A 57,671-nucleotide genomic window follows, 5' to 3' on the forward strand; every position below is an offset into this window, starting at 1 on the left:
GGCCCCCGCGCCAACCCGCCGGCCCGGGGCCCGACCGCGCTCCCGGGAGGCGGCTGTCACACTTCCGGCCGCTGTCTCGTCCTCCTTCTCAGGCCGAGGAGAGGATCGGGACATGGCAGAGCTGACCGCCTTCGAAGAACAGCGCGACCGGCTGTGGGCCGTCGCGTATCGCATCACCGGCTCGGTCGCCGACGCCGATGACGCGGTGCAGGAGACCTGGCTGCGCTGGCAGGGACTGCCCGCGAACGAGGTGGCCGACCCCCGCGCGTATCTGACCACCGTCATCAGCCGCATCTGCTACGACCTGCTGGGTTCGGCGCGGGTGCGGCGCGAGGCGTACGTCGGCCCCTGGCTGCCCGAGCCGGTGGTGGCGGCGGGCGGTCCGGAGGACCGGGTGACGCTGGACGAGTCGGTGGGTCTGGCGCTGCTCACCGTGCTGGAGCGGCTGACTCCGGCGGAGCGGACCGCCTTCATCCTGCACGATGTCTTCTCGGTGCCGTTCCCCGAGATCGCCGAGGTGGTGGGCCGGAGCCCGGAGTCCGTACGGCAGCTGGCCTCCCGCGCCCGCAAGCGGGTCCGGGCGGAGGCGCCGCGGCGCTCGGTGGACCGCGAGGAGCACCGGCGGGCCGTGGACGCGTTCCTCCGGGCGGTCATGGGCGGCGACCTGGACGGGCTGCTGGAGATCCTGGACCCGGAGGTCGTCTGGCGTTCGGATGGTGGCGGCAAGGTGGCGGCGGCCCGGCTCCCGGTGCTGGGGAACGAGAAGGTGGCCCGCTTCGCCCAGCGGCTGACCCGGGGCTTCGACCCGGCCACGATGCTGGTGCACCACCGCGACGTCAACGGCGCCCCGGGCCTGGTCATCGTCGACACCGCGAGCCGGCAGGCCGTGGTCTTCGCGTTCTCCGTACACCAGGGTGTGATCACCGAGATCGACGCGGTCGCCAACCCCGACAAGCTCCGCCACCTCGACCTGCCGAACCTGTGACCGGCATCACCGTCACATCTCGGGACGCCGTGTCGTCCTCCTCGTGAACACCGACCGGCAAGGAGGCCGCCCACATGGAGAAGCAGCAGGTCCTGGTACTCGGCGCGGGCTATGCGGGGCTGATCGCCGCCCTGCGGCTGGCCCCGCACACCCGCGTCACCCTGGTCGATCCGAGCCCCGCCTTCACCGAGCGCGTGCGGCTGCACGAGCGGGCCGTCGGACGGCCCGACATCACACATCCACTCGACGCGCTGACCCGGCGGGCCGGGATCGTCCACGTGGCCGCCCGCGCCACCGGGATCGATCCGGCCGCCCGGCGGATCACCACCGACGACGGCCGCCTGCTCCCGTACGACCGGCTGGTGTACGCGCTCGGCAGCCGCACCGCCGATCCCGGTGAGCGCGCCTACACCCCGGAGACGGCGGACGAACTGCACAAGCGGCTGCTGGACGGCCCCGGTGAGCTGACGGTGGTCGGCGGGGGACTCACCGGCATCGAGCTCGCGGCCGAGATCGCCGAGTCCCACGACGCCTGGAGGGTCCGGCTGGTCACGGGCGAGGATGTCGGCACGGGGCTTTCGGCGAAGGGCCGGGCCCATGTCCGTACGACGCTCACCGGGCTCGGTGTCCGGATCGAGGAGGGCCGCCGGGTGGCGCGCCCGGAGGACCTCGACACCGACGCGGTGGTCTGGGCCACCGCGATGACCGCGAACACCGCCCTGGCCGAGGCCGCCGGGATCGCCCTCGACCCGGGCGGCCGCGTCCGCGTCGACGCCACCCTGCGCTCGGTGTCCCATCCGGAGATCTACGCGGTGGGCGACGCGGCGGCCATGGCCACCCCGGCCGCCGGTGCCCTGCGCATGGCCTGTGCCACCGCGCTCCCGTCCGGTTCGCACGCCGCCTCCTCGATCATCGCCGAGACGCGGGGCCGGGAGCCGAAGCCGCTGCGCTTCCGGTTCGTGGCGCAGTGCGTGAGCCTGGGCCGCCGGGACGGGCTGATCCAGCTGGTGCGGGCGGACGACTCCCCGCGCGAGACGGTGCTGCGCGGTGGCGCGGCCGCGCGCACCAAGGAGCAGGTGGTGCGCGCCACGGTCAGGGTGCTGCGGCTGGCGGCGCGCCGACCGGGGGCCGTGCCCCTCATTCCCGGGATCGACTGACGGGTTCCCGGGATCGACTGACGGGCGCGGGGAGAGGCTGAGGTGTCCCCGAGGAGCGGCCCGAGCCATGCGCCCGCGCTACGGGGTGTCCGGCGGGCCACGCGGCGGAGCCGCATATCGACGCTTTCCCCTCCCCGCCCCTTCCCGTTACCGGGGGCTTCGCCACCGGACCCCGGGTGGTCCGGGGGCGAAGCCCCGCCACGCGGCGGAGCCGCACCCCCTCAGAACGGGTAGTGGGCGTGCTGGGTGGCGAGGGTGATCCACCGGGTGTCGCTGAACGCCTCGATGCCCCAGCGGCCGCCGAACCGCCCGTACCCCGAGTGCTTGACGCCACCGAACGGGGCCTGGGGCTCGTCCGCCACCGACTGGTCGTTGATGTGCACGATGCCGGTCCGGACACGGCGGGCGACCTTGAGCCCATGGGTCCCGTTCTCGGTGATGATGCCGCAGGTCAGGCCGTGGTCGGTGGCGTTGGCCAGGGCCACGGCCCGATCGTCGTCGGCGAAGGTGTCCACCACGCAGACCGGGCCGAACGCCTCGGCGTGGTGGATGTCCATGTCCGGGGTGACATCGCTCAGCACCGTCGCCGGGTGGACCGCGCCGTCGGGTTCGCCACCGCCGGTCAGCACCGTGGCGCCCTTGTCCACCGCGTCCTTCACCAGGGCCGCCACCCGGCGCGCCGAGTCGGCTGTGATCAGCGGGCCGACCACGGTGGCCGGTACGGCGGGGTCGCCGCACGGCAGGGCGGCCACCTTGGCGGAGAACTTCGCGGTGAACTCCTCGGCGAGGCTTTCATGGACGAGTATCCGGTCGCCCGACATGCAGATCTGACCTGAGTTCATGAACACGCCGAAGGTGGCGGCGTTCACCGCGTGGTCCACATCGGCGTCGTCCAGGACGATGATGGCGTTCTTGCCACCCAGCTCCAGCACGGCCGGCTTGAGGTGCCGCGCGGCGAGTGAGCCGATGGTCCTGCCGACGCCGGTGGACCCGGTGAAGTTGACGATCCGTACGCGGGGGTCGGCGATGAGCGCCTCGGCCACCTCGGCCGCGTCCTCACGGGCGTTGGTGACCACGTTGAGCACCCCGTCGGGCAGCCCGGCGTCACGCAGCACATCCGCGACGAAGAGCCCGCAGGCGAGCGGCGCGTCCTCGCTGGGCTTCAGCACCACCGTATTGCCCGCCGCCAGGGGCGCCGCGACGGAACGGACACCGAGGATGACCGGCGCGTTCCAGGGGGCGAAGGCCGCGACGACACCGGCCGGTTCGCGGACGGCGAGACCGAGCGCGCCCGCCTCCTGGGCGCTGAGCACCTCACCACGCGGGGCGGTGATCGCGGCGGCGGCCTCACGGAGGATGTTCGCGGCCAGGCCCACGTTGAAATGCGCCCAGGGCGCGGTGCCCCCGGTCTCCTGGGCCATGATCTCGGCGGCCCGGGCGGCGCGCGACTCCAGCAGGTCCGCCGCGGTCAGGAAGATCGTACGGCGCTCGAACGGAGCCAGCTCCGCCCAGGCCGGGAAGGCGGCGTCGGCGGCGGCCACCGCACGCGCCACGTCCTCGGCCCCGGCGGCCGCGACGGTGGCGAACACCTCCCCGGTGTAGGGGTTGAGGTCCTCGGCGGTGCGCCCCGAGACGGCCGGGGTGTCCTTGCCATCGATCAACAGATCGCGGTGGAGGGTCATATCGGATGTCCTTTGCGGTCCCTCGCCCCAAGGGCGTGTTCGCTGAGTGAACTTCGGTTCACTTCGCGCGGACCGTCAGTCTCCGACGCGCCCCGGGCGGTCGTCAATGCGCGGGCGTCGGCGGGGCCACCGCACCCCGCCGGACGCCGTCACCGCCAGGAGCCCCAGGAGGGCCAGCGCGGCAGCCGGGGCGAGAACGGCCCACGGGGCGCGCTCGGCGTAGGGGTGGTTCTCGGCCAGCAGCCGGCCCCACTCCGGGGACGGCGGCTGGGCGCCCAGGCCGAGGAAGCCCAGCGCGGCCAGGGCGAGCGCCACGGACGGCAGACGCAGCGACGCGTGGCGGACGACCGGGGGCAGGACCGCGGGCAGGAGGTGGCGGCGCAGCAGATGGCGGCGGGAGGCGCCCAGCGCGCGGGTGGCGGCGAGATGGGTGGCGGCGCGCTGCTGCCGCAGCAGGGCGGAGGTGTGCGTGGCCAGCGGGGCCCAGGCGACGGCGGCCACGGCGAGCGCGGGGGTGTACGGGCCGCGGCCCGCCGCCCCGGTGACCAGCAGCCCGGCGAGCACGGGCGGCACCGCGTTCACCGTCTCGGCGAGTCCGCCGGACAGCCGGGGCACCAGCCCGAGCAGCACACCCGCCACCAGCGCGGCGCCGCTCACCGCCACCGCGAGCGCGAGCGTGGACAGCGCGCCGTGTCCCACCCGGGCCAGCAGATCGCGGCCCAGCGCGTCGGTGCCGAACGGATGCGCCCAGGACGGGGCGGTGAGCCGGGCGGCGGTGTCCACCGCCAGCGGGTCCCGGAGGGCGCCGAGCACCACGACGGCGAGCAGAAGCGCGCCGTAGAACAGTGGAATCGCGCGGGCGGACGGGGCGGTCGGCCGGTCGAGCGAGGGCAGCGCCCCGTCGCGCAGCGCGGGTCCGAGCGACAGCCGGGCCGCGAGGTGGGCGAGACCTCCGGCGGCGGCCGCGAGCAGGATCAGGACGAGGGCGCACGCCTGGAGCATCGGCAGGTCCTGGGCGATGGCCGCCTGGAGGGAGAGCCGGCCGAGCCCGGGAATGTCGAAGGCCTGCTCGACGGCGACCGCGCCCCCGGTGAGCCCGACCACGAACAGCCCGATGTTCGGCAGCACTCCGGGCACGGCACGCCGCAGCGCCTGGCGGGCGATCCGCCGGGCGGGCAGCCCGCGCGCGGCGGCGGCCCGCGCCCAGGGTTCGGCGAACGCGCTGGGCAGGGCGTCGGCCAGGACCCGGCCCAGCAGGGCGCCCGCGGGCAGGCCGAGGGCGAGCGAGGGCAGCACCATCCACCGCGGCCCGTACCAGCCGACCGCGGGCAGCCAGCCGAGCCGCACCCCGACCACGGCGGCCAGCACGGACCCCAGCAGGAACTCCGGCAGCGCGGCGAGCAGCGCGCCACCGCTCCCCGCACCGGCCCCGCGCCGGGCGGCCCGCCGCCGCGGCCCGAGCCACAGGGTGCGCCCGCACACCGCGCCCGCGGTGGCCGCCGCGACCACCAGCGCCCCGCCCATGAGCAGCAGCGAGACGCCGAGTGCCACCGCCACCGAGGGGGCCACGGCCGTCCCCGAGATCCAGGACGTGCCCGCGTCGCCATGGGGCAGCCCGGCGAGCCACCGGCCGAGCAGCCGCAACGGCCCGGCGTCGAGGCCGAGTTGGGAACGCAGGGACTCCAGGAGCTCGGGGCTGGGGTCGCGGTCGGCCGCGCGCGCCTTGAGGACGGTGCGGGCGGGGTCGGTACGGGACAGCCAGGGCAGCAGACCGATGCCGCACAGCAACGCCCCCGCGAGCGCGACGCGCCACAGCGCGACCAGCCCGGTGGACCGTCCGGTGCTCAGCGGTACCGCGTTCCGCCCGCCGGACCGCGTCCGTGCGCCGCTCACCGCCGCGTACCGGTGCCGACGAGCGTGCGCTCGTACGGATCGAGGATCACACCGCGCACCGAGGCGCCGACGCCGTGGAGGATCCGCTGGTGGACCAGCGGGACGACCCCGTCCGTGCGCAGAACGGCCGTCTGCGCGGCCAGGGCGGCGCGGTGGCGCGCCGCGCCGTCGGCGCGGGACCCGGCCTCGGCGACCGCGCGGTCCACGGCCTTGTCGCACACCCGCGCCAGGTTGTAGCCGCCGTCACAGGTGAAGTCGTCGGCGAGATAGGACACCGGGTCGCCGGTGTCGAGCATCGTGTTGCGGGCGGCCACCACGGCGTCGAACTTCCCGGCCAGGGCGTCGGTTTCGAGCCGGGAGTACTCCCGCACCTCGAGCTTCACACCGAACCCGGCCTTGCGCAGCCGTTGTTGCAGCACCTGCGCGACCTCGGGCAGCTCGGGCCGGTTGTCGTAGGTGGCGAGGGTGATCGAGGTGTTACGGACCCGCGCGGCGGCGGGGCGGCCGGACGGCCGGGGCCGCTCGCCCGCGGCCCAGGTGAGGGCCGGGCCGAACAGCCCGCGGCCGGTGTCGGCATGGCCCTCGTACACGTCCTCGGCGAGGGCGGAGGCGTCGACGGCCTCGCGGGCGGCGGCACGGACGGCGGGGTCGGCGAAGGGCCCGGAGCGGGTGTTGAGGAAGAGGGCGGTGGTGCGGGCGGTGGGCACCTCGCGCAGCGTGGCCTTGTCGAGGGTGGCCGCCTGGGAGACCGGGACCGCCTCGGCCATGTCCACCTCGCCGCCGCGCAGCGCGTTGGTGCGCGCCGTGCCGTCGGCGATGAAGCGGACGTCGAGGCCGGAGGCGTGGGCGAGGCCGCCCCAGTAGTCGTCGAAGCGGTGGAGGGTGGCACGGGTGGCGCCGGTGGTCCCGGTCAGGGTGAACGGACCGGTGGCGGTGCCGGCCGGATCGACCGCCGCCGTCCCGTCCGCCGCCGTCCCGTCCGCCGTCTCCCCTCGCCTGGTAGCGGTCTTCGTCCGGTACGCCTTGGCCGAGAGGATGGCCAGGCTCGGGCTGGACAGCCGCAGTGGCAGGGCGGGGTCCGCGGTCGCGGTGGTGACCCGGACCCGCCGCTCCCCCACCGCCTGCGCGGTGAGCGTGACCCCGGTGAGCGCGGCGGGCGGCGGATCGGCGCGGGTGGCATGGGTGAGGGCGCCCGCCACCGCCGCCGGGGTGACCTCGGTGCCGTCCTGGAACCGCGCCTCGCGCAGGGTGAACACCCAACCCCCGCCGCTCTCCCGGGTCCAGGACTCGGCGAGGGCGGGCACCGCGCCGCCGTTGCCGTCCAGCCGGGTCAGCCCCTCGGTGACGCCGAGCCTGCTGAGCAGGGTGGCGTCGGCGCCGTACGGGGAGAAGCGTTCGGCGGGCGGGAAGGCCATCGCGACCCGGAGGCGCCCGCCGCCCGCCTCGGCCCCGGTGTCGTACGGCGAACCGTCGCGGGCCGCGAAGCACCCGGCGAGCAGCGGGAGCAGCGACAGCGCGGCGGCCCACCGGCGGCGGACAGAGTGCATGGGCGTGGTTCTCCAGGGGCTGCGCGGGTGCGGCGGAACACGGAAGCTACATGATAATCATTTCCATGAACTCGGGGTGCCCCGGGGTCATGGGCACCTCGAAGTGGACGATGCCCTGACCGCCCCCGGGCGCCTCCCGCTCATCGCAGACGACCTTCGCCAGGGACCGCCAGAACGGCTCGGCACCCGGCACCGCCGGATCGGTGTGCAGATAGACCGCGCGATAGCCGCCGTCCGCCGCGGCGAAGTCCAGCAGCGCACGCACCAGCCGCCGGGCCAGCCCGTGGCGCCGGTGCTCGGGGCGCACATAGACCCGGCGCAGCTGGGCGGTCTCGCCCGACGGATAACGCGCGGCCAGCCACCGGGGGTTGGGCGGATGGGCCGGGCCCCGGGAGTCGAGCGCGGCGGTCGCCACGACCGCCCCGTCGGCGTCGTCCACCGCGACCAGCAGGGTGTGGCGCGCACCGTCCAGATACGCGGCGCCGGGATCGATGATGTCGGCGTGCCAGCGCGGCACATAGCCGGTTCCGAAGTCGCGGTAGACGGTGTCGAGCATCACGCCGCGGGCGGCGTCGAGGTCGTCGGGGGTCGCGGTCCTGATGCGGTAGCTGGGCACCTGCGCATCGTACGCAATAAGCCCGTCCACCGATCGTACTGGCAGACTGGATCCCGAGGGGAGGAGGGGCCGATGGGGAGGGCACGGCTGTCGATGCAGGAGCTCATCCAGCGGCGCAGGAACGCCGGATTCGTGGGCCGGCGCCGGGAACTGGACGCGTTCCGGGACAATTTCGGGCTGCCGCCGGAGGACGCGCGGCATCGCTTCGTCTTCCATGTGCACGGCCACGCGGGCGTGGGCAAGACCTGGCTGACGCGCCGGCTGGAGCAGACCGCCCGCCAGGAGTACGGCGCGCTCACCGCCCGCGTCGACGAGACGGCGAGCTCCGCACCCGAGGCGATGGCCGCGATCAGCGAGCAATTCGCCCGCCAGGGACGGGAGTTGGCGGCCTTCGACCGGCGGCTCGCCACCTATCGGCAGCGCCGCCACGAGGCGGAGTCGGTACCGGCGGAGGGCGAGCGGCAGGGGCCCAGCAGCGGCAGTATGGCCGCCGCGCGGGCGGGTCTCGCGGGGCTCGGCCTGGTGCCGGGTGTCGGGGCGCTGGCGGGCGCCGTCGATCCGGTGCCGCTGGCCGAGGGCACCGACCGGCTGCGGGCGGCGCTCAGCTCGCGGTTCCGCGACCACAAGGACGTCCAGCTGGTGCTGGATCCGGTGGAGACGCTGTCCCCGCTGCTGGTCAGGGAGTTGTCGGAGGCGGCCGCGGCGGTGCCGTGGCTGGTGCTGCTCTTCGACACCTACGAGCGCCTCGGCCCACTGCTCGACCCCTGGCTGCGCACCCTGCTGACCAGCGAACGCCTGGGCACCCTCCCCGCCAACACCGTGCTGGTGCTGGCCGGGCAGACCCGGCTGGACCCCGGCTGCTGGGGCGATCTGGCCGATGTGGTGGCGGAGCTGCCGCTGGAGCCGTTCACCGATGCGGAGGCCCGGCAGCTGCTGACCGCCAAGGGGATCACCGAGGAGCCGGTGGTACGGGAGGTGCTGCGGCTGTCCGGCCGGCTGCCGGTCCTGGTGTCCACCCTCGCCGAGAACCCCGGGACCGGCGGGGACCTGGACGACCCCAGCGCCACCGCCGTCGACCGGTTCCTGAAGTGGGAGCGCGATCCGGTGCGCCGCTCCGCCGCCCTGGCGGGCGCGCTGCCCCGGCGGCTCAACGAGGACATCTTCAGGGCGGCGGTGGACGACGACGGGGCCGGGCTGTTCGGCTGGCTGCGGTCACTGCCGTTCGTCGGCGACCGCGAGGGCGCGGCCCGCTACCACGATGTGGTGCGCGCCCCCATGCTGCGGCTGCAGCGGACCGCCTCACCGCGGCGGTGGGGCGCGGCGCACACCCGGCTGGCGGAGACCTTCGCCGGATGGCGGGAGGCGGCGGCCGGAGGGCTCGACCCGTACGACGGATGGCGGCTGGACACCTGGAGCGGACCGCGGCTGGAGGAGTGGTACCACCTGCTGTGCGCACGGCCGTCGGCGGCGCTGCCCGGGGCGCTGCGGGAGGGGATCGGCGCCTGCGACGCGGGCCCCGCGGTGGCCCGGCGCTGGGCGACCACTCTGGTCGAGGCGGGCGAGGACGCCGACTCGGACGCGGTGCGCACCTGGGGGCGGCACCTGGTGGAGGCGCTGGCGGACGAACGGCGGCGCGGTATCGAGGCGATGGGGCTGCTGCTGGCGCGGGCCGGGCTCGACACCGCCGCCCGGGTCGCGGCCCTCGTCGTACGGGGCTGGCACCGCCGTTCGGTCGACGAGTTCGACGGGGCGCTGGGGGACTTCCACCGGGCGACCGAGCTGGACCCCGGGAATGTGCGCGCGCACTTCGGGCGTGCCGTGGTCCACCGGGCGACCGGGGAGTTCACCGCGGCGATGGACGCGCTGGACCGCCTGGACGCGCTGGAGCCGGGCTCGACCTGGGTCCAGCGGGAGCGTGGGGAGACCTGTCGCCGGGCGGGCCGGTACGAGGAGGCGCTGGCCCGGCTCGACCCGGTGATCGAGGCCGATCCGGCGGACCATGTGGCCCTGGGCAGCCGAGGCCAGACCAAGATGGCGCTCGGCCGGATCCAGGAGGCGCTGGCGGACCTGGACCGGGCCATCGAGCAGCACGGCGACTACACCTGGGCACTGCTCCGGCGGGCCCGCGTCCGCAGCACCCTGGGGGACACGGCGGGCGCGCTGGAGGACCTGGACCGGGCGGAGGCGCTGGAGCCGGGCATCCCGGGAACGCTCGGCGAACGCGGCGATGTCCACCGCTTCGCGGGCCGCTACGAGGAGGCCATCGCGGAGTACGACCGGGCGCTGGCCCTCGACCCCGGCTACGCCTGGGCCCTGGGGAGCCGCGCGATGGCCAACGAGGCCCTGGGCAGACGCGCGGCGGCGCTGGCGGATCTGGGGCGTGCGGTGGCGCTGAATCCCGGCTACGCCTGGGCCGTGGCGCAGCGCGAGCGGTTGCTCTCGAGCGGGGATTCACCGGAGGGTGGACGGAACGACGGGCCGGTGTGACCTCCCGGCACCCGTGCTTCCGACTCCCCTCCCTCGGTGGCAGTCAACGGCCGTGTGTCAGCGGCCCTGTGCCACCGGCCCTGTGCCACCGGCCCTGTGTCACCGGCCTTGTGTCACCGGCCCTGCGTGTCAGCGACCCTGCGTGTCAGCGACCCTGTGTGTCACCGGCCCTGTCGTGACGCGCGCCCGGCGAAGCAGGACGACACGGCGTGGCGTACGGCGCGCAGCACGGCACGGCAGCGCGACAGGCAACGGTACGCGCGGGCCCGGCGGACGGGGCGCGGTGCGGCGGAGGGAGCCGGCACGGTCGGCGGAGCCGGTACGGCCTCCTCGGGGGACGTGTCCCGAACGGTGGCGTCCACCGGGACGGGAGCGGCCGGATCCACCGCGGGCGGGGACGGATCGGCGGTGCCGGTCCGCGGTGCGACGGGGTGCCGGGTGGCTTCCGCGCGCAGCATCGCGCGCATGGCGGCATAGACATCGATGGGCATGCGGATACTCCTGCGGTCTCGGACGTCCTACGGCTGGGCGGGCAGGCCGGACCGCATCCGGGATCCGCGACGGACGCGGAAACGGGATGACGGACGGCCGGGCCCGGTCAGCAGCGCAGAACGACGGACCGCGAGGAGAGCCGGCCGGCCGGGACGTCGCCCCCGGCGCCGAACGCGCCGATGCCCGGCGCCGGATCGCCGGGGCGGCCGCGGACCGCGCCGAGCACGAGCGGGCCGAGCGACGTCGAGAGGGACCGATGGGCGCCGAACGAGGCGCCGTGAGCCACCCGCCCGGCGTGCCGGGCCGGATGCCCGGCACCGTCCCGGACGGAGAACGCCGCCGACGCCGAGGAGGTGAGGCGCTCGTCCTCGGTCTCCGGCGCCACCGGAACAGGGATGACGGGAGCGGGAGCACCCGCGGGGGCGGACGCGGCGAGGGCCCGGGCCGAGGCGGGAGCACCGGCGCCACCGGGCACGGGCGTGGCCGGGGCCCGGTTCGGCACTCCGGCCGTCCCGGCCGCCCCAGCCGCCCCGGCCTTACCGGTCGCGCACCGCTCCGGCCCGGTGGACGGCGAGGCGCGGACGACCCCCAGGGCCAGCACGGCGTGCAGCAGCGTGGCCGCCAGCAGCAGAAGGACGGCGGCCGCGCACGGGCCGCCGCACACCGCGGGGCGGTTCGTCCTGCCGCCGTGCACCATGCGGCCTCCCTCGCTGATCCCCCTCCAGGGAACCCCGCACAGCGGAAGAGAGCGCTCCGATTGCCGGGAAAAGTCCAGACTTTCACCCGTGTCGGTTATCTACTCGAACGCCCATAACGCCATATTTCGAGGAGCGACCGGCCGCGTGGTGTGATCATTCGAGCAATGCGGCCGGTGCGGCCTGCCGCCAGGAGTCGAGCAGGATGTCCCGCAGCTCATCGAGGTCGTCCAGCGCGGCGAGCCGCACCCGCACCCAGGCCGAACTCGCCTCATGGGCGGCGACCCAGAACTTCTCCGGCTCCGCCAGCACCAGCTCCTCCCGCTCCACCTTGGGACATCTGACGGCCATCGAGGTCTCGTCCTCGGGCAAGGTGGCGAACATCTTCCCGGCGACCCTGAAGGTGGGCATCGACCAGGCGATCTTCTCTGTGGTCTCCGGCAGCGACAGGGCGATGGCACGGACATCATCGGAGGTGGTCATGGCCAGACCGTAGAACACCCCACCGACAAGGTTCCCGGCCACGTCCGCCCCCGGCCCCGGCTGTCATCAGCCCGGGTACACGTACGGCGTGGTGGTGGTCAGGGGCACGAAGCCGAGCCGGCGCAGGATCGGGCGGCTCAGGCTGGACGCGTCCACCTGGAGATAGCGATAGCCGCGGTCGGCGGCGATACGGGCCCGGAACGCGACGAGGGCGCGGTAGACGCCCCGGCCACGCCACTCCGGCACGGTGCCGCCACCCCAGAGCCCGGCGAACGGCACCCCCGGCGGCAGCTCCATCCGCGCCGCGCTGACCGGCCGGTCACCGTCCATGGCCACCACCGCGACGACCGTGTCCGGCTCCTCGGCGAGCTGGGCGAGGAGCCGGTGCCGGAGATGGGCGCCGTCGTCGCCGAACGCCCGCTCATGGACGCGCACCACCCGTTCCACACCGGCCGCGTCGGCCACCGGGAGCAGCCGGACGCCCTGGGGCGGTTCGACGGCGGTGTCCAGCTCCGCCACCTGGGCGACCATCAGCGTCTCCTCGGGCTCGGGGGCGAACCCGGCGGCCCGGAGCCGTTCGGCGAGGTCGCCGGGGCGGTCATGCGCGTACAGCTTCCACTCGAACGCGCGGTCCGCGCCCCCGAAGTGCCGTATCTGCGCGGCGATCTCCGCATCGGCGGTGGCGGCGTCCAGATCCGACCACAGGACGCCGTTCCAGTCGTCGCGGCCGCCGGTCTGCCGCACCACCGCGCCCACACGCTCCACCCGGACACCGGGGCCGTCGGCCCGCGCGCCCTGTCTCATCTCCCGGTCGTACAGCTCACGCACCACATCACGATCCATCCGCCCACCCCAGCACCGGGCCCTGCCAACGGCAATCGATTATCGGGCCCTCGGGGCCGGCGCGTTACGACGCGCCCTCCGCCCCGGCGGCGTAGTGGACGGCGATCCGGGCCCCGAGGCGCGCGTTGTTCCTGACCAGGGCGATATTGGTCCGCAGGCTCTCCCCCTCCGTCAACTCCACGATCCGGCCCAGCAGATACGGGGTCGCGTCCTTGCCGCCGATCCCCGCCTCCGCCATCTCGGCGAGGGCCCGCTCGATGACGCCGTCCATCCGCTCGGCGGGGATCTCCTCGGCCTCGGGAACCGGGTTGGCGATGCTCAGCCCCGCCGTCATGCCCAGCTCCCACTGGGCGCGCATGGTGGCGGCGATCTCCTCGGGCGAGTCGACGCGCAGCGGGGAGCGGAAGCCGCTCGCCCGGGAGTAGAAGGCGGGGAAGTCGTCGGTGCCGTAGGTGAGCACCGGAACACCCAGGGTCTCCAGCTTCTCCAGGGTCAGCCCGATGTCGAGGATGCTCTTGACCCCGGCGCTGATGACGGCCACCGGGGTGGTGGCGAGCTCGGTGAGATCGGCGCTGATGTCGAAGGACCGCTCCGCTCCCCGGTGCACTCCGCCGATGCCACCGGTGACGAAGACCCGGATCCCGGCGAGTGCGGCGAGCCTCATGGTGGACGCCACGGTGGTGGCGCCATGGCCGCCGCGCGCGATGACATGGGCGAGGTCGCGCACGCTGACCTTGCCCACCTCGGGGCTGGTGGCGAGCAGCTCCAGATCGGCCCGCTCCAGACCGGCGCGCGGCCTGCCGTGGAGGACGGCGATGGTGGCGGGGACCGCGCCCCCGGCGCGGATGATCGCCTCGACCTCGGTGGCCATCTCGACGTTCTGCGGATACGGCATGCCGTGGCTGATGATGGTGGACTCCAGCGCGACCACGGGACGGCCGTCGTGCAGGGCCTCCGCGACCTCCTCGGTGAGGGTCAGCCGGGGGTGGGGCGTGGTCATGTGGTCCTCCGCAGCGGGGCGTCGAGCGCGTCCTCGATCAGACGCGGGGTCAGGTCGGGTCGTACGGTGGCGGGGGTGGCCACCGTCAGCGCGGCGGCGGCGTGGCCGTAGCGGGCGGCGTCCACCGGGTCGGCGCCACCGAGCAGGGCGTGGGCGAACGCGCCGAGCATCGCGTCACCGGCCCCGGTGACGTCCCGCACCTCGGCCGGTGGCGCCTCCAGCCCCACCCGGCCCTCGTCGAGGGTGCTCAGCAGGGAGCCGCGCGCACCGAGCCGCACCCACACATGCCGCACCCCGCGCTCGTGGAGGGCGGCCACCGCCCCGAGCAGCTCCGGGTCGTCCGCGTCCGTGGCCCCGTCGAGATCCCGCCCGGCCAGCGCGCCCAGCTCCGCCACATTGGGCGTGACGGCGAAGACCGGCCGCCCGGCGGCGAACAGCGGGGCCAGCAGCGCCGCCTTGGGGACGCTCACCGGGTCGATCAGCGTCTGGACACCGGTGGCGGAGGCGAGGTCCAGGACGTAGGAGAGCACCCGCGCGGAGAGGTTCCCGTCCAGCACCAGCAGACCGGCGTTGCCGATGAGCTCCCGCGCGGTGTGGAGGTGCTCGGGGGCCAGCGCGTCGGTGGCGGCCATGTCGGCGATGGCCACCACCAGATCGCCGTCGGCGTCCAGCACCGCCGTATAGGTGCCGGTGGGGTGCGGGCCGCGGTGCACCTGCTCGACGCGCACCCCGGCGGCCTGGGTCTCGCTCAGCAGCCGCTCCCCCGCCGCGTCCTGCCCCACCGCGGCGATGAGATGGGTGGGGGTGCCCAGCCGGGCGAGGTTCTCGGCGATGTTGCGGGCCACCCCGCCGGGGCTGGTGTGGGACCGCCCGGGATTGCTGGTGCGGTACGCCACGGGGGCGAGGCTGCGCACCTTGATGTCCACATTGGCCCCGCCGATGACCACCACCGCGTGCTCCTGGCGCAGGATGTAGCCACGCCCCAGGATGGCGCCCTTCTTGCCCAGGTTGGACAGATGCACATTGACCGCGGCCCGCGTGGTCCCGAGGGCGTCGGCGATGGACTGGGCCCCGGCCAGCGGGTCCCGCCGCAGCAGCGCGAGTATCTCCCGCTCCCTGCGCGTCAGCGTCATATTCAGCAGACTAAAGCAAACTTAGCTCGGTAAACAGGCCCCGTCAGGGGCCGATGAACAGGCCACTGACGGCCATGGGTTGGCCCAGGAGATCGTAAAAGAACGGCGGATGACATCCTGAGGAGCCATGGCTCGCCGGACACTCTCGGCAGCAGCCCGGGAACCTGTCCGGTGACGAGGAAGAAGACCCATGAGACTCTGCTTTCTGGTGGAGGAGCGCTATCGCCATGACGGCATGCCGCGTGAGGTGATCCGTCAGCTCTCCGCCTGGGGCCACCAGGTGGACGTGGTCCGGCCGGGTCGTTCCCTGATGCGGATGTCCGACGCGGTGCGGGCGGGCAGCCATGACGCCTGGGTGCTCAAGACGGTGTCCGGAGGCCCCGGGCTGATGCTGCTGGAGGCCGCGGCGGCGGTCGGGCTGACCACCGTCAACGACGCCCGCGCCATCCGGGGCGTACGGGACAAGGCCCTGGCGGCCGCCATCGGGCGCAGCCGTGGCCTGCCGATGCCGCCCACCTACGCGGCGGCCCGGCCCGAGGCGCTGGAGGAGATACCGGAGGCCGAGTTCCCGCTGGTGGTCAAGCCCGCGGACGGCAGCTCGGGGCGGGCCGTGCGGCTGGTGCCGACCCCGGACCGGCTCAGGGCGCTGCGCGCCGAGCTGGCGGCGGAGGACATGCTCATCGCCCAGCCGTATGTGCCGAATTCGGGCATCGACCTCAAGGTGTACTGCGTGGGCGGGGAGTTGTACGCCACCGAGCGGGGGTCGCCGCTCGGCCCCGACGGGGGCGCACGCGGCCGTCGGGTACCGCTGTCCGCCGAAGTGGCGGCCATCGCCGCCGAGGTCGGTGTGGTCTACGGCCTCGATCTGTACGGGGTGGATGTGCTGCTGGGCCCGGACGGGCCGGTGGTCGTCGATGTGAACGACTTCCCCAGCTTCAAGGAGGTGCCGGACGCGGCTGCCCGGGTGGGGCGCGTGGTACTGGAGTTGGCGCGCGGCGGCGGTGGCCGGTCCGGGCCCGAGCTCGTCGGCGCCCTCACCGGAGCCGAGTCGGCGGTGCACACTCCGGAGCCGCCCACGGCCACGAGCCGGATGACCGCCACGGTGAGCGGCGGCCGATGAGGATCGGCCTGATCACCGCCGACCCCGGCCATCAACTCCTCGCCGACGCCACGGCTCTGCTGACCCCTCGCCATGAGGTGGTGGCGCTCGACCCGCGTGACCACCGCGGAACGGAGACGCGGGACCCGGCCTCCGGAGAACTCGCCGATGTGTATCTGCTGAAGGCCCGGACACCACCCGCGCTGGCGCTCGCGATGTCCCTGGAGCGGCGTGGCGCCCCGGTGGTGAACTCCGCCGCGGCCACCGCGTGGTGCCAGGACCGGACGGCGATGGCCGAACGGGCGCTCCGCGCCGGTCTGCCGTTCGCCCCCACCCGTACCGCGGCCTCCCTCGCCGGACTGGCGGCGGAGCCGCTCCGGCGTCCCGTCGTCGTCAAGAGCCGTCACAGCCGCCGCCATGATCTGGTGGCCCGGGTGGACGACGCCGCACATCTGCGTGCCCTGACCGTGGACTGGGCGGATGAGCCCGTGGTGGTGCAGGACTTCGTTCCGAACGACGGCTGGGACCACAAGCTGTGGGTGGTCGCGGGCCGGGTGTTCGCCGCGCTGCGCCGGTCGGAGCTGGCGGCCGGTGGCCGCGGTCCGAACCTGCCGCTGGCCCTGGACGCGCTGCCACCGGGCTGGCTGGATCCGGTGCTCCGGGTCGGTCCGGTGTTCTCGCTGGACGTCTACGGCGTGGATCTGATCGACTCGGGTGGCGGCGCCCCGCTGATCGTGGACATCAACGCCTTCCCGGGAATCCGAGGTCAGGCCGGGGCTCCCGAGGCGCTGGCGGCGCTGGCGCTGCGGACTGCCGAACGGGGCGGACTCACCGTCTCCCACACATGACCGACACGAGGGAAATACTAGGGGACTCCCGGCCGAAATAGGGGTGGCCGCAGGTCGGATGGGACGGGCAGGGTGGTCTACTGGTCTGCGCGCGATCCGAGGCACGCGCGCGACAGCCACCCGACAGCCGCCGCGGAGCGAGCGGCGCGAAAGGACATCACGTGACCGCAAACCCCACCGGCACAAGCCTGTGGATCAGGCAGTTCCACCCCGCGCCGGCAGCGGCGACGCGACTCGTCTGCCTGCCCCACGCCGGCGGGTCCGCCTCCTACTACTTCCCCGTCTCCAAGGCCCTCTCGCCCACGATAGACGTGCTCGCCGTGCAGTACCCGGGGCGCCAGGACCGGCGCAACGAGAAGTGCGTGGACAGCATCGCCGAACTGGCCGACGCGCTGGTGCCCGAATTGCTGCCGTATACGGACAAGCCGGTGGCGCTTTTCGGCCACAGCATGGGCGCCACGCTGAGCTTCGAGATCGCCCTGCGCCTGGAGCAGAAGGGCGTGCAGCCGGTGGCGCTGTTCGCCTCGGGGCGGCGCGCCCCGTCCTGCCACCGTGACGAGTCCGTCCACCTCCGCGACGACGACGGGCTGATCGCCGAGATGAAGGCCCTGAGCGGCACCGACACCTCGCTCCTCGGCGACGACGAGATCCTCCGGATGGTGCTGCCCTCGATCCGCAGCGACTACAAGGCGGCCGAGACCTATCGCTACACCCCCGGCCCGCAACTGGCGACGCCCATCCACGCGCATGTGGGGGACGACGACCCCAAGGCGACCGTCGAGGAGGCCCGCGCCTGGGGCGAGCACACCACCGGTGGCTTCGACCTCCAGGTCTACCCCGGCGGCCACTTCTACCTCAACGACCAGGCGCCGCGGGTGATCGCGTCGATCCGGGACGTACTGACCGCGAAGTCCTGAACACCCGCCCGGCCGCGGGGCGTTCAGCCGTTGGGTCGGTGGGTCAGGACGGTCCGGATGTAGTCCTCCACGGTGGCGTCCAGGCCCACGTCCCGGCCGGTCCGCTCGGACAACAGCCAGCGGTGTTCGAGCAGTTCGTAGTAGATCTGCGCGGTGTCGGTGGCACCGCGCAGTTCCTTGGGCACGGCCCGCACGGTGGGCCGGAAGACATCGCGGACCCACCGGTGGGCGAGCACCTCAGGGCGGGCGCCGAGCGGATCGCCGGGCGCGTAGTCGTCCTGGGTGGCCATCCAGGTCTCCAGGTCGTTCAGGAGGCTGCGGGCCTGGTTCTCCTCCGCGTCGAGCCCGGTCAGCCGCAGCAACTGCCGCTGGTGGTGGCCCGCGTCCACGACCTTGGGCAGGAAGGTGACGTTGTCGCCGTCGGGCGAGCGCTCGATCTGCATCTCCGCCACGTCGAACCCGAGGTCGTTCAGGCGGCGGACGCGCTGGTCGATGGCGTGGCGTTGGGCGAGCGGATAGACCGACTGACGGGTCAGCTCATGCCACAGGTCGCAGTAGCGCTCGACGATGGCCTGGCCGAAGAGCACCGGGTCGACCGAGGGGTGCAGGGAGCCACTGGCCTCCAGGTCCATCAGCTCGCCCGCGATGTTCACCCGCGCCACCTCGACGTCGTACTCCCGCTGTCCGCTGGTGAGCCTCGGCTGGATCTGCCCGGTCTCGGCGTCCACCAGATAGGCGGCGTACGCGCCCGCGTCGCGCCGGAAGAGGGTGTTGGACAGCGAGCAGTCGCCCCAGGCGAACCCGGCCAGATGCAACCGCACCAGCAGCACGGCGAGCGCGTCGAGCAGCCGTCTGATGGTGCTGGGCCGCATGGTGGTCTGGAACATCGACCGGTACGGCTGCGACCCCGCCAGATGGCGGGTGATCAGCGCCGGTTCCAGTGGTTCGCCGTGCTCGTCGGTGCGCCCGGTCACCACCGCGAGCGCGTCCACCGCGGGGACGGCGAGCCGGTCCAGGTCGCGCAGCAGCCCGTACTCCCGCACCGCCGCCCACTCGCCGACCTCCTTGACCGCCACGATCTCGCCGCCCGCCCGCGCGAAGCGCACGACATGGCGGGAGATGCCCCGGTCCAGCGCGACCAGATGCTCCTCCGGCCACTCCTCCAGCGGGACGTTCCACGGCAGATCGAGCAGGGACGCCGGATGCTCGGGCGACGTGGCGGTGATCTGCAGCTCCATGGCACCCCAGTGTGCGGTACGGAAGTGTCATCGGAGCCGATCGTGCGGCGACCCGACGCACGATCAAATGGACAGAATCTGTCCGGATACATACGCTGAAGATCCAATCGGACAAGATCCGTCCGCTCAGGGAGGCCGCCGCTACCGGACCGACACCTCGAAGGGAGCCCGTGCATGAGCCACCTCGCCGGCACCACCGCGGTGATCACGGGAGCCGACGAGGGCCTCGGCTACGCCATCGCGGACGCCTTCGCGGTGGAGGGCGCCGACTTGGTGCTGCTCGCCCATGACCGGGACAAGCTGGAGCGGGCCCGCCACACCCTGGCCGGACACGGCACCACCGTACGCGGACTCCGCGTCGACCTGGCCGACCCCGGCGCCGCCACCGCCGCCGCGCGTCAGGTGCTCGCGCTCACCGAGCGGGTGGACACCCTGGTCAACAACGCGGGCACGGCACATTTCAGCCCGCTCGCCCAGACCTCGGCCGACTCCTTCGACGCCATGCTGCACCTCAATGTCCGGGTGCCCTTCCTGCTCGCCCAGGCGCTGCTGCCCGCGCTCATCGAGGGGCGCGGCAGCATCATCAACATCAGCAGCTACTGGGCCCATACGGCGTCCGCCGACCGCCCGTCCGCGGCCTACTCCGCCACCCGCGGCGCCATCAACGCGATGACCCGGGCGCTCGCCAGTGAACTGGGCCCCTCCGGGGTCCGGGTGGGCGGCATCGCCCCCGGCGCCGTACCCGCCCCGGCCTGTGAACGGGACCGCCTCGTCGCGATGAGCACGGTGAGTGCCGGGGAGCGGTACGGAGCCGGTCACCCCCCGGACGGCCATTCGCCGGGCCGGGCCGGCGAACCCCATGAGGTGGCCGCCGCCGCGGCCTTCCTCGCCTCCCCCCGGGCCGGGTGGACCACCGGCACCATCATGAACGTGGACGGCGCCCTGGCCGTCCACTGACGGCCGTGGCGGAAGCCACGCCCCGGCCACCGGCTCCGGTGGCCGATACCATGAGGTCGCGATGGAGAGAATCCGCCACGCTCCCCAGGCGACGACGGGCCGGCGTCCACTGCCCGCCGGTGGTGGCATCGACGCACACCGGCATGACGAGCACCAGATCGTCTACGCCGGGCGCGGGGTGCTGGCGGTCACCACCGACGCGGGCAGCTGGATCGCGCCCGCCAACCGGGCGCTGTGGATTCCGGCCGGGACCGTCCATGAGCACCGCGCGTACGGCGCCACCCACCTCCATCTGGTGGGGCTGGCCGTGGCCGACAACCCGCTGCGGCTGGAGCAGCCCGCGGTCCTCGGCGTCGGCCCGCTGCTGCGCGAGCTGATCATCGAGTACACCGCGCGGCCGGCGGACGCCGGCGCCGAACGCCGCCGGCTGCGGGCCGTACTGCTCGATCAGCTCCGCCACTGTGCCGAGCAGCCGGTGCATGTGCCCGCCGCCGGGGATCCGCGCCTGGCGGCGGTGTGCGCCCTCCTCCATGACGATCCGGCGGACCACCGGACCCTGCGGCAGCTGGGTGCCGCGGTCGGGGCCGGCGAGCGCACCCTGACCCGGCTGTGCGGGGCGGAGCTGGGGATGACCTTTCCGCAGTGGCGCACCCAGCTGCGGCTGCACCACGCCCTGCGGCTGCTGGCCGAGGGCGTCCCGGTCACGGCCGTGGCACATCGCTGCGGCTGGGCGTCCAGCAGCGCCTTCATCGATGTGTTCCGCCGCGCCTTCGGCCACACCCCAGGTGCCCATCGCGCGCTCGGCTGACGCCTCCCGCCCGCGTTCAGTCCTCGGCCAGGACCACGACCGTATCGCCCTCCTCCAGGGTCAGCGGCGCGGTCTTGGACGGGTTGAGGTGGACTCCGTAGAGCGGTGGCTCGTCGCTGTGCCGGGCCAGCCGGTAGCCGATGGCCGTCTCCCCGCGCTGGCGGGCGGCCTCGATGACGGTGGCGAAGTTGGCCTCCGCGCCCGGTATCAGATAGCTGGGTGCCGGTTTGAGGTAGATCTCGGATCCCTGCGGGTCGAAGAGGTCGGCGAAGACCGCGTACAGATGGCGGTTCTCGGTGAGCTGGGTCAGCAGCAGGCTGATCACCTTGGTGGAGACGATGAAGTCGTCGGCCTTGGTGACCTGCGCGACCTCGCGGTTGGCGTCGTCGTGCATCTCGGTGACGATGGAGTACGGATCGCCGAGCTGGATCTCGATGTCGCGCAGGTGGAGCAGGGTGACCAGGGTGCGGTCGTCGGCGCGTCCGGGGTCGATCCCGTCGTCCGTCAGCACCACGATGTGGCGGTAGCCGTCCAGCCCGAGCGCCTCCAGCGACGGACGGCGGGTGGGCTCGCAGTACTTGAAGCCCACGGTGAGGTTCTTCAGCTCCCGGTTGGCCTCCTCCCGGGGCGGGCGCGCGGCGGCGATGTCCACCGCCGACCCGGGTTTCACCAGGAGGTCGAGCTGCGCGATGATCTTCTCCGCGCGGGAGTTCCAGCCGATCAGCAGCGTCCGGTCCGGCACCGGCGGCTGGAACTCGGCCATGGCCATCGCCGGGCGCAGGATGCGGGGCCGGGTGGCCGCGGCCTTGATGAGCAGATCGTCCTCCGCGACCATCAGCAGCCGGTCCCCGCGCCCGATCACGGTGTCCATGGCCGGGTTGACCAGCACCTCGCCGTCCGCGCGGTGCACGCCGATGGGCACACCGAGCTCGAAGGCGTTCAGCGACTCCCCGTAGGTGGCACCGGTCAGTGCGGGCTCGTCCCAGGGGTAGATCTCGTTGCCGACGAAGCTGAGCAGTTCGTTGAAGACGGTGGAGAGACCGGACTGGCGGTGGGACTGCACGATCAGCCCGACCGCGATGTCATCGGCGTCGATCACCAGCGCGGTGTCCCCCGCGGCGAGCCGGGCGGCCGCCATGTTCGCCGAGCTCTGCACGGCGGCCACCACATTGGGCCGGGTCCCGGTCCAGGTGCGGCTGTTCAGCAGCAGCAGCGACTTGATGACGTCGATGTCGCTGTCGTCCCCGACGGGTGAGAGCACCATGATGGACTTGGCGCTGTCCGGGCTCACCAGCTCCAGGTCGCCGCGCTGGAGCGGATTGCCGGAGCGGCAGACCACCCGGGTCTTCCCGGTGTCCGGGATGCGACGCCGGATCTCGTCCTCCATGTCGACCTTGTCCCGGTCGGCGAGGATCACCACACAGGAGCGCCGCTCGCTCTGATTGGCCTCCACCAGCTCCGCTATCACCGTGAACACCTGCTCCGACCAGCCCAGCACGATGGTGTGGTGGCGCTCGATCAGCCGTGAGGTGCCCTTGCGCAGCTGCTGGATCCGGGCCTCCAGGCCGGTGGTCATCACACCGATCAGCGCGCTGACGATGAAGATGCCGCCGATGGTCACCGTGAGCATGAGGACGAGGAACAGCGGCCGGCCGCTGTCCCCGCCCATCGTGCCCGGGTCGAGGGTACGCAGCAGGCTCATCCAGACGATGCCCGGCCAGCCGCCGTTCTCCTTGGTGTCCTGGTGGGCGAAGGCGACCGCCACTCCGGAGACCAGGGTGATCAACGCCAATGAGGCCAGCCCCAGCCAGCCGATCAGCGCCGGGGTGCCACGGTCCATCGTCCCGTCGAACCAGTACCGCAGCCGCTCCCGCAGCCTCTTGCGCATGCCGCATTCCTCCAAAGCCCATCGCGCCGCCGGGCCCAACGGCCTGTGATGAGCGGCGCTTTACGCCATGAGGGTGTCGTCTGACGGGGCTTCGGCGCCAATCGGGGTCAGCCGGGGATGTCGGCCCACTGGTCGAGGAGGTCGTCGCCGGTGCATTCGCCCAGCGGTGACACCGGGTCGGTCAGGGGCTGCTCGGCCCAGATGATCTTGCCGTTGGGGGTGTAGCGGGTCCCCCAGCGCTGGGCGTACTGGGCCACCAGGAAGAGCCCTCGGCCACCTTCGTCGGTGGTGGCGGCGCGGCGCAGATGCGGGGAGGTGCTGGAGCCGTCCGCCACCTCGCAGATGAGGGTGCGGGCGCGCAGCAACCGGACCCGGCTGGGGCGGCATCCGTAGCGGATGGCGTTGGTCATCAGCTCGCTGATGATGAGTTCGGTGGTGAAGCCGACCTCCTCCAGCCCCCATGCGCTCAGTTGCTCGGCGGCCTCGTTGCGGATGCGGGCCACCGCGGCGGGGTCGGAGGGCAGCTCCCATTCGGCGACATGCCCGGGGTCCAGCAGATGGGTGCGGGCCACCAGGAGGGCGATGTCGTCGCCGGGGTGGGAGGAGGCCATGGTGTCGAAGACGGCCTGGCAGGTCTCCTCCGGAGTGCGCTCGGGCAGCCCGGCGAGGGTGGTGCGCAGGACGCCGAGCCCCTCGTCGAAGTCCCGGCCGCGGTCCCGGATCAGCCCGTCGGTGAACAGCGCCAGCCGGCTGCCCTCGGGCAGCTCCAGCTCGACGGTCTCGATGGGCTCGCCACCCAGGCCCAGCGGCGGGCCGAGGGGGACGTCGGGGAAGGTCACGGTGGAGTCGGGGAGGACCACCGCCGGGCCCGGGTGGCCGGCGCTCGCCATCGTGCAGCGGCCGGAGACCGGGTCGTAGATGGCGTACAGACAGCTGGCGCCGCTGATCCCCGGGGCGTCGGTGCCCGCGGCGGCCTGGTCCTGGTCGAACCGGCTGACCAGCTCGTCGAGATGGGCCAGGAGTTCATCGGGCGGCAGGTCGAGCGCGGAGAAGTTGTGCACGGCGGTGCGCAGCCGGCCCATGGTGGCGGCGGCGTGCAGTCCGTGGCCGACGACATCGCCGACGACGAGGGCGACCCGGGAGCCGGGCAGGGGGATGACGTCGAACCAGTCGCCGCCGACTCCGGCACGGGCGGGCAGATAGCGGTGGGCCACCTCCATGGCGTCCTGTTCGGGCAGGCCCTGGGGCAGCAGGCTGCGCTGGAGGGTGGCCGCCATGGCGTGTTCGCGGGTGTAGCGGCGGGCGTTGTCGATGGCGACCGCGGCGCGCGCGACCAGTTCCTCGGTGAGCGCCACGTCGTCCTCGTCGAACGGCTCGGACTTCTCCGAGCGCCAGAAGGTGGCGATGCCCAGGGTGACGTCCCGCGCCCGCAGCGGAATGGTGATCATCGAGTGGATGCCATATGTGACGATCTTGGCCGCCTGTTCGGGGTCCTGCTCCTGCCATCCCTCGTAGGTCCGCAGGTCCGCCTCGAGCACCGGCCGGCCCGCGCCGAAGCCCAGCGCCTGGGGCACGGTGCCGCTGTACGTGATCATCTTGCCGACCCGCCACAGCGGATGGTCGGACCGGACGCCACAGGTGGCGGTGCGGCGCATGGCGCTGCCCACGGGCTCGTCGCCGCGCAGCACGGGGTCCACGAGGTCGACGGTGGCGAAGTCGGCGAACCACGGGACGGCGAAGCGGGTCAGCTCCTCGGCGGTCCGTACGACATCGAGGGTGGTGCCGACCTTCGCACCGGCCTCGTAGAGCAGCCGCAGCCGCCGCTCCGCCACTTCGGCCTTGCCGGACAGGGCGCGCAGTTCGGTGGAGTCACGGAGCGTGGCGACGCTTCCGAACATCCCGCCGTCCCATCGGGTGGAGCGCTGGTTGACGGCCAGCAGCCGGTCCCCGGCCAGATGCACCTCGTCGGTGACGACCCGGCCGGAGGCGAGCAGCTCGGCGGTGCGCGGCTCGATGCCGAGCTCGGTGACGGGGCGGCCCTCGGCGTTCGGGGGCAGATCGAGCAGCCGGCCGGCCTCGTCGTTGGCGAGGACCAGGCGGCCGTGGCCGTCGACGATGAGCACGCCCTCCTTCACGGAGTGCAGAACGGCGTCGTGGTGCTCGTACATGCGGGTCATCTGGGCGGGGCCGAGCCCCCGCGTCTGCCGCCGCAGCCGCCCGCCGACCAGCGCCGTCCCACCGGTGGCGAGCGCGAGCGCACCGGCGGCGGAGCCGAAGACCAGCGGCAGCTGGCGCTCGACCCGGCCGCTCACATCGGCGGCGGTCATTCCGGCGCACACCACACCGGCCACGGTGCCATCGCCCCTGGGGATCGGGACGGTGGCCTGGACCTCCCGGCCGAGGGGCCCCTGCACGGCCTCGGTGACGATCTTGCCCTTCACCACCGGCCGCCAGTTGGCGACGACCTCCTTGCCGATGTACTGCGGCTTGGGGTGGGTGTAGCGGATGCCGTGGGTGTTCGCCACGACCACGAAGTCCAGATGCGCTCGCTTACGGGTCGCCTCGGCCCGCGGCTGGAGCAGGGTGGTCGGATTCTCGGCGCTCATCGCGGACGCGGTGCCCGGGGAGGCGGCGAAGGTCTGGGCAACGGCGGTCGCGCGGTTGAGGGCCTCCTGCTCGCTGTCGATACGGGCCTGGAGGATGAGCGCCGTCGTGGCCGCCACGATGAGCAGGCACACGAGCAGCACTTGGACAGCGAAAACCTGCCCGGCGATGCTGCGCGCTCTCAAGCCGCGCAGGAGAGAGCGGAAACGTGTCCGGGAGGAGGTGTGTGGGGCAAGCCTAGATCGACCGAAAACTCCGACCACGCACCCTTCCTACCATTTATTCCCCTCCGATCCGGAAGCTCGGTGGCGCACGATCTGCGGCCGTCCCGCTCCGTGATACACATCGGCACGATACGTGGCGCCCCGCCCACGCACCGCCGCACCCTCGACGGGTGGCACCGGCCCCGTCGGGGCGAACGGTCACACATCGAGCCGGAGGGCCACATCGCGCATCGTCGCCCGCGCGGCGTCCAGATCCGCCCGCGCCCGGTCGGCCACCAGATAGAGGAAGACCCCCTGGCTGACGCGCTGACTGAGCGGACGGAGCAGGTGGTACTCGGTGTCCAGCGTGACGACGATGTCCTCGAGCCGCTCCGGACTGTAGCCGAGCAACTCCAGAGTGGACATCTTGGCGCGGAGCACATCCGTGTCCCCGTAGGCCACCTTCTCCAGGTCCGGACCCTGCGGGGTCTGGACGGCCCCCAGGGTGATCCGGCTCAGATAGTCGACGAGCGAGACGGCGAGTGCGCCCTCGCACTCCATCACCTCGCGCAGCGACTCCTGGATATCGGTCATGGCCCGTCGCCCTCCCGGGACCTGTGAGGGGCGCCGACAGCGGCCGGACGCGTCCACCGCGCCGGGACCCTGGAGGTCATGTCCACTCATTTCATCCTTGCACAGGGTCCACCGGTGCACCCCCGCGTACGGTCGCCCCGGCGCCGTGCGGCACTCCCCGTGGTGGCGGACCGCCGATCGTCCTATCCTGCGCAGGCGTTGATCGACTTCGGATTGAATCGTTTGCTTCCGCTGGAGGACGCATGACCGTCGGCAGCACCCCGTCCCGGGCCGTGGTGGTGGGCACCGGCTCCCGGGCCCAGATGTTCACCGAGGCGCTGGCCCGCCGCCCACGGCTGAGGGTCGCCGCGCTGTGCGATCCGAACCCGGTGCGCATCGCCCACCACCAGCGGCTGCTCAAGGAGGCGGGCGAGCCGGAGGCGGCCGCCTGGAGCCCGGCTGAGTTCGAGCGGCGGCTGCGCGCGGACGATATCCAGGAGGTGGTGGTGACCTGCGTGGACGCGCTGCACGACGCATACATCGTGCCCGCGCTGCGGGCCGGCTGCCGGGTGGTCACCGAGAAGCCGATGACCACCGACGCGGCCAAGTGCCGCCGCATCCTGGAGACGGTCCGGGAGACCGGCAACCATCTGGCGGTCGCCTTCAACTACCGCTTCAACCCGGTGCACGAGGAGGTCCACCGGCAGCTGTCCGGCGGCGCCATCGGCGAGGTGCTGTCGGTGCACTTCGAGTGGCTGCTGGACACCCGGCACGGCGCCGACTACTTCCGCCGCTGGCACCGCGAGAAGAAGCACAGCGGCGGGCTGATGGTGCACAAGTCCAGCCACCACTTCGACCTGGTCAACTGGTGGCTGGGGGCCCGGCCGGAGGAGGTGTTCGGCTACGGCCGGCTCGGCTTCTACGGCCGTGCGGCGGGCGAGCGCAGCGGCTACCGGCGCGACTACGAGCGGGCCCACGGCGCCGCCGCCGCCAGGGACGACCCGTTCGCGCTGGAGCTCGCCGAGAACGACGCGATGCGCTCGCTGTACCTGGACGCCGAGGGCGCGGACGGCTACCACCGCGACCGCAATGTGTTCGGCGACGACATCACCATCGAGGACGACATGGCGCTGCTGGTCCGCTATGACACCGGCGCCACCATGACGTACCACCTGACCGCCTACTCCCCCTGGGAGGGCTACCGGGTGATGTTCAACGGCACCCGGGGCCGGCTGGAGCTGGAGGTCGAGGAGAGCGCGTGGCAGCCGCCGCTGCTGGGCACCGCCTCCGGCCGCGGCACCATCCACGGCGACCAGGCCCTGGCCAACGCGGGCGGTCCGCGGCTGGTGCTGCGGCCGCTGTGGGAGCCGCCGCGGGAGGTGGAGCTGCCGGCGTTCGACCACGCCGGGCACGGCGGCGGGGACGAGCGGATGCTCGACGTGCTCTACGGCCCGGTGGATCCGGCGGACGGCCCGGTGGATCCGGCGGACGGCGCGATGGATCCGGCGGCGGCCACCGGAGCGGCGGCCGTGGACGCCTCGGACGCCTCCCGCCGGCGGGCCACCGAGGAGGACGGGGCGCTCGCCCTGGTCACCGGGCTCGCGGCCAACCAGTCGTTCGTCAGCGGAAAGCCGGTGGCCACGGCGGACGTCGTGGCGCCGTAACCGGGGCGTTCGGTCCAACGCGGCTCATCCCGCCCGGCGTTGGGGCAGGATGAGCCGCATGGACACGGACGCGATCACCACATCCCGGGCGCCCCTCTTCCGGAGCGCCGCCCGGCACCGCCGAAGACGGCTGCTCGGCTCGCTCGCGGCGGCCGGTCTGCTCACCGCGTGCGGTACGCAGTCCTCGTCGGGAGTGGCCGCGGTGCCCGACGAGGCCACGTCCCGCCCGGCGGGCCCCACCGCCACCCCGGACACCCCCGCCCCCACCGCTCCCGCGGCCTGCCCCGACTCGGGGGTGCTGCTGCGGGCCGCGGAGGCCGACGCGGCGATGGGGCTGCGGGTGCAGCGGATCGAGCTGGTGAACTGCGGCACCCGCGCCTATACGGTGAGCGGCCATCCGTCCGTCCAGGTGCTGGACGAGGACCTGGAGCCGCTGGAGGTCACGGTCAGCCACGGGGCCTCGGCCATCGCCACTCTCGACGGCTTCGAGACGGCCACCGGGCCGGTGCGGCTGGCCCCCGGTGAGCGGGCGGTGGCGCGGCTGGCGTGGCGGAATCTGGTGACGGACGTGACGCGCCCCGCCGCCGACGGGCGCTATCTGAAGATCGCGCCGAACGGCGGCGGAGCGGACGCGCAGACCGTGCCCGACCTTGTCGACCTGGGCACCACCGGCAAGCTGGGCGTGAGCGCCTGGGCCCGCCCGGACCCGGATCCGACGGAGCGCCCGGACGCCCGTCCGTAGCCGCCCGCCGGTGGCGCCGTGGCCGTCGCCCGCCGGTGGCGCCGTGGCCGTCCCACGGTCCCGTCAGCCCGGGGCGCCCAGCCGCTCCTCCGGCCGGTCGGCCGGATCGAGCTCCAGTTGCCGGGCGAGCCCGGCGGCCAGGGCCTCCACGGTCGGATGCCGCCAGACGAAGTTGCCCGCGAGCTTGATGCCGAGCCCCGCCTCCAGCCGCACCCGCAGCTCCATGGCGAGCAGCGAGTCGAAGCCGAGTGACTTGAGCGGGGTCCGCGGATCGAGGGTGGCGCTGCTGAGCCGCAGCACGGCTCGGATGTGCTCGGTGAGATAGGACTCCAGCGCGGTGCGGCGGGCCGGACCGGCGGGGAGGGCGGTCAGCCGGGCGCGGATGTCGTCGCCGCTCTCCCGGGTGGCCGCCGGGGTGTCGTCGCCGGGGAGCAGCGGGGCGAACAGGGAGGACCGGCGGCCGGTGGCGGGGATCCAGGTGGCCGGTTCGCCGGGGATCACCCCGGTCCGCACCCGCCGATGGGCCAGCAGGGCGCCGAGCGCGCGCAGCCCCTCGTCCGTGGGGATCGTCCGGTAGCCGCGGTCGGCGAAGCCGGTGGCCACTCCGGTCTCGCCCCACGGGCCCCAGTTGACCGCGAGGGTGGGCAGGCCGCGCGCCGAGCGCCAGGCGGCGAAGCCGTCCAGCCAGGCGTTGGCGGCCGCGTAGGCGCCCTGTCCGGCGTTGCCGAGCAGGGAGGCCATCGAGGAGTACACCGCGAACCAGTCGAGCCGGTGTCCCTCGGTGGCCTGGTGCAGCCGCCACGCCCCGGTGGCCTTCGGCGCCCATACGCGGCGCAGCTGGTCCTCGCGGATGTTGGCCACGGCCGCGTCGTCGAGAACCATCGCGGAGTGGACGACGCCGTGCAGGGAGGCCCCCTCGCCGGCGGTGGCGGCGGCCACCAGCCGCTCGGCCGTGTCCGGGCGGGCGATGTCGCCGGTGACGACGGTGATCCTGGTGCCGGCGGCGGAGAGCTCGGCGAGCGTCCGCGCGGCGGCGCCGGCCGGTGCGGTCCGTCCGTTGAGCACCAGGTGGCCCGCGCCCTGCCGGGCCAGCCAGCGGGCGGTGGCGAGTCCGAGACCGCGCAGACCGCCGGTGACGATGTACGTCCCGCCGTCCCGCACCGTGCGCGGCCCGTCGGGCAGCACCGCGTCGACCCGGCCCTCCTGCGGGATGGTCAGCACGAGTTTGCCGATGTGGCGGGCGCCGGCCATCTGCCGGAACGCGTCGGTGACCTCCGCGAGCGGATAGGTGGTGCAGCGCAGTGGCTTGAGGCGGCCCTCGCCGATCGCGGTGAGCACCTCGCGCAGCATCGCCGCGTACTCCCGCGGGCGGTCCAGCTGGAGCTCCCTGAGGTCCACGGTGGAGAAGGTGATGTTGTGGCGCAGCGGGGAGAGTCCGAGCGGGGCGTCGGAGAGGATGTCGCGGACACCGAGTTCGACGAAGCGGCCGAAGGGGCGCAGACACTCGAGACCGGTCCGGATGGCGGCCCCGGACAGGGAGTTGAGCACCACGTCGACGCCCTCGCCCCCGGTGGCCTCCATGACCTCGTCGCGGAAGTCCAGCGACCGGGAGTCCATCACCCGGGCGATGCCCATCCCCCGCAGGAAGCGCCGCTTCTCCTCGCTGCCCGCCGTGGCCAGCACCTCGGCGCCCAGCAGCCTGGCCACCGCGATGGCGGCCAGCCCGGTGCCACCGGTGGCCGAGTGGATCAGCACCCGCTCCCCCGCGCTCACCCGGCCGATGTGCCGCAGCGCGTACCAGGCGGTGAGGAACGCGATCGGCAGTCCGGCGGCGGTGTGCGGGTCGAGGCCCTCGGGGAGGGGCGCGGTGCGGTCGGCGGGGACGACGGTGAAGGAGCCGAAGGCACCGCCGAGCACATCGGCCGCCACCACCCGGTCACCGGCGCGGAGGTGGTCGACGCCGGGGCCCACCGCGCTCACCTCGCCCGCGCATTCGAAGCCGAGCCGGTAGCGGATGTCCTCGTCGCCGGGGAGCAGGCCCATGGCGGTGAGGACGTCACGGAAGTTCAGGCCCGCGGCGAGCACCCGCAGTTCCACCTCACCGGGTCCGGGCGGGCGGCGGGGGGTGGTGGTGAGCTCCAGGCTGCCGAGGTCGCCGAGGCGGCCGGCGCGCAGCCGGAAGCCGTCGGTGCCGCAGCGCACGGTGCGGGCGGCGGCGGTGGTGCGTTCGGTGCCGGTGAGGGGCGCGTGGTCCAGTTCGGCGGTGTAGCGGGCGCCGTCGCGCAGCGCGATCTCGTCCTCGGGGCCGTCGGCGAGGAGTTCGGCGGCGAGGGTGTCCGCGAGCTGGTCCGGGGCGGCCGGATCGGTGTCCACCGAGGTGGCCCGCAGCTCGGGGTGTTCCAGTGCGAGCACCCGCAGCAGTCCGCGGAGCGCGCTCTGTCCGGGGTCGGCCGGGTCGCCGGGCGCCACGGTGCGGGCGCCTGAGGTGGCGGCGTAGAGGCGGGGCGGTTCGGGGAAGCGGGCGGTGAGCGCCTGGGCGGCGGCGAGCAGCCTGCGGGTGCGTCGCAGCCCGTCCTCCGCGCCGCCCCCGGCGGGGTGCGGGCCGCAGACGAACACCACGGCGCGCGGCCGTTCCCCGGGGCGGGTGAGCCGGTTGGTGAGGGCGTCGCGGAACGCGTCGAGCCCCTGGTCGGCCAGGGGCACCTCCCACACCCGGGCGGTGGCTCCGGCGGCGCGCAGGGCGGTGGCCACCGGGCGGGCGGTGCCGTCCGCCTCTCCGACGACGAGCCACCGCCCCGGGGGCCGGGTGGCCGGGGGCCGGGCGGCGCGCCGCCAGCCGACCTCGAGGAACCACTGGTCGACCTCGGCCGCGCGCTCCGCGGCCCGGTGGACGATCCGCAGCCCGTCGACGGCCAGGACCGGCCGGCCGTCCGCGTCGAGCAGTCGGACATGGCCGACGGTGGCTCCGGGGGTGGTCTCGGCGAGCCGGGCGTGGCAGTACACGGCGGTCCCGGGGTCGCCGAGGACGCGTACGCAGCGCATCCGCGCGGGCAGCAGCAGCCGCCGGTCGCCCTCGTCGAGCAGCCCGGCGATGAGGAGCTGAGCACACAGGTCGACCAGGACGGGGTGGACACGCAGCCCGTGTCCGGGCTCGCGGGCGGCCTCCGGGATCCGCACCCGGGCCCAGAAGCTGTCGCCGTGGCGGGAGGCGGACACCTCGGTGATGCCCTGGAACGCCGGGCCGTGTGCCACGCCCCGGGCCCGCAGATTGGCGTACAGCGCCTCGGCCTCGACGGGCGCGGGATGACGCAGGGCGAGGGTACGGACGGAGGCGGCACGGGAGCGCGGTGGTACGGCGAGTCTGCGGAGGACCGCGGTGGCCTGCCGCACCCAGGCGCCGTCCTCGTCGCGTCCGAAGATCTCACATTCGGCGCGGTCGGCGGCGGCGAGGGTCACCGTGGTGGACAGGTCGGTGTGGTCGGCGAGCCGCAGCAGTTCACGGAAGCGCAGATCGGTGACCTCGACCTCCTCGGGCCCGGCGCCGAACACCTCGCAGGCGGCGGTGAGCGCGAGGGCGTAGGAGGCCGCGCCGGGCAGGACGGGGGCGCCGTGCACCCGGTGGTCGTCGAGCCAGGGCAGGGCCGCGATGCCGGTGCGGGCGCGCCAGGAGTGGCGGACGGGTTCGCCGGGCACTTCGAGGTGCGCGCCGGGCAGCGTACCGGCCGAGGCGGCATCGGCGGGGGCGGGGAGCGGGGCGTCGGCCCAGTGGCGGGTGCGGTCGAAGGTGATGGGCGGTACGTCGGCGAGTGCGCCGTCCGCGTACGGCACGGACCAGTCGACGGGGACACCCGCGCAGTGCAGCGCGGCCAGCTGGGTCCGGAAGGTGGTCGGCTCGTCCGCCTCGCGGCGGAGTGTGGGCAGGACGACGGGGTCGTCCACCAGTCCGGCGAGACCGGCGAGGACGGGGTGGGTGATGACCGGGTGGGGGGAGATCTCGACGTACACCAGGTGGCGGTCGGCCGCGGCGGCGGCGACGGCCGCGGAGAACCGGACCGGGTCGCGCAGATTGGCGCACCAGTAGTCGGCGTCGAAGGCGGGCGTGGTGTGCGGATCGTCGAGGACGGTGGTGTAGAAGGGCACGTCCGGGCGGCGGGGTTCGAGGTCGGCGAGGGCGGTGCGCAGATCGGCCAGGAGCGGGTCCACCTGGGGCGAGTGCGAGGCGACGTCCACGGCGATCGGCGCGGCGGGGACGGAGCGGGCCTGCCAGCCGGCGACGAGCCGTTCGACGTGTGCGGTCTCCCCGGCCACCACGGTGGAGCCGGGCGCGGCCATGACGGCCACGGTGACGGCTTCGGCGACGCCGCCGCTGTCGAGTTCGGCCTGCACCTCGTCGGCGCCGAGGCCCACCGTGGCCATGGCGCCGTTTCCGGCGACGCGGGTGAGCAGCGCGGAGCGGCGGCAGATCACCTTGGCCCCGTCGGCGAGGGAGAGCGCCCCGGCCACCACGGCGGCGGCGACCTCGCCCATGGAGTGGCCGATGACCCCGGCGGGCTCCACGCCGTGGGCGCGCCAGGTGGCGGCGAGCGCGGTCTGGAGGGCGAACAGCACGGGCTGCACCCGGCCGCAGCCGGTCACCGGCGCACCGCCGCGGACGATGTCGAGCACCGAGAATCCGGACTCGGCGGCGATGCGGGCGTCGGCCTCGGCGAGCGCCTCGGCGAAGGCCGGTTCGGTCTCCAGCAGCCGCCGTCCCATGCCGGGCCACTGGGAGCCCTGTCCGGAGAACACCCAGATCGGCCGGCGGGAGACCGCGGCGCCCACGGCCCCGCTCACCACGGCGGGGTGGGCCCGCCCGTCGGCGAACGCCCGCAGGGCGCCCACGAGTTCGGCGCGCGAGGTGGTGGTGACGCCGAGCCGTCCGCGCCCGGCGCCACGGCGCAGCGCCAGGGTGTGGGCGATGTCGCGCAGCGGGGTGTCCGCGCCGTCGCCCTCCAGCCAGTCCGCCATCCGGCGGGCGGCGCCGGGCAGCACGGCCGGGGATCCGGCGGGGACGAGGAACACCTGCGGAACGGCGCGGGTGGCGGGCCGGGGGCGGGGCGGTGCGGGGCGGGGCGCGGGCGGTTGTTCCAGGACCACATGGGCGTTGGTCCCGGAGAAGCCGAAGGAGGACACGGCGGCCAGCCGGGGGCCGGTCCGCACCGGCCACCGGGTGAGCTCGCGGGGGATGAAGAAGCGGGTCCCTTCGGCGGCGATGGCGGGATTCCACTGGGTGAAGTGCAGATTGGGCGGGATGTGTGCACGGCCCAGGCACAGCACGGCCTTGATCAGCCCGGTGACACCGGCGGCGGGCTCCAGATGGCCCAGGTTGGTCTTGACCGAGGCCAGGGCGCAGCGGTCGCGGCCGGTGCCGTAGACCTGGGCGAGGCTGGTGAATTCGACCGGGTCGCCGACGGGGGTGCCGGTGCCGTGGGCCTCGACCATGCCGACGTCGGCGGGGTCGACCCCGGCGCGGCCGAGGGCCTCCTCGTACAGGGCGCGCTGGGCGGCGGCCGAGGGCGCGGCGAGGCCGTCGGAGTGGCCGTCCTGGTTGACGGCCGAGCCGCGCAGCACGGCCAGGATCCGGTCCCCGTCGCGCACGGCGTCGGTGAGACGTTTGAGGACGACGATGCCGCAGCCCTCGCCGCGGACGAAGCCGTCGGCGGCGGCGTCGAAGGCGTGGCAGTGACCGGTGTGCGAGAGCATGCCCATCCGGTCGAACGAGCGGGTGATCCGCGGCTCGAACATCAGCGTGACCCCGCCGGCCAGGGCCAGATCGCACTCCCCCGCGCGCAGCGCCTGGACGGCCAGGTGGACGGCGACCAGGGAGGACGAACACGCGGTGTCCAGGGCCACCGACGGGCCGTGGAGGCCGAGGAGATAGGAGATCCGGCCGGTGGCGACGCAGTGCCCGTTGGCCAGGGCGGAGCCCTCCAGCTCCCGGGGGTGCCGGTCGAGCCGGTTCATGTAGTCGTTGTAGCTGAGCCCGGCGAAGACGCCGGTGGCGGTGGAGCCGAGCCGGTCGGGTGGCATTCCGGCGTGTTCCAGGGCCTCCCAGACCACTTCGAGCAGCAGCCGGTGCTGGGGGTCGAGGACGTCGGCCTCGCGTCCGGAGACGCCGAAGAAGTCGGCGTCGAAACCGGCCACATCGCGCAGATATCCGCCGCGTACGGGCGGTGCGGACGCGGGCCGGGCGGTCGTGGCGGGGTCGGCCGCCCAGAGCGCGGCGCGCTCGGCGGGCGGTTCGCCGACGGCGTCGCGTCCGTCGGCCAGCAGCCGCCACAGGGCGGCGGGTGAGTCGGTGTCACCGGGGAGCCGGCAGCCCATGCCGACGATGGCGATGCGGCCGGGGGAACGGCCGGGGGCGGGAGTGTGCTGACGCATCGGGGTCTCCGTGGATGGTGCTCGGCCCTGGGTGGGGGCCGTGAGGGGCCGTGGGGTGGAGATCGCCGCGGGGGTCACGGACTCAGGTGGCGTCCGGGCCGCCCAGCAGCATCGCGTGCTTCACGCCACCGATCTGGTAGTTGAAGCTGAGCGCGTGGTCGAAGTCGAGGGGACGGGTGCGGGTGCCGGGGACGGGGTCGAAGGGGAGTCCGTCCGCGGGCTGTTCGCAGTTGGCGGTGGGGCACACCTCGCCGAACTCCATCATCATCAGGGTCAGGGCGAGGCCGAGGCAGCCGGCGGGTGAGCCGAGGTGGCCGAAGCATCCCTCCTGGGAGGACATCAGCACGGCGGGGTCGGGGCCGTAGAGCTCCCTGATGGTGTTGGCCTCCATGGCGGTGACGGCGGCGCCGCCGTCGCTGGCGCCGTTGATGTACGGCACCTGCCCGATCCGCCGGCGGTCGCCCAGGCAGAGGCGTACGGCCCTGGCGAGCTGGGCGCCGGAGTCGTCGGCGGCGAGCGGGTTGGCCAGGCCGTCGCGGGTCATGGCGGCGGCGAGCACCTGGCCGTAGAGGTGGGCGCCGCGGCGCGCGGCGTGCTCCCTGCTCTCCAGGACCACGGTGGCGGATCCCTCGCCGTGGTTGATGCAGTCCGCACGCCGGTCGTAGGGGCGCATCAGGGAGTCGAAGGAGGGCAGCAGATCGGGCATTCCGGCGGCATCCATCGCGTCGTAGGCGTGCTGGGCGCCGTGCAGCAGCCGCCGGCCCTTCCGGATCAGGTCGACGTTGAAGACGTCGACGCCGGTCACCACCGCGAGGTCGGTCTCGCCGGCCGCGATGAGGCGGCGGGCGTTGCCGATCTGCACGGCGGCGGAGGAGCAGCCGCAGGAGACGGTGAAGCAGGGGCCGACGGTCCGGGTCAGCGCGCCCTGGACGACGGCCACGTCGGAAGGGGACACGGCCTGCTCGGCGGCGACGAACATCTCCAGGGCGTCGAGGGTGGTGGCGGAGTCGGGGTCGATGCCGAGCAGGGTGAGATAGCTGTCCACATTGGCGTCGATGCTGCCGCGGCCGACGAGCACGGCCGCCTCGGACAGATCGCCGGTGGCCAGGTCGAGTTCGGCGTCGGCGCACGCCTCGACGAGGGAGACCAGGCCGTAGCGGTGGGCGCTGGTGTAGTGGCGGGAGAAGAATTCGGGGATGTCGGGGAGGCGCTCCTCGAACTGCTCGGCGCTCAGGTGCACCGAGCCGTAGTGGCTGTCGTGCCGGTCGAGGACGGAACGGCCCCGGGAGGCGATGTCCCACACCTGGGCCGCGGTGAAGACGGGTTCGGTGCCGCCCGGGAGGCAGAAACCCAGGCCGGTGACGACGGCGTCCCGTGGGTTTCCGGGGCCCCCGGGGGCCGGCCGGGGTGGGGGCCGGCGCGGGCTCACGACGCCCGGCCGGATCTGAGGAGGGTCATGACGGTGGTCCCTTTCGCTCACACCGGAGTACGGGGGCCGCCGGTACGGCGAGTCGCCGAATGCACGGTGAGACCGCCGGTATTCCGGAATCGCGGTTCAGGTGAATTCGGCGCGTGCGGCGCGGCGTTGGACGTACTCGAAGCCCTTTCCCCGTTGGATGGTGAGTCGTCTCCGTCGGGAGAGCCACTCATCGTTCGGAAAGGACGGGTGGAATAGTTGACGCTACGCCTTGGCGGACAGGGGCCGGTAGGTGGTGTCGTATCACCGTGGTGGATTCGGCCGTTCCGGTGCACCGCCCCTGTACCCCCGGAGCCCATACCACGCGACCCCGGAGAAAAGGGGGCTCGCGCCCCGGTTCACGCCCCCTCTTGTGGAATCTTTCTGAAAGAGCGTAGAGAAAAAGACGCCTCAGGCACTCACTGAGTATGGGGCGGTTTTGAGCACAGGGAAGAGGCCCCTGCACACAGGGGGCGAAAGACGCAAAGGGTGATAGACGATGACGCACCAGTCCGTACCGTTCGACGACCTGGACCGCAAAATCGTTGCGGCGCTGGTCGCCAACGCCAGGACCAGCTTCACGGAGATCGGCGCCTCGATCGGGCTCTCGGCCTCCGCGGTCAAGCGCCGCGTCGACCGGATGCGGGAGACGGATGTGATCACCGGCTTCACCACCACGGTGCGCCCGGCCGCCCTCGGCTGGCGGACCGAGGCATATGTCGAGGTGTACTGCGACAGCGCCGCGCCACCCCGGCGCCTCGCGGAGGTCGTGCGCAACTATCCGGAGATCATCGCGGCCATGACGGTGACCGGCGGAGCGGACGCCCTGCTGCATGTCATGGCCACCGATGTGGAGCATTTCGAGGAGGTGCTGGAGCGCATCCGGGCCGAGCCCTTCGTCCGCCAGACGATCAGCTACATGGTGCTGTCACACCTGCTCACGGGCAGTGCGGAGGCGGGCGCGGCCCCTCCCGCGACCGCGACGCAATGAACCGCCGCGAACCTGCCTCCGCACGCAGCATCGGTGCGCCGACGCGCAGTTTTCCTTTCTTGTCTCCCCTCTCCTCCGCTTTCTACCGTTGATTCATCCCCCCGGTCGCCCGCGGAAGCGAGAGGAATCCCCCGTTGCCCCTGACGCGTGTGCCGCGCCCCCGGCGCTTCCTGACCTGTGCCCCCAGATATTTCGATGTGCGGTATGCCATCAATCCCTGGATGCGTGAGGACACCGAGGTCGACACCGACCTCGCCCAGGCGCAATGGGAGACGCTGATCCGCGCCTACCGCGACCACGGCCATCGGGTCGAATTCATCGAGCCGGTGGCGGGACTGCCGGACATGGTGTTCGCGGCGAACTCGGCCCTCGTCCTGGAGGGCCGGGTCTTCGGCTCGCGATTCCACGCACCGCAGCGCCGGCCGGAACAGCTCGCCTACGAACGGTGGTTCAAGGCGGCCGGATTCGACGTCCATCCGCCGGAATCGGTGTGCGAGGGCGAGGGCGACCTGGTGCCGGCCGGGCCCTACGTCCTGGCGGGCACCGGCTTCCGCACCACCCGGGCGGCCCATCAGGAGGTGCAGGAGTTCTTCGGGGTGCCGACCATCAGCCTGCTGCTGGTGGACCCGTACTTCTACCACCTGGACACCGCGCTGTTCGTCCTCGACGACCGGAACATCGCCTACTACCCGGAGGCGTTCTCCCCCGGCAGCCGTGAGGTGCTGGGGCGGCTCTACCCCGACGCGCTGATCGCCACCCGCGACGACGCCATGGCCTTCGGGCTCAACTCCGTCTCCGACGGCCGCCATGTCTTCGTCGCGCCCCGGGCCACCGGGCTCATCGACCAGCTCACCGACCGCGGCTACGTCCCCGTCCCCGTCGACCTGTCGGAACTGCACAAGGCCGGCGGGGGCATCAAGTGCTGCACACAGGAGATCCGCTGATGACCGCCACCACCCCCATCTCCTCCGACTCCACCGCCCCCCGTTCCGCACCGGCCGGCGCGAACGGCGCGGCTCGCTCCTCGCAGGAGCTGATCCACGCCGAGGAGACCTCGCTCGCGCACAACTACCACCCGCTGCCCGTGGTCGTCGCCGACGCCGAGGGCAGCTGGGTCCGGGACGTCGAGGGCCGCCGCTATCTGGACATGCTGGCCGGGTACTCCGCCCTCAACTTCGGCCATCGCCACCCGGCGCTGATCGAGGCCGCCCACCGCCAGCTCGACCAGCTCACACTGACCTCCCGGGCCTTCCACAACGACCGGCTGGCCGGGTTCGCCGAGGGGGTGGCGGAGCTCACCGGGCTCTCCATGGTGCTGCCGATGAACACCGGCGCGGAGGCCGTGGAGAGCGGCATCAAGGTCGCCCGCAAGTGGGCGTACGAGGTGAAGGGCGTCGCCCCGGACCAGGCCACCATCGTGGTGGCGGCCGACAACTTCCACGGCCGTACGACGACGATCGTCGGATTCTCCTCCGACCCCGTGGCCCGCGACGGCTTCGGCCCGTTCGCCCCGGGCTTCCGCGTCGTGCCGTACAACGACCTCGCGGCGCTGGAGGCCGCCGTCGACGAGACCACGGCGGCGGTCCTCATCGAGCCCATCCAGGGCGAGGCGGGCGTCGTCATCCCCGATGACGGCTATCTGCGCGGGGTGCGCGAGCTGACCCGGCGCACCGGGACGCTGTTCATCGCCGATGAGATCCAGTCCGGTCTGGGCCGCACCGGCACCACGCTGGCCGTCGAGCACGAGTCGGTGATGCCGGATGTGCTGCTGCTCGGCAAGGCGCTGGGCGGCGGCATCGTGCCGGTGTCGGCGGTGGTGGCCGACCGTGCGGTACTCGGGGTGCTGCGCCCCGGCGAGCACGGCTCCACCTTCGGCGGCAATCCGCTGGCCGCGGCGGTCGGCTCGGCCGTGGTCGATCTGCTGCGCACCGGTGAATTCCAGCGCCGGGCACGGGAGTTGGGCGAGGTGCTGAGGGATGGGCTGGCCGCGCTGACCGGCAAGGGTGTCGTGGGCTACCGCTGCCGCGGACTGTGGGCGGGCGTCGATGTGGACCCGGCGCTCGGCACCGGCCGCGAGGTGAGCGAGCGGCTGATGGCCGAGGGGATCCTGGTCAAGGACACCCATGGTTCGACGATCCGTCTGGCACCGCCGCTGACCATCACCCGTGAGGAGCTGGAGGGGGCGCTGGCGGCGCTGGAGAAGGTACTCGGCTGACCGAAGCTCATCGAGCTGACCGATCCGATCGAGCTGATCGAGCTGATCGATTGATCGAAACCACGAAGCGCCGGGCCGCATTACGTCTTATACGGCCCGGCGCTCCGTCATGTTCAATCCCGCCCGGAGATTCTTTATCGGCGCCCCCGTCGCGGTCCCGTCAGAACCTCGAACCGTAGGTAACGCCCAGGTCACGGCGGCCTTTCCGAGTTTTTATGTACGTTGTTGAGCATTCCACTGTTCCCGATCGCACGGTGTGGAACACTTCGTGTCATCTCGCCGGGTACAACAGGCGAAGGCAACGGCGCGGAAAGGAGTTGCGGCTGGAGTGGACAGTGAACCGGTCACGGTGACTGCCGCATACCGGGTGGACCCCGGCCGCGAAAGCGAGTTCTATGCCTGGGCGATCGAGATGCTCAATGCCGCCGCAAGCCTTCCGGGATATCTCGGAGGCGGGGTGATGGGATCCGGTTCGACCTCCTCGGAGTGGCACGTCCTCTACCGGTTCGAGGCGGAAGGCCCGGCTCGGGCATGGGATTCCTCGCTGGAGCGCGCACGATTGGCGTCCCGTACCGGACCCTTTGTCGAGGAAAAGGGAACACAGCGCACCTCGGGACTGGAGAACTGGTTCAAAGGGCCGGTGCGGCCATTGCCGCCACCGCCCAAATGGAAACTGTGGCTGGTGAATCTGAGCGCGGTCTTCCCTCCGGTTCTCATCTTCAATGTGCTGGTGATCCCGTTCATCAAGGACGCCAATTTCCTGCTGCGGACCCTGGCCTTGTGTCTCGGTGTGACCGCGATGGTGACCTGGCTGGTCATGCCGCGGCTGCAGCGGCTTCTGAAGAAGTGGCTCTACCCGCCGCTTCAGTCGATACGAGGACGTCACAGGCGGATGGCGGCCGACGGCCCACGCGCTCGCCGGTAGGTGAGCGGGGCGCCGCGGCCCGAGGACCGGGGCGGGTGATACCCGGTCGGTTTTCTCATCGCAAGGAGGCAAATCCGGATGGAATCGCTGAGGACACTCCTCGTCGATCATTACGACTCGTACACGTACAACCTCTTTCATCTGCTGACCGAGGTCAACGGCGAGGAACCGGAGGTGCTTCTGCATGACGCGCCGGAGTGCGCGGACATCGATCTCTCCGCGTTCGACAACATCGTGCTCTCCCCCGGCCCCGGCCATCCGGCCGATCCCCGGGACTTCGGCGCCACCGCCCGGCTGATCGAGCGGTCGTCCATCCCCGTGCTGGGGGTGTGCCTGGGGCACCAGGGGATCGCGCTCGGCGCGCAGGCGCGGGTGGTGCCCGCGCCCGAGCCCAAGCACGGGCATCTGTCCCGGATCAAACACGGCGGACGCGGGCTGTTCCGCGGCCTTCCGCAGGACTTCACGGCCGTGCGCTATCACTCGCTGTGCGTGGCCGAGCCACTGCCGCTGGGCCTCCAGGGCATCGCCTGGTCCGAGGACGGTGTGCTGATGGGGCTGCGGCACCGGGCCCGGCCACTGTGGGGCGTCCAGTTCCACCCCGAGTCGGTGCTGACCGGATACGGCCACCGCATGCTCAGCAACTTCCGCGATCTGACCGTCGAGCACGCCAACGGCGAGTCGGTGACCTCCACCGTGACCCCCGCCTCCGCCGAGGAGCCGCGCCGCGCCCGTACGGCGGCCAAGACCAAGACCAAGGCCAAGACGGCCGCGGCGGGCACCGCGCCGGGCTCGCCGCCCACCCCCGAGGCGGACTCCCGAGACCCCCAAGACCCCCAAGATCCCCGAGATCCCCGAGACCCCCGAGACCCCCGTAAGGAGCTCGCGCGGCCCGCCCCCGAGAAGCGGGTCCCGGCGCAGACGCCCCCGGAGGGCCCCGGCTACCGGCTGCACGCCCGGTGGCTGGCCGACGCCACCGACACCGAGGCGGCCTTCACCCGGCTGTACGCGGAGGCGCCGCACGCGTTCTGGCTCGACAGCTCGCGCGCCGAGTCCGGCGAGGCCCGCTTCTCCTTCCTCGGCGACGGCACGGGCCCGCTCGCCGAGTTCGTCCGCTACGACACCGACACCGGCGGGTGCGAGGTCGAGCGGGCGGGACGGCCCGCCGTCCGGGTCGACGGCGGCGTCTTCGACTATCTCAAGCGGGAGCTGACCCGCCGCCGGGTCAAGGCCCCCGACCTGCCCTTCGACTTCACCGGCGGCTACGTGGGCTACTTCGGCTACGAACTCAAGGCCGACTGCGGCTCCCCCAACCGCCACCGGGCCACCACCCCGGACGCCTGCTGGCTCTTCGCCGACCGGTTCGTCGCCGTCGACCACCAGGAGGGCGTCACCTACATCTGCTGCCTCGCCGAGGACACCCCCGACGGCCACCGGGAGGCGAAGGACTGGCTGGACACCACCGTGACCGTGCTCAGCGGGGTGCCGACGCTCACCGGACCCGCCCCGCAACCGCCCGCCCTCGCCACCACGGCCGCCGTGGAGCCCTGGCTGGTGCGGGACCGGGAACGGTATCTGGCCTCGATCGAGGCGTGTCTGCGGGAGCTGCGCGCCGGGGTGAGCTATGAGATCTGCCTGACCAACTCCGCCTGGCTGCCCGCCCCGAGCGACTCCTACGCCTTCTACCGGGCCCTGCGGCGGTTCAACCCGGCGCCGTACGCCGCCTATCTGCGGTTCGACGGCACCGATGTGGCCTGCGCCTCCCCCGAGCGCTTTCTGCGCATCACCCCCGACGGCACCGCCGAGGCCAAGCCGATCAAGGGCACCGCCCCGCGCGGCCAGAGCCCGGAGAAGGACGCGCGGGCGCTCGCCGCCCTCGCCTCCAGCCCCAAGGCCCGCGCCGAGAACCTGATGATCGTGGACCTGCTCCGCAACGATCTGGGGCGGGTGTGCGCGTCCGGCAGTGTGTATGTGCCGAGACTGATGAACACCGAGACCTACGCCACCGTCCACCAGCTGGTCTCCACCGTGCGCGGCCGGCTGCACCCGGAGACCAGCTCCGTCGACTGCGTCCGGGCCTGCTTCCCGGGCGGCTCCATGACCGGCGCCCCCAAGCTGCGCACGCTGGAGATCATCGACTCGCTGGAGACCGAGGCCCGCGGTGTGTACTCCGGCGCGCTCGGCTACCTCAGCTGCAATGGCGCGGCCGACCTCAACATCGTCATCCGCACGGCCGTGTTCACCGGCGGCCGGATGCACATCGGCGCGGGCGGCGCCATCGTTCTCGATTCCGATCCCGCCGAGGAGTACGAGGAGATGCTGCTGAAGACCGCCGCCACCATGCGCGCCTACCAGGCCGTGGAACCCTCGTCCGGCGGGAAGGTGGAAACCTCGTCCGGCGGAAAGATCGACGATCTGCTGGTGGCCGCCGCCGCCGCGCCACCCGCCCCCGCGGCGAAGGAGCTGGGCCGGTGACCGCCGTATCGGTGTCCGCCCCACCCATGCCCGTCGGGCCCACCGTCTCGGCCAATGTGGCCGCGCATCTCGCGGCGCTCGCGGACCGCCGCGGCTGGTCCGACCGGGCCGCCTTCATCGAGGGCCACCGGGTCTGGGCCCACGGCGAGGTCCACGACCGCGCCGAGCGCGCGGCCACCGTACTGGCGGGCCGGGGGGTGGCGGCCGGTGACCGGGTGCTGCTGGCTCTGCCCGACGGCATCATGTGGGTGACCACGTTCCTGGCCGCCGCCCGGCTGGGCGCCGTGGCGGTGCTGGTCAACCCCGCGCTCCCCGCCGGCGACCACCGCTACATGGCCGAGGACTCGCGCGCCGCGCTGGCCGTCTCCGGCCCCGGCCTCCAGGACCACTTCGACGGCGTCCCCTGGCTGGGCGCCGACCAGCTGTCGGCGCTGACCGGCCCGCCCGCCACGCTGGGCTCGGTGGCACCGGCCCCGGCGGCCGAGCCGGTGACGGCCGCCACCCCGCTCTACATCCAGTACACCTCCGGGACCACCGGCCGCCCCAAGGCGGTGGTCCACAGCCATGGCGATGTGGCCGCCTACCACGACCTGGTCGGGCAGGAGGTGCTGGACATCGGCCCGGCGGACGTGTCGTTCTCGGTGTCCAAGCTGTTCTACGCCTACGGCTTCGGGAACGCCTTCGCCTTCCCCCTCTTCTCGGGGTCGGCCGCGGTGCTCACCCCGGACCGCCCCGGACCTGCCCTCATCGACGACCTCGTGGCCCGGCACCGGGTGACCCTGCTGTACTCGGTGCCGTCCTCGTACGCCGCCCTGGTGGACGAGCGCGGCACCGGCCACGCGGCCTGCTTCACCTCCGTCCGCGCGGCGGTCAGCGCGGGCGAGGGGCTGCCGCCCGCCCTCGGTGAGCGGGTCGGTGAGCTGCTCGGCGCACCGGTGCTGGAGCAGATCGGCTCCACCGAGGCGGGCCACGCCTTCTGCGCCAACACGGTGTGGGACAACGCCCCCGGCACCCTCGGCCGTCCGGTGCCCCGCTTCGAGCTGGAGCTACGGGACGGCGAGGGCGCCGTGGTGGCGGACGGCGCCGACGGCTCGGCCGAGGGCGAGCTGTGGGTGCGGGGCCCGACGGTGGTCACCGGCCGCCCGGAGGACGGCGGTTGGCTCGCCACCCGGGACCGGGCCCGGCGCGAACGCGACGGGACGTATCGCCATCTGGGCCGGGTGGACGACCTGGAGATGGTCGGCGGGATCACCGTGTCGCCGCTGGAGGTCGAGGAGGTGCTGCGGCAGCACCCGTCGGTGCGGGAGGTGGCGGTGGCGGCCGTCCCCGACGAGCGGGGCGCGACCCGGCTGCGCGCCTATGTCGTACCGGCGGCCGACGCGGGCGGCCGGGCGGCCGACCCGGACGGCTCGGGCGACCCGGGCGACCCGGGCGGCTCGGGCGACCCGAACAACCCGCGCGGCTCGAACAACCCGCGCGGCTCGGACAACCCGCGCGGCCCGCGCGGCTCGGCGGTGGACGAGGAGGCCCTGACGGCCGATCTGATCGCGCTGGCCCGGCGGCGGCTCGCCGCCTACAAGGCGCCGCGCACCGTGCGCCTGGTGGCCTCGCTGCCGCGCACCCCGACGGGAAAGCTGCGGCGCCATGTCGTCCGCACCGGCCGCTGGTGACGGGTCAAACCGGCTTGCCGGCCGCGCCCGAGCGCGCGGCCCCCTGACCGACTTCGAACGATGAGGACCTCGATATGTTGCAGCGGCTTCTCCCCGAGCGCGGGTTCTATCTGGGGCTGATGTTCCAGGAGGCCGCGGCCCGGCACGGCAGGGTCAGGGTGACCCTGGACCGGCCACTGGACGTCGCCCCCGACGCCGGTACCGACCTCGGCTACACCGAACTCGCCGATCTGGTCGACGACCTGGCCGCCCGGCTGTGGTCGGCGGGGGTGCGCCCGAGTGAGCATGTGGCGATCCTCAAGGGCGACAACGTCGACATCGTGCTGCTGACCTGTGCCGTCTCCAGGATCGGAGCGGTCCCGGCGCTGCTGTCGCCCTCGTTGGACGGACAGGTGGCCGCGGTGCTGCTGGACCGGCTGCACGCCCCCTGGCTGATCACCGACCGGGCGACGCTGGAGTCCACGCTGAGCACGGTGGACACCACCCTTGCCCGCGGCGTGCTGACGGTGGACGAGGCGCCCGGGAACACCATCGCGCTGGCCGCGCTCGCCGGAGTGCCGCGCCGCCCGGCCGTCCGGCTCCACCCCCGGGAGCCCTCGCTGATCACCCACAGCTCGGGGACCACCGGCATACCGAAGCTGGCCGTGCACTGCCCGTACACCATGTGGAACCGGCTGGTGCCCCAGCAGGCGCTGGGCCGGGCCGGCCGCGGGGAGGCGGCCGCGCTGCACATGTCGTTCGTCCACTCCCGCTTCTACCATCTGCTCGGCGTACTGCTGCACTTCGGCAGCCCGCTGCTGCTGCTCGTCGACCCCGACCCGGCCCACGCCGGCCCGCTGCTGGCGGCGCACCGCCCCGGCATCGTGGAGACACATCCCAACACCTATGTGCTGTGGGAGGACCTGGCCGACGCGCCGAACGGCCCGCTATCCAACGTCCGGGCGTACGGCTCCACGTTCGACGCCATCCACCCCCGTACGGTGCGGCGGCTGCTCGCCGCGTCCCGGCGCCGCGACCCCCGGCTGATGCAGCTGTACGGGCAGAGCGAGACCGGGCCCATCGCCTTCGGCTGGTACACCCGGCGGGGCGCGGACCGGGTGGAGGCACGGCGGGTGGGCACCGGCATCCCCGGGTTCACCCGGATCCGGGTGGTGGACGAGCGGGGCCGCAGGTGCCCGCCGGGGGCGACGGGGGCCATCGAGGCCCGCACCCGCGGCCGGATCCTCACCTACCTCGGCGCGCCGGAGAGTTACGCCCGGCAGGTGGACCGGGGCTGGTGGCGGATGGGCGACATGGGCTACCGCGACCGGTGGGGCGCGCTGTATCTGCTGGACCGCGAGGTGGACCAGATCTCCACCGTGGACAGCACCCTGGAGGTGGAGGACGAACTGCTGTCGCGGTTCGCCGACCTCCGGGAAGTGATCATCGTCCACGGTCCGGGGCGCGAGCCGGTACCGGTGGTGTGCACCCGGGGGAACGAGCCGCTGGACCCCGACAGCTGGCGGCGGGCGACCGAGGATCTCCCGGCGCTGGCCGAGCCGGTGCAGTGCCGCTTCGAGGATCTGCCGCGCACCGCCACCTGGAAGATCAAGCGGCTGGAGATCGCCCGGCAGCTCGCCGCGGGTGAGCTGCCCACCCTGTCCACCGCTCCGGTCGGTGGCTGACATGGCGGCGGGTGCGGACAGCGGGCCGGTTCTGGTGGTGGGCTCCGGGCCGGTGGGGATGACGGCGGCGCTCACCCTGCGCGCCGCCGGGCTGCCGGTCCTGGTACTGGAGGCCGGGGCGCGGGACCGGGTGCGGCCCGGGAGCCGCGCGCTGTTCGTCCACCGGCGGTCGCTGCGGCTGCTGGAGCGGGCCCGCCCGGGGCTGGGCGTACGGATCGCGGCGTACGGCACGACCTGGCGCACCCGGCGCACCCTCTACCGCGGCCGCGAGGTGTTCGCGCAGACCTTTCCGCGGGCCGCCGGGGACGGGGACGGGGACGCGGCCCTGCCCGCGTTCACCAGCCTGCGTCAGGTGGACACCGAGCGGTTCCTCCACGAGGCGTGCGCGGAGGCGGGCGTGGAGTTCCGCTTCGACGCCGAGGTGGACGAGGTGCGCGCGGACGGCGACGGCGTGACGGTGACCGCGAAGGGCGGCGGGAGCTGGACGGCCGGCCATGTCATCGCCGCCGACGGGGCCCGTTCGGGGGTGCGCAAGGCGCTGGGCATCCCGCTGGAGGGCACCCGGTCCGACGGCTATCACGTGGTCGTGGACGTGGCGGATCCGCCCGGCGGGGATCTGCCGGTGGAGCGGGTCTTCCACTACGAGCACCCCGGCACCGGCGGCCGCACCGTGCTGCGGGTGCCATTCACCGGCGGTTTCCAGATCGATCTGCAGTGCCGCGCGGACGATCCGCCGGAGTCCTTCGGCACCGAGAAGGCGCTGCGCCGCTGGCTGCCCCGGCTGGTGGGCGAGGACTGCGCCCACCGGGTGCTGTGGGTGTCGCGGTACCACTTCCTGCGCAAGGTCGCCGCGTCGTTCGCGGATCCGTCCGGCCGGGTGCTGCTGGCGGGCGAGGCGGCGCATCTGTTCCCGCCCTTCGGGGCCCGCGGGATGAACAGCGGGATCGCGGACGCCGTCGCGGCGGCGGAGGCGGTGTCGGCGGCATGCTCCGAGCCATCGCGGGGACCCGCGACGGTGGCCGGGTACGCCTCCGCCCGCCGGAGCGCGGCCCTCTACAACAGCGAGGCCGCCGGGGCGGCCCTGGACCATCTGCGGCCCCGGCCGTGGAAGCGGGCGACCCAGCGCGCGGCGGCCGCCCTGTCCCCGGTGGTCCCCCGCTGCGGGGAGTGGCTGGAACGCGCCCCCTACGGCCCCCGGGGCGGCCCGGCGCGCGGCTATTGACCGGCAATCCAGCGAGCACGGCTAGGAACCCGGACGGACAACGGAACAACGGAACGCGGACGTACGGCATCGGGGCGGCACGGCATCGGACAACGAGCACATCGAGAAACGCCGAGCACATCGAGCACATCAGGCACATCGGGACGGAGACGTGGAAGCGGACATGGTCGCCACACAGAACATCGGTCACGCCGACGCGTCGGACCAGAAGCAGTGGACGCTGATGTGGCGCGAGGACGGCGGGCTGATGCCCTCCCGGGCGGTGCCGGACAGCGCGCTGCTGGCCGCCGACTCCTGGCTGATCGACGACGGGCGGGTGCGCGGGCTCGACCACCACCGCCGCCGGTTCGTCGCCGCGTGCGTCGAGGCGAGCGGCGACTCCCCGGCCCGGATCGAGAGCTTCTGGCGCGACGCGGTCGCCGCCCTGCCCCGCACCGAGCGCTGGTTTCCACGGGTCGAGCTGGCCGGTCCGGAACCGGCCCGGCTGTTTCTGCGGGTCCGGCCCGCGCCGCCGCGGACGGTCAATGTGACCGTGTGCCTGACCGAGGAGTTCGATCCGCGGTCGCATCCCCGCCGTACCGGTCCCGACCTCTCCCTCCTGGCGCATCTGCGGGAGCGGGCGGCCGCCCGCGGTGCGCAGGAGCTGCTGCTCACCACCCCCTCCGGGCTGGTGCTCGAGGGCACGGCGGCGAGCGTCCTGTGGTGGGAGGACGACGTGCTGTGTCTGCCGCCCCCGGAGCTTCCGCTGCTGGCGGGCGTCACCTCGGCCCTGATCCAGGACCGGGCGGCCGAGCTGGGCGTCCGCACCGAGCACCGCCGCCGCACCGTGCAGGAGCTGGACGGCCGTGAGGTGTGGCTGGTCAACGCGGTGCACGGAATCCGCCCGGTGACCGCGTGGCTGGGCCGCCCGCTGCGGGCGGGCCCGGCGCTGCGCGCCGCCTCCTGGCAGACCTGGCTCAACGGCGTTCGCGATCCCCTCACTGCCCCGATCCCCTGATCACCCCGATCCCCTGACCGCGTGGCCGCCTGGCCGCGACTGACTGCTACTGACCGCGACTGACCGCGACTGACCGCGACTGACCGCGACGAACGGAGTTCACCGATGACGACGACCACCCCAGCCCGCACCACCGCCCGGCTGGATCTGAAGGGCCTCGCCCCCGAGGTGTCCGCCGCGATGGGCGAGCTGCACCGGGCGGCGGTGCGGGCCGCCCGGGCGGCGGGGGTCGAGCCCGAGCTGCTGGAGCTGGTCAGGATCCGCGCCTCGCAGCTCAACGGCTGCGCGTTCTGCCTGGACATGCACACCAAGGACGCCCGCGCCCAGGGCGAGACCGAGCAGCGGATCCACACCCTCGCCGCCTGGCGGGAGACCCCGTTCTTCACCGAGCGGGAGCGGGCCGCGCTCGAGCTGACCGAGGCGGTGACCTCGGTCCAGGACGGCCATGTGCCGGACGAGGTCTACGCGGCCGCCCGCGAGGTCTTCGACGAACCGCAGGTGGCGGCCGTGATCTGGGCCGCCGTCGTGATCAACGCCTACAACCGCACGGCGATCAGCGCACGGATGGTGCCCGGCGCCTATCAGCCCGCCCCGCCCACCTGACCCCGACGCCCGCGCGACCGCGCGCCGGCGTCAGCACCCGCTGGAGGCCAGACCACCCGCTGGAGGCCAGACCATGAACACCCACGGACCGCGACGCGTATTCGGGCCGCGTCCGCCCCTGCTCAAGCGTCCGGCCAGGGGGCCCAACCCGCTGCGCCGCCGGACGGACCGGATCCAGACCTGGTGCACCGTGCTGTTCGTGCTGATCCTCGTGGTCGGGCTGCCGGCCGCCGCGATCAGCGCGGGGTACGCGGCACACGCCTCCCAGATGCGCGTCGTGGCCGCCGAGACCTCGGCCCGGCACCAGATCACCGCACGGCTCGCCGATGCCGCCCCCGGCCCGGCCCACAGCGATGTGCGGGAGCCACGGCAGGCGCGGGTGCGCTGGGTCGCGGATGACGGTGAGCGCCATACGGGCACCGCCACGGTGGCGGGCGACGGCGACTCCGGGGACGAGGTACGGGTCTGGGTGAACCGCGAGGGCGCCCTGGCGCAGCCGCCCTCCTCCCCCTCGACCGCGCGGACCATGGGCTGGTTCACCGGCTGTATCACCGCGGCCACGGTGGCCGCGCTCGCGTTCACGGGGCGGGCCCGGGTCCGGCGGGCCCTGGATCGCAGGCGCTACGCGCGCTGGGATGCAGAGTGGAAGGTGGTGGAACCCGCGTGGTCCGGCAGGAACCGCCGCTGAGCGGGGCTCCGGCCGCCGCCGCGGGATCCGGCCGCCTCTGGGTGCCAGAAGCGCCAGAAGCGGCCACCGGAAGGTGAGGAGCAGACCATGTCGCAGACAGTGGAGTGGAAGGTCCATCTCTATCTCTCCGAGGACGAGGGGAGGACCAGGGCGCGGGTGGAGCTGGACACCGGGTCCACGGCGCTCACCGGCCGGGGACTGGCCCGGTGCAACCCGGACGACGAGGACGTGCCCGTGATCGGCGATGAGCTCGCGGCCGGGCGGGCGCTCAGCGATCTGGGGCAGCAGCTGATGCGGGCCGCCGAGCACGACCTGGAGAGCGTGGGCGAGCCCCCGGCCTCGCGCAGACCACGGCCCGGCTACGGCTGGATCGCCTGAGGGACCGCCCCCATAGTCGGCGCGACCGCCGTACGGGTCGCGTCCCGGTCCCGGACGGCCTCCGGCGGACGGCCTCCGGCACCCGCCGTACCGGATGAACGGGGTGGAAACCCGACCACCCCAGCACTGGCCATTATTTATGAATACATCTTGACAGTCCGTTGGCACCCCCGGACGATGAACCGATCTCTCGTCTCTTCTGTCATCGCCGAGTCTTCTGTCATCGCCGAGCCGCCGACCGCGGGGAGCCCCCTGTGACGCTGTCGCCGCATCTGCCGGACAAACTGACCATCTCGCTGTGGGACTTCAGCTGGTACACCCGCACCGGCCCGGATGAGCCCTTCGCCGATCTCGACCGCGCCTTCGAGGACGCCGTGGCCCGCGGTTACAACACGGTGCGCGTCTGCGCCATGCCGTACCTGCTCTTCGGCTCCCGGCTGGACACGACCAAGCTGCGGCCGTCGGCGCTGGGCGGCGCGTACGGGCAGCGGATGCGCTGGTACGACCTGGGCGGCGGGGGCGAGATCGACGGACGGGCGTGGCTGCGCGAGCTGTTCGAGGCGGCCCTGCGCCATGACTGCTTCGTCATCCTCTCCAGCTGGGAGTACCAGCAGAGCCCGTCGTTCGGCGAGGACCGCGCCTGGTTCGACGCGCTGATGGCCGTCGATCCCGAGCGGCGCGCCGAGGCGCTCGCGGACGCGCTGGCCGATCTGATCGACTTCCTGGTGATCCACGGTCTGGACGACCGGATCGCCTTCACCGAGCTGCACAACGAGGTCCAGGGCAGCCGGCTCACCGAGGGGCTGGACGGCGAGGACAGGGTCGTCGCCCTGCGGCCGCGGCTGGAGCGGGGGATCGCCCGGTTCAAGGAGCGCCACCCCAACCGGCCGGTCACGGTCAACTACGCCAAGGTGCCGGTCGGTTCGCTGCGCGGGGTCCCCCGCGAGGTGGATGTGGCGGTCTTCCACCCCTATGTCTACGGGGTGCTGGACGAGCTGCTGACCACCTTCGCCATCCGCGACCGGGCCCGTCCCTTCCCCCAGGAGGCGGTCCGCCGGGAGCTGCTGCGTCCCGGCGCCCCCGATCTGGCCGACTGGGCCCCTCCGCCCGGCGATCGCTGGCGGCTGGAGGCCACCACGGTCGGCCCCCGGGAGATCTACGTCCACGACTGGTGCGACCCCGACCGCTGGGACGCCTGGCTGTACGACCGCTACGCCGTGCACCGGCTGGCGATGGACCAGCGGCTGGTCACCTGGATCGAGGCGGCCGCGGACTGGGCGGCCGCGAGCGGGGTTCCGCTGGTCTTCGGCGAGGGCTGGATCGGCTACACCCCGTTGCACGGGACCTTCGAGGAGGGCCCGGTGGGGGCCGCGTTCTGCCGTCGCGCGGTCGAGGAGTCGGCCCGGGTGGGCGCGTGGGGCGCGGTGGTGTGCTCCAACGCGGCGCCCCAGCACCCGATGTGGCGGGACATCGCGCTGCAGCGGGAGTGCAACGGGGTGCTGCGCGGCTGAGGACGGGCCCGTACGGCACCGGGTTGGCCCGCGCCCCGGGGCCGTACGGGATCTGCCCGGACCTCGGGCGCCGCTGGAGCCGCGCTCGCACCGGTAACCGCGCTCCCTGACGGGTACGGACATCACATCCCCTTGGCGGTGACGGCTGAAAGGGCCCGGATGTGACGACGTCCCCAGCGGATCCCAGCGAACGTGTTGCCGGGCGGGCCCCGCGCCGTGCGCTGGTGGCCGGTTCGGTCGGCAACTTCATCGAGTGGTACGAGTTCGGGGTCTACGGCTTCTTCGCGACGATCATCGCCGCGAACTTCTTCACCCCGCACGGCGGCAACGAGCTCGAGGGCCTGGTCAAGACCTACGCCTCCTTCGGGATCGCGTTCTTCTTCCGCCCCATCGGCGCCGCCGTCTTCGGCCGGGTCGGCGACCGGATCGGCCGCCGGCCCACGCTGATCCTGGTGCTGCTGCTGATGACCGGCGCCACGACCCTCATCGGAGCGCTGCCCACGTACGACACGCTGGGCGCGGCCGCGCCCTGGCTGCTCACCCTGTTGCGGATCCTCCAAGGTCTCTCCGCGGGCGGGGAGTTCGGCGGAGCGGTGTCGATCATGACGGAGTTCGCTCCGCCGGGCCGCCGCGGGCTGTACGGGGCGTGGCAGTCGTTCACCGTCGCGCTGGGGCTGCTGGCCGGGGCCGGGGTGGCGGCGGTGCTGGCCACCGTGATGAGCGAGGAGTCGCTGGGCGACTGGGGGTGGCGGCTGCCGTTCCTGCTGACCCTGCCGATCGGGCTGGTGGCCCTGTGGCTGCGGCTGAGGCTGGAGGAGACCCCCTTCTTCCGCGCGGCGGCGGACGCGGACAGCGGCACGGCGTCAGCCGCCGCGCCGGAGCGGGTGGCGGACCCCCGTGAGGTGGCCGGGGCGATCGTCATGGGGGCCGCGCGCATCATGGGCTGGGCGGCGGCCGGCTACACCTTCCTGGTCGTCATGCCCTCGTATCTCCAGGCCACCTTGAACGCCACCTTCCAGCAGGCGCTGGTCGCCACCGTGGTGGCCAACGCGGGCTTCGCGCTCTCCATCCTCCCGGCCGGGCTGCTCAGCGACCGGATCGGGCGGCGGCCGGTGATGCTGACCGGGGCCGCGCTGGTGGCGGTGCTGGCCTTCCCGCTGCTCAATGTCCTCCAGGATCCGGACAGTTCGGCATGGGTCCAAGGGGCGGCGGTCTTCGTGGCGGGCGTGGTGGTGGGGCTGATGGCGGGGCCCGGTCCGGCCATGCTCGCCGAGATGTTCCCGACCCGGATCCGCTACACGGGTCTGGGGCTGGCGTACGCGCTGTCCAACGCGGTGTTCTCCGGATGCGCCGGGCTCATCATCACCGAGGTGATCAAGCACACCGGCGAGGTCGACATCCCGGCCTACTACGTGACGGTGACCTGCGCCGTCAGCGTGGTCGCCCTGTTCACCCTGCGCGGGGAGAACCACCGCGGCGCGCTGCCCGGCGCGGCGCGGGCCACGACGGGGGCCGAGCGGAAGGAGGAGACATCATGCGGGTGATCGGTCTGATGTCGGGCACGTCCCATGACGCGGTGGACGCCGCGGCGGCCGATCTGGTGCTCGACGGCGACACCGTGGTGCTGGCCCCGCTGGGGCTGGTCAGCGAGGCGTATCCGGAGGCGCTGCGGTCGGCGCTGAGCGCCGCGCTGCCCCCGGCGGCCACCACCATGCGGGACGTGTGCGCGCTCGACACCCGGATCGGCCAGGCGTTCGCCGCGCTCGCGGTCCGCGCCGACCGCGAGCTGTGCGAGGGGCGTGCGGACCTCATCGGCTCCCACGGCCAGACAGTGTACCACTGGGCCGAGGGCGGGCGGGTGCACGGGACGCTCCAGCTCGGCCGGCCCGCCTGGATCGCCGAGGCCACCGGCCGCCCGGTGGTCTCCGATCTGCGCACCCGCGATGTGGCCGCGGGCGGCCAGGGCGCTCCCCTGGTCAGCCTGGTGGACGCCCTGTGGCTGCGCGGGCGGCCCGGTGTGTGCGCCGCCCTGAACCTGGGCGGGATCGCCAACATCACGGTGGTCGCCGGCGCCGGGGATCCGCTGGCCTTCGACACCGGCCCGGCGAACGCGCTCATCGACGCGGCGGTCGGCGATCTGACGGGCGGCCGGCTGGACCATGACGCGGACGGCGCCATGGCGGCGCGCGGCACCGTCCACGAGCCGCTGCTGGAGCGGCTGCTGGCCGAGCCGTACTATGCGCTGCCCGCGCCCAAGACCACCGGCAAGGAGCTGTTCCACGCGTCCTATCTGCGCGCCGGCCTGGCCGCCACGGGCCCGGTGCCGGACGATGACGTGGTCGCCACCGTCACCGAGCTGACGGCCCGGACGGTGGCCGACGCCGTACGGAAGGCGCATGCCACCGAGGTGATCGCCTCGGGCGGCGGCACCCGGAACCCCACCCTGATGGGGGCGTTGCGCCGGGAGCTGGGCCCCATCGCGCTGCGGACCTCCGACGACCTCGGCCTTCCGGCGGCGGCGAAGGAGGCGTACGCCTTCGCCGTCCTCGCCTTCCTGACCGCCCACGGGCTGGCCGGTACGGTGCCGAGCTGCACCGGCGCCCGCCATGCCAGCGTGCTGGGGTCGATCACCCCGGGGCGCCACGGCCTCGGTCTGCCCGCGCCGGGGCGGCCCGCGCCCAGCCGGCTGGAGGTCTTCCGCCGCTGAGCGGGGGGGCGGCGCCGCGCGGCCGGTGGAACCTCACGGTGGGAAAGGGATGTCGGCGCCGCCCGGAGCAGGAGTACGTTTGGGAACGGCCCGCTATCGAAGGGGTGAATGTGGGTAAAGGACCCCTAGTTGCCGACGGGGGGCCTGAACGGGGGGACGGGGGCACGTGGCGGAATCCGGGATGGGCGTGGGCTTAAGAGGCCGCAGCGGGATCATCAGTCTGGTCGGGGAGTGTCTCAGGCTGGAGCCGACGGACGAGCGGCCGGTGATCATGCTGTTGGGGCCGCGCGGCAGTGGGGCCAGCGACGCTCATGGCGCGCTGATGGAGAAGTTCGGCCCAGAGACGCCGTTCGCGTATGTCAATGTCGGCGGTGAGCAGGCCCTGCTGCCGCGGTACGCCCTGGCGCTGCTCGCGCGCCAGTTGGAGCGCAAGCTGCCGCGCTACCGCCGCTCGCACTTCCCGCGGCTGACGCTCGGTCTGCTCGCCTCCGACCACCAGCTGCGGATGACGAGCCTGGCGGAGGGGCGGCGCAATATCCGGCGGGAGCTGGACGCGTTCCAGGAGCAGGCGGAGGCGCGCTACGGCGACTATCTCGCCGCCTTCTTCGAGGTGGCCGGGGGCGCCGTGGGCGCTCCCGACGGCGCGTCCACGGCGGCGCTCGCGCTGCTGCGGGACGCGCTGCGGCGCGGCCGGAGGCGGCTGCCGGGCCGCAAGTTCACCAGCAGCGCGGCCTGGTACGGCGGCCATCCGCTGCTGCAGAGCCGGGATCCGTGGGAGGCGCTGGTCGAGCTCAACCTGTGGCGCCACGACGGGGACGAGGACGATCAGGAGCGGCTGGACCGGGTGCTGTTCTCGGCCCTGCTGGAGGACATGCGCACCAATGTGCGCCACTCGTTCATGCCCCGCTCGTATCTGCTGCTGCTCGACAACTCCCATACGGAGTACGGCCGTCGCTTTCTCGATCTGCTGATCCGGGCCCGCCATGACGACGCCGTGGTGGCGGGCGCCGACTGCGATCCGCTCACCGTCGTGGCGAGCTCCAACCGGTGGCTGCCCCGCTGGGGCCCGGCCACCGGCGACCAGTGGCCGTGGCGGCTGCGCGGCCCGGACCGGGCCTCCCTGGCGGACTGGAGCGAGCACCGGCCGGGCCGGGACAGCGATGACACCTGGTGGTATCCGCTGCGGCTGCGCGACCTCAATCTGGACGAGGTGCGCATCCGGATCGAGCTGGAGCTGCGCCACCACCCCGACCTCGCGCCGTTCACCCGGCTCGCGCCCTTCGTCCACCGGCTGACCGCGGGGCTCCCCCGGGCGGTCAGCCTGGTCCTGGAGCTGCTCCGGCACTCGTCCGTGCCCGTCGATGACGGCGCCGAGCAGGACCGCTGGCTGCGCACCCTTCCGGACCGTACGCCCCGGGAGGGCGAGGACACCCGGACGCTGGCGGAGGCCGCCCTGGACCATCTGCTGCGCGGTTTCGACCCCGCGCGGCGGGTGGCGCTCGAGGAGTGCGCCGCGGCGCGCGACCTGTCCATCGGCACCCGGCTGCTGGGTTCGGGCGACTCGCTGTTCGGCGAGGTCCGCGGCCGCTGGCTGCTGGACAGCCCGGGGGCCGTGACCCCGGCCCTCCACCCCTGGCTGCGGCGGCTGTTGCTGTGGCGGCTGGCCGGGCGTCCGGACGACTGGGACGCGGTGCACGAGCTGCTGGCCGAGCACTTCAGGGCCGAGGGCCGTCCGGTCCAGGAGATGTACCACCGGCTGGCGGCGGAGCGGATCGACGAGGTGACCGGGTATCTGGTGGAGCGCTTCCCCGCGGTGCCCGCCGCGCAGTGGATCAGCGAGTTCAACACCATCACCGCCGCCCCCAACCGGCTGGGCCAGGCCGGCGGACCGCTGGAGCTGCTCGCCGACCTCGCCCCGGACGAGCCCCCGGAGGCGGTCACCACGGCCTCGGTGATCCGGGAGCTGATCACGGTGCGCTGGGTGTGGAGCGATCCGCTCGCCGACCCCGGGATGCGGCTGAACGACATGATCGCCGACGGTTTCAACCAGCTCTCACGACTGCGGAGGAACGACATCGTGGCCCTGTTCAACGAGGCGGAGCGGTACCGCCACTGGCGCCATCCGCTGACGTCCGCGAGCGAGGGGTGAGACCGGTGCCGAGACTGGAATGGCCGCTGCACATCGTGCGCCGAGTGGTGATCGGCGTGATCGTTCTGGCCGTGCTCGCCGTGGCGATCCCGCTCACCGTGAACTGGTTCCAGGACAGGCGGGCGCGGTGCGGTGACGGCGTCGTCAAGATGGGCGACGACCGCGAGTGCGTGGGCGTCACCGACGGCTCGTACACCTTCGCGGACCATCTGGAGCGCGTGGAGAAGAAGATCAAGGCGGAGAACGAGCTGGTGGAGAAGCACGGTGACAAATACGTCAGCGTCGCCTACATGACCTCGTTCACGCTGACCGAGGACGACAGCAACTCCGAGGAATCGGTCCGGCATGAGCTCGAGGGCGCGTATCTGGCGCAGTACCGGCACAACCGCGGCGATCTCTCCTCCTCCCCCAAGATCAAGCTGTTGATCGCCAATATGGGCAGCAGCGCGGCCCATTGGGAGCACACCGTCGATGAGCTGATCGACCGGAAGACCTCCGACGACAAGCTGGTCGCGGTCACCGGGCTCGGCCCCAGCGACAGCCAGAACCTCGACGCGCTGAGGCGGCTGTCCGACAACGGTCTCGCCCTGGTCGCCAGCACCATGACGGCCACCAACATAGAGGGCATCAAGGGGCTCGTCCGGGTCTCGCCGACCAACGTGGACGAGGCGTACGCCGCCTCCGCGTACCTCAAGAAGGAGAAGATCCGCCGGGCGGTGGTGGTCCAGGACGACGCCCGGGACAACTACTACGCCAAGACCCTGGGGGACGCCTTCACCAAGGTCTTCCAGGACATCAAGGGCCACCAGCTGGTGGCGGACCGGATGACCTACGACTCCTCGGTGCGCGGCGCCTGGGAGAACGAGCTGCGCTATATGCCGGGGCAGCTGTGCGACCAGAAGCCGGAGGCGGTCTTCTTCGCGGGCCGCGGCAAGCACCTCACCCGGTTCCTGGACGCGATCGCCAACCGTCCGTGCCAGGACCGGGAGTTCATGGTGATCACCGGCGACGACACCACCAACCTCACCGCCGACGACCTGGCCCACGCC

43 protein-coding genes (1 of these 43 running past the window's edge) are annotated in these 57,671 nt (G+C 73.3%); 27 read left to right on the forward strand and 16 right to left on the reverse strand.

Annotated elements, in window-relative coordinates; all coding sequences use genetic code 11:
• Nucleotides 1-112: 112 nt before the first annotated feature.
• Together sigJ and JK364_RS04925 are read left to right on the forward strand one after the other, a co-directional pair.
• Nucleotides 113-985, forward strand: coding sequence for an RNA polymerase sigma factor SigJ (gene sigJ, locus JK364_RS04920; protein ID WP_201847831.1), 873 nt, complete (start codon nt 113-115; stop codon nt 983-985).
• Between the two features lie 74 nt (nt 986-1,059).
• On the forward strand, nt 1,060-2,142 hold the full coding sequence (locus JK364_RS04925; RefSeq protein WP_201847833.1) for an NAD(P)/FAD-dependent oxidoreductase: 1,083 nt from the start codon (nt 1,060-1,062) through the stop codon (nt 2,140-2,142).
• A 221-nt stretch (nt 2,143-2,363) separates the two neighbouring features.
• On the opposite strand, the gene JK364_RS04930 is transcribed toward JK364_RS04925, so the two are convergent.
• The 4 genes from JK364_RS04930 to JK364_RS04945 all read right to left on the reverse strand — a co-directional run bounded on the left by JK364_RS04930 (nt 2,364) and on the right by JK364_RS04945 (nt 7,880).
• Nucleotides 2,364-3,824 (reverse strand): aldehyde dehydrogenase family protein, encoded by a 1,461-nt coding sequence (locus JK364_RS04930; RefSeq protein WP_201847835.1) that lies wholly within the window; start codon nt 3,822-3,824, stop codon nt 2,364-2,366.
• Between the two features lie 75 nt (nt 3,825-3,899).
• On the reverse strand, nt 3,900-5,672 hold the full coding sequence (locus JK364_RS04935; protein WP_201848910.1) for an ABC transporter permease subunit: 1,773 nt from the start codon (nt 5,670-5,672) through the stop codon (nt 3,900-3,902).
• A gap of 41 nt (nt 5,673-5,713) precedes the next feature.
• The gene (locus JK364_RS04940) at nt 5,714-7,264 is read right to left on the reverse strand and encodes an ABC transporter substrate-binding protein (RefSeq protein ID WP_201847836.1); all 1,551 of its coding nucleotides are present in this window, start codon (nt 7,262-7,264) and stop codon (nt 5,714-5,716) included.
• 46 nt (nt 7,265-7,310) lie between these two features.
• The gene (locus JK364_RS04945; protein WP_201847837.1) at nt 7,311-7,880 is read right to left on the reverse strand and encodes a GNAT family N-acetyltransferase; all 570 of its coding nucleotides are present in this window, start codon (nt 7,878-7,880) and stop codon (nt 7,311-7,313) included.
• A 72-nt stretch (nt 7,881-7,952) separates the two neighbouring features.
• Here JK364_RS04945 and JK364_RS04950 point away from each other — a divergent pair, with 72 nt between their 5' ends.
• Complete coding sequence (locus JK364_RS04950) at nt 7,953-10,367, forward strand: tetratricopeptide repeat protein (RefSeq protein WP_230991306.1); 2,415 nt, start codon at nt 7,953-7,955, stop codon at nt 10,365-10,367.
• 161 nt (nt 10,368-10,528) lie between these two features.
• Here JK364_RS04950 and JK364_RS04955 read toward each other — a convergent pair whose 3' ends face one another.
• The 6 genes from JK364_RS04955 to JK364_RS04980 form a co-directional block, all read right to left on the reverse strand.
• A complete protein-coding gene (locus JK364_RS04955) occupies nt 10,529-10,858 on the reverse strand; it encodes a hypothetical protein (protein ID WP_201847838.1) in 330 nt (109 codons plus the stop codon).
• 107 nt (nt 10,859-10,965) lie between these two features.
• The gene (locus JK364_RS04960) at nt 10,966-11,556 is read right to left on the reverse strand and encodes a hypothetical protein (RefSeq protein WP_201847839.1); all 591 of its coding nucleotides are present in this window, start codon (nt 11,554-11,556) and stop codon (nt 10,966-10,968) included.
• Nucleotides 11,557-11,710: 154 nt separating this feature from the next.
• Entirely contained in the window at nt 11,711-12,037 is a 327-nt protein-coding gene (locus tag JK364_RS04965; RefSeq protein ID WP_086881029.1) for an MmcQ/YjbR family DNA-binding protein, read from the reverse strand.
• Nucleotides 12,038-12,103: 66 nt separating this feature from the next.
• Nucleotides 12,104-12,880, reverse strand: coding sequence for a GNAT family N-acetyltransferase (locus JK364_RS04970; protein WP_201847840.1), 777 nt, complete (start codon nt 12,878-12,880; stop codon nt 12,104-12,106).
• Nucleotides 12,881-12,944: 64 nt separating this feature from the next.
• The gene (locus tag JK364_RS04975) at nt 12,945-13,880 is read right to left on the reverse strand and encodes a pseudouridine-5'-phosphate glycosidase (RefSeq protein ID WP_201847841.1); all 936 of its coding nucleotides are present in this window, start codon (nt 13,878-13,880) and stop codon (nt 12,945-12,947) included.
• The gene (locus JK364_RS04980) at nt 13,877-15,013 is read right to left on the reverse strand and encodes a PfkB family carbohydrate kinase (RefSeq protein ID WP_201847842.1); all 1,137 of its coding nucleotides are present in this window, start codon (nt 15,011-15,013) and stop codon (nt 13,877-13,879) included. The genes JK364_RS04975 and JK364_RS04980 overlap by 4 nt, the downstream gene beginning before the upstream one ends.
• Nucleotides 15,014-15,203: 190 nt before the next feature.
• On the opposite strand from JK364_RS04980, the gene JK364_RS04985 reads away from it, so the two are divergent.
• The 3 genes from JK364_RS04985 (at nt 15,204) to JK364_RS04995 (ending at nt 17,877) form a co-directional block, all read left to right on the forward strand.
• Entirely contained in the window at nt 15,204-16,133 is a 930-nt protein-coding gene (locus JK364_RS04985; protein WP_230991307.1) for an ATP-grasp domain-containing protein, read from the forward strand.
• Complete coding sequence (locus tag JK364_RS04990; protein ID WP_201847844.1) at nt 16,130-16,960, forward strand: ATP-grasp domain-containing protein; 831 nt, start codon at nt 16,130-16,132, stop codon at nt 16,958-16,960. Before JK364_RS04985 ends, JK364_RS04990 begins: the two co-directional genes overlap by 4 nt.
• Before the next feature lie 161 nt (nt 16,961-17,121).
• Complete coding sequence (locus JK364_RS04995; protein ID WP_201847846.1) at nt 17,122-17,877, forward strand: thioesterase II family protein; 756 nt, start codon at nt 17,122-17,124, stop codon at nt 17,875-17,877.
• Nucleotides 17,878-17,900: 23 nt separating this feature from the next.
• On the opposite strand, the gene JK364_RS05000 is transcribed toward JK364_RS04995, so the two are convergent.
• Nucleotides 17,901-19,115: a DUF4032 domain-containing protein gene (locus tag JK364_RS05000; protein ID WP_201847848.1), complete on the reverse strand. Its 1,215-nt coding sequence runs from the start codon at nt 19,113-19,115 to the stop codon at nt 17,901-17,903.
• Nucleotides 19,116-19,289: 174 nt separating this feature from the next.
• On the opposite strand from JK364_RS05000, the gene JK364_RS05005 reads away from it, so the two are divergent.
• Together JK364_RS05005 and JK364_RS05010 are read left to right on the forward strand one after the other, a co-directional pair.
• The gene (locus tag JK364_RS05005; protein WP_201847850.1) at nt 19,290-20,072 is read left to right on the forward strand and encodes an SDR family NAD(P)-dependent oxidoreductase; all 783 of its coding nucleotides are present in this window, start codon (nt 19,290-19,292) and stop codon (nt 20,070-20,072) included.
• Nucleotides 20,073-20,133: 61 nt separating this feature from the next.
• Complete coding sequence (locus JK364_RS05010) at nt 20,134-20,880, forward strand: AraC family transcriptional regulator (protein ID WP_201847852.1); 747 nt, start codon at nt 20,134-20,136, stop codon at nt 20,878-20,880.
• Nucleotides 20,881-20,896: 16 nt separating this feature from the next.
• Here JK364_RS05010 and JK364_RS05015 read toward each other — a convergent pair whose 3' ends face one another.
• From JK364_RS05015 to JK364_RS05025, 3 genes are all read right to left on the reverse strand, one after another.
• Nucleotides 20,897-22,768 carry a CASTOR/POLLUX-related putative ion channel gene (locus JK364_RS05015; RefSeq protein ID WP_201847854.1) on the reverse strand — a complete coding sequence of 624 codons (1,872 nt, stop codon included), beginning with the start codon at nt 22,766-22,768 and terminating at the stop codon, nt 20,897-20,899.
• Nucleotides 22,769-22,875: 107 nt separating this feature from the next.
• Entirely contained in the window at nt 22,876-25,515 is a 2,640-nt protein-coding gene (locus JK364_RS05020) for a SpoIIE family protein phosphatase (RefSeq protein ID WP_307841158.1), read from the reverse strand.
• Nucleotides 25,516-25,794: 279 nt separating this feature from the next.
• A complete protein-coding gene (locus JK364_RS05025; protein ID WP_201847856.1) occupies nt 25,795-26,169 on the reverse strand; it encodes a hypothetical protein in 375 nt (124 codons plus the stop codon).
• A gap of 242 nt (nt 26,170-26,411) precedes the next feature.
• Between JK364_RS05025 and JK364_RS05030 the strand changes: the two genes are divergently transcribed.
• Both JK364_RS05030 and JK364_RS05035 read left to right on the forward strand, forming a co-directional pair.
• Nucleotides 26,412-27,812, forward strand: coding sequence for a Gfo/Idh/MocA family protein (locus JK364_RS05030; RefSeq protein ID WP_201847858.1), 1,401 nt, complete (start codon nt 26,412-26,414; stop codon nt 27,810-27,812).
• A 58-nt stretch (nt 27,813-27,870) separates the two neighbouring features.
• On the forward strand, nt 27,871-28,554 hold the full coding sequence (locus JK364_RS05035) for a DUF4232 domain-containing protein (protein WP_201847860.1): 684 nt from the start codon (nt 27,871-27,873) through the stop codon (nt 28,552-28,554).
• 63 nt (nt 28,555-28,617) lie between these two features.
• Here the strand turns inward: JK364_RS05035 and JK364_RS05040 are convergent, their stop codons facing one another.
• Nucleotides 28,618-34,974, reverse strand: a complete 6,357-nt coding sequence (locus JK364_RS05040) for a type I polyketide synthase (RefSeq protein ID WP_201847862.1) — start codon at nt 34,972-34,974, stop codon at nt 28,618-28,620.
• A gap of 82 nt (nt 34,975-35,056) precedes the next feature.
• Nucleotides 35,057-36,403, reverse strand: a complete 1,347-nt coding sequence (locus JK364_RS05045) for a beta-ketoacyl synthase N-terminal-like domain-containing protein (protein WP_201847863.1) — start codon at nt 36,401-36,403, stop codon at nt 35,057-35,059.
• Nucleotides 36,404-36,929: 526 nt separating this feature from the next.
• Between JK364_RS05045 and JK364_RS05050 the strand changes: the two genes are divergently transcribed.
• The 17 genes from JK364_RS05050 to JK364_RS05130 form a co-directional block, all read left to right on the forward strand.
• Nucleotides 36,930-37,421 (forward strand): Lrp/AsnC family transcriptional regulator, encoded by a 492-nt coding sequence (locus tag JK364_RS05050; protein ID WP_201847865.1) that lies wholly within the window; start codon nt 36,930-36,932, stop codon nt 37,419-37,421.
• Between the two features lie 134 nt (nt 37,422-37,555).
• Complete coding sequence (ddaH, locus tag JK364_RS05055) at nt 37,556-38,365, forward strand: dimethylargininase (protein WP_137981510.1); 810 nt, start codon at nt 37,556-37,558, stop codon at nt 38,363-38,365.
• Nucleotides 38,365-39,636: an ornithine--oxo-acid transaminase gene (rocD, locus tag JK364_RS05060; RefSeq protein WP_230991308.1), complete on the forward strand. Its 1,272-nt coding sequence runs from the start codon at nt 38,365-38,367 to the stop codon at nt 39,634-39,636. The genes ddaH and rocD overlap by 1 nt, the downstream gene beginning before the upstream one ends.
• A gap of 328 nt (nt 39,637-39,964) precedes the next feature.
• Nucleotides 39,965-40,561: a putative antibiotic biosynthesis monooxygenase gene (locus JK364_RS05065; protein WP_201847867.1), complete on the forward strand. Its 597-nt coding sequence runs from the start codon at nt 39,965-39,967 to the stop codon at nt 40,559-40,561.
• Nucleotides 40,562-40,639: 78 nt separating this feature from the next.
• Nucleotides 40,640-43,033 carry an aminodeoxychorismate synthase component I gene (gene pabB, locus JK364_RS05070; RefSeq protein WP_201847869.1) on the forward strand — a complete coding sequence of 798 codons (2,394 nt, stop codon included), beginning with the start codon at nt 40,640-40,642 and terminating at the stop codon, nt 43,031-43,033.
• Between the two features lie 26 nt (nt 43,034-43,059).
• Nucleotides 43,060-44,703, forward strand: a complete 1,644-nt coding sequence (locus tag JK364_RS05075; protein WP_230991519.1) for an AMP-binding protein — start codon at nt 43,060-43,062, stop codon at nt 44,701-44,703.
• 74 nt (nt 44,704-44,777) lie between these two features.
• On the forward strand, nt 44,778-46,367 hold the full coding sequence (locus JK364_RS05080; protein WP_201847871.1) for a class I adenylate-forming enzyme family protein: 1,590 nt from the start codon (nt 44,778-44,780) through the stop codon (nt 46,365-46,367).
• Nucleotide 46,368: 1 nt separating this feature from the next.
• Nucleotides 46,369-47,589, forward strand: coding sequence for an FAD-dependent monooxygenase (locus JK364_RS05085; protein WP_201848918.1), 1,221 nt, complete (start codon nt 46,369-46,371; stop codon nt 47,587-47,589).
• 163 nt (nt 47,590-47,752) lie between these two features.
• Nucleotides 47,753-48,586: an aminotransferase class IV gene (locus JK364_RS05090; protein ID WP_201847873.1), complete on the forward strand. Its 834-nt coding sequence runs from the start codon at nt 47,753-47,755 to the stop codon at nt 48,584-48,586.
• A gap of 105 nt (nt 48,587-48,691) precedes the next feature.
• Nucleotides 48,692-49,189, forward strand: coding sequence for a carboxymuconolactone decarboxylase family protein (locus JK364_RS05095; protein WP_201847874.1), 498 nt, complete (start codon nt 48,692-48,694; stop codon nt 49,187-49,189).
• Nucleotides 49,190-49,262: 73 nt separating this feature from the next.
• Nucleotides 49,263-49,877: an Rv1733c family protein gene (locus JK364_RS05100; protein ID WP_201847876.1), complete on the forward strand. Its 615-nt coding sequence runs from the start codon at nt 49,263-49,265 to the stop codon at nt 49,875-49,877.
• Nucleotides 49,878-49,964: 87 nt separating this feature from the next.
• A complete protein-coding gene (locus tag JK364_RS05105) occupies nt 49,965-50,255 on the forward strand; it encodes a DUF1876 domain-containing protein (RefSeq protein WP_201847878.1) in 291 nt (96 codons plus the stop codon).
• Nucleotides 50,256-50,509: 254 nt separating this feature from the next.
• Nucleotides 50,510-51,766, forward strand: coding sequence for a cellulase-like family protein (locus JK364_RS05110; protein ID WP_201847880.1), 1,257 nt, complete (start codon nt 50,510-50,512; stop codon nt 51,764-51,766).
• Between the two features lie 161 nt (nt 51,767-51,927).
• Nucleotides 51,928-53,310: an MFS transporter gene (locus JK364_RS05115; protein ID WP_201847882.1), complete on the forward strand. Its 1,383-nt coding sequence runs from the start codon at nt 51,928-51,930 to the stop codon at nt 53,308-53,310.
• Nucleotides 53,301-54,473: an anhydro-N-acetylmuramic acid kinase gene (locus JK364_RS05120; protein ID WP_201847883.1), complete on the forward strand. Its 1,173-nt coding sequence runs from the start codon at nt 53,301-53,303 to the stop codon at nt 54,471-54,473. The genes JK364_RS05115 and JK364_RS05120 overlap by 10 nt, the downstream gene beginning before the upstream one ends.
• A 166-nt stretch (nt 54,474-54,639) precedes the next feature.
• The gene (locus JK364_RS05125) at nt 54,640-56,622 is read left to right on the forward strand and encodes a hypothetical protein (protein WP_307841159.1); all 1,983 of its coding nucleotides are present in this window, start codon (nt 54,640-54,642) and stop codon (nt 56,620-56,622) included.
• 5 nt (nt 56,623-56,627) lie between these two features.
• A protein-coding gene (locus JK364_RS05130; protein ID WP_201847884.1) for an ABC transporter substrate-binding protein crosses the window boundary here: on the forward strand, nt 56,628-57,671 show its 5' portion. Its footprint extends 423 nt past the window's final position; only the first 1,044 of its 1,467 coding nucleotides appear in the window; the start codon lies at nt 56,628-56,630; its stop codon lies off the right edge, out of view.

The sequence above is a fragment of the Streptomyces endocoffeicus genome (assembly GCF_016741935.1).
Taxonomy (GTDB): domain Bacteria; phylum Actinomycetota; class Actinomycetes; order Streptomycetales; family Streptomycetaceae; genus Streptomyces; species Streptomyces endocoffeicus.

Bases quoted from the DNA above. Each gene is read 5' to 3' on its own strand.
- sigJ (WP_201847831.1), top strand. From the start codon at position 113: ATGGCAGAGCTGACCGCCTTCGAAGAACAGCGCGACCGGCTGTGGGCC.
- JK364_RS04925 (WP_201847833.1), top strand. From the start codon at position 1,060: ATGGAGAAGCAGCAGGTCCTGGTACTCGGCGCGGGCTATGCGGGGCTG.
- JK364_RS04930 (WP_201847835.1), bottom strand. From the start codon at position 3,824: ATGACCCTCCACCGCGATCTGTTGATCGATGGCAAGGACACCCCGGCC.
- JK364_RS04940 (WP_201847836.1), bottom strand. From the start codon at position 7,264: ATGCACTCTGTCCGCCGCCGGTGGGCCGCCGCGCTGTCGCTGCTCCCG.
- JK364_RS04950 (WP_230991306.1), top strand. From the start codon at position 7,953: ATGGGGAGGGCACGGCTGTCGATGCAGGAGCTCATCCAGCGGCGCAGG.
- JK364_RS04955 (WP_201847838.1), bottom strand. From the start codon at position 10,858: ATGCCCATCGATGTCTATGCCGCCATGCGCGCGATGCTGCGCGCGGAA.
- JK364_RS04960 (WP_201847839.1), bottom strand. From the start codon at position 11,556: ATGGTGCACGGCGGCAGGACGAACCGCCCCGCGGTGTGCGGCGGCCCG.
- JK364_RS04965 (WP_086881029.1), bottom strand. From the start codon at position 12,037: ATGACCACCTCCGATGATGTCCGTGCCATCGCCCTGTCGCTGCCGGAG.
- JK364_RS04970 (WP_201847840.1), bottom strand. From the start codon at position 12,880: ATGGATCGTGATGTGGTGCGTGAGCTGTACGACCGGGAGATGAGACAG.
- JK364_RS04975 (WP_201847841.1), bottom strand. From the start codon at position 13,880: ATGACCACGCCCCACCCCCGGCTGACCCTCACCGAGGAGGTCGCGGAG.
- JK364_RS04980 (WP_201847842.1), bottom strand. From the start codon at position 15,013: ATGACGCTGACGCGCAGGGAGCGGGAGATACTCGCGCTGCTGCGGCGG.
- JK364_RS04985 (WP_230991307.1), top strand. From the start codon at position 15,204: ATGAGACTCTGCTTTCTGGTGGAGGAGCGCTATCGCCATGACGGCATG.
- JK364_RS04990 (WP_201847844.1), top strand. From the start codon at position 16,130: ATGAGGATCGGCCTGATCACCGCCGACCCCGGCCATCAACTCCTCGCC.
- JK364_RS05000 (WP_201847848.1), bottom strand. From the start codon at position 19,115: ATGGAGCTGCAGATCACCGCCACGTCGCCCGAGCATCCGGCGTCCCTG.
- JK364_RS05005 (WP_201847850.1), top strand. From the start codon at position 19,290: ATGAGCCACCTCGCCGGCACCACCGCGGTGATCACGGGAGCCGACGAG.
- JK364_RS05010 (WP_201847852.1), top strand. From the start codon at position 20,134: ATGGAGAGAATCCGCCACGCTCCCCAGGCGACGACGGGCCGGCGTCCA.
- JK364_RS05015 (WP_201847854.1), bottom strand. From the start codon at position 22,768: ATGCGCAAGAGGCTGCGGGAGCGGCTGCGGTACTGGTTCGACGGGACG.
- JK364_RS05025 (WP_201847856.1), bottom strand. From the start codon at position 26,169: ATGACCGATATCCAGGAGTCGCTGCGCGAGGTGATGGAGTGCGAGGGC.
- JK364_RS05030 (WP_201847858.1), top strand. From the start codon at position 26,412: ATGACCGTCGGCAGCACCCCGTCCCGGGCCGTGGTGGTGGGCACCGGC.
- JK364_RS05035 (WP_201847860.1), top strand. From the start codon at position 27,871: ATGGACACGGACGCGATCACCACATCCCGGGCGCCCCTCTTCCGGAGC.
- JK364_RS05040 (WP_201847862.1), bottom strand. From the start codon at position 34,974: ATGCGTCAGCACACTCCCGCCCCCGGCCGTTCCCCCGGCCGCATCGCC.
- JK364_RS05050 (WP_201847865.1), top strand. From the start codon at position 36,930: ATGACGCACCAGTCCGTACCGTTCGACGACCTGGACCGCAAAATCGTT.
- rocD (WP_230991308.1), top strand. From the start codon at position 38,365: ATGACCGCCACCACCCCCATCTCCTCCGACTCCACCGCCCCCCGTTCC.
- pabB (WP_201847869.1), top strand. From the start codon at position 40,640: ATGGAATCGCTGAGGACACTCCTCGTCGATCATTACGACTCGTACACG.
- JK364_RS05075 (WP_230991519.1), top strand. From the start codon at position 43,060: ATGCCCGTCGGGCCCACCGTCTCGGCCAATGTGGCCGCGCATCTCGCG.
- JK364_RS05080 (WP_201847871.1), top strand. From the start codon at position 44,778: ATGTTGCAGCGGCTTCTCCCCGAGCGCGGGTTCTATCTGGGGCTGATG.
- JK364_RS05085 (WP_201848918.1), top strand. From the start codon at position 46,369: ATGGCGGCGGGTGCGGACAGCGGGCCGGTTCTGGTGGTGGGCTCCGGG.
- JK364_RS05090 (WP_201847873.1), top strand. From the start codon at position 47,753: ATGGTCGCCACACAGAACATCGGTCACGCCGACGCGTCGGACCAGAAG.
- JK364_RS05095 (WP_201847874.1), top strand. From the start codon at position 48,692: ATGACGACGACCACCCCAGCCCGCACCACCGCCCGGCTGGATCTGAAG.
- JK364_RS05100 (WP_201847876.1), top strand. From the start codon at position 49,263: ATGAACACCCACGGACCGCGACGCGTATTCGGGCCGCGTCCGCCCCTG.
- JK364_RS05105 (WP_201847878.1), top strand. From the start codon at position 49,965: ATGTCGCAGACAGTGGAGTGGAAGGTCCATCTCTATCTCTCCGAGGAC.
- JK364_RS05120 (WP_201847883.1), top strand. From the start codon at position 53,301: ATGCGGGTGATCGGTCTGATGTCGGGCACGTCCCATGACGCGGTGGAC.